Annotated in this window: 48 protein-coding genes (1 of these 48 running past the window's edge); 26 read left to right on the top strand and 22 right to left on the bottom strand. The window is 73.1% G+C overall.

Annotation, left to right across the window (positions count from 1 at the left end; translation table 11 throughout):
• Positions 1–2,529, bottom strand: partial view of a DUF3516 domain-containing protein gene (locus tag ACH9D3_RS16080; protein ID WP_396411691.1) — the 5' portion only. Its footprint begins 84 nt before the window's first position; 2,529 of the gene's 2,613 nt are visible here — the first part of the coding sequence; it begins with the start codon at positions 2,527–2,529; its stop codon lies off the left edge, out of view.
• 113 nt (positions 2,530–2,642) lie between these two features.
• Between ACH9D3_RS16080 and ACH9D3_RS16075 the strand changes: the two genes are divergently transcribed.
• On the top strand, positions 2,643–4,379 hold the full coding sequence (locus ACH9D3_RS16075) for a formate--tetrahydrofolate ligase (protein ID WP_396398310.1): 1,737 nt from the start codon (positions 2,643–2,645) through the stop codon (positions 4,377–4,379).
• On the opposite strand, the gene ACH9D3_RS16070 is transcribed toward ACH9D3_RS16075, so the two are convergent.
• The 3 genes from ACH9D3_RS16070 to ACH9D3_RS16060 are packed head-to-tail and all read right to left on the bottom strand — an operon-like array spanning position 4,363 to position 9,598.
• Positions 4,363–7,974, bottom strand: coding sequence for a DUF3376 domain-containing protein (locus ACH9D3_RS16070; RefSeq protein WP_396411690.1), 3,612 nt, complete (start codon positions 7,972–7,974; stop codon positions 4,363–4,365). The two genes, ACH9D3_RS16075 and ACH9D3_RS16070, sit on opposite strands and share 17 nt — an antisense overlap.
• Entirely contained in the window at positions 7,971–8,945 is a 975-nt protein-coding gene (locus tag ACH9D3_RS16065) for a bile acid:sodium symporter family protein (protein WP_396398308.1), read from the bottom strand. Before ACH9D3_RS16065 ends, ACH9D3_RS16070 begins: the two co-directional genes overlap by 4 nt.
• Positions 8,939–9,598, bottom strand: coding sequence for an MBL fold metallo-hydrolase (locus ACH9D3_RS16060; protein ID WP_396398307.1), 660 nt, complete (start codon positions 9,596–9,598; stop codon positions 8,939–8,941). The genes ACH9D3_RS16065 and ACH9D3_RS16060 overlap by 7 nt, the downstream gene beginning before the upstream one ends.
• A 318-nt stretch (positions 9,599–9,916) precedes the next feature.
• Here ACH9D3_RS16060 and ACH9D3_RS16055 point away from each other — a divergent pair, with 318 nt between their 5' ends.
• The 12 genes from ACH9D3_RS16055 to secG all read left to right on the top strand — a co-directional run bounded on the left by ACH9D3_RS16055 (position 9,917) and on the right by secG (position 25,015).
• Positions 9,917–10,486: a MarR family winged helix-turn-helix transcriptional regulator gene (locus ACH9D3_RS16055; protein WP_396398306.1), complete on the top strand. Its 570-nt coding sequence runs from the start codon at positions 9,917–9,919 to the stop codon at positions 10,484–10,486.
• The gene (locus ACH9D3_RS16050; RefSeq protein ID WP_396411689.1) at positions 10,483–12,222 is read left to right on the top strand and encodes an MFS transporter; all 1,740 of its coding nucleotides are present in this window, start codon (positions 10,483–10,485) and stop codon (positions 12,220–12,222) included. The genes ACH9D3_RS16055 and ACH9D3_RS16050 overlap by 4 nt, the downstream gene beginning before the upstream one ends.
• A gap of 44 nt (positions 12,223–12,266) precedes the next feature.
• Positions 12,267–15,272, top strand: a complete 3,006-nt coding sequence (uvrA, locus tag ACH9D3_RS16045; RefSeq protein WP_396398490.1) for an excinuclease ABC subunit UvrA — start codon at positions 12,267–12,269, stop codon at positions 15,270–15,272.
• The gene (locus ACH9D3_RS16040) at positions 15,269–15,967 is read left to right on the top strand and encodes an HAD hydrolase-like protein (RefSeq protein ID WP_396398304.1); all 699 of its coding nucleotides are present in this window, start codon (positions 15,269–15,271) and stop codon (positions 15,965–15,967) included. The genes uvrA and ACH9D3_RS16040 overlap by 4 nt, the downstream gene beginning before the upstream one ends.
• Before the next feature lie 14 nt (positions 15,968–15,981).
• Positions 15,982–18,030 carry an excinuclease ABC subunit UvrC gene (gene uvrC, locus ACH9D3_RS16035; protein WP_396411688.1) on the top strand — a complete coding sequence of 683 codons (2,049 nt, stop codon included), beginning with the start codon at positions 15,982–15,984 and terminating at the stop codon, positions 18,028–18,030.
• Between the two features lie 142 nt (positions 18,031–18,172).
• Positions 18,173–19,099, top strand: coding sequence for an RNase adapter RapZ (gene rapZ, locus ACH9D3_RS16030; RefSeq protein WP_396398302.1), 927 nt, complete (start codon positions 18,173–18,175; stop codon positions 19,097–19,099).
• Between the two features lie 31 nt (positions 19,100–19,130).
• Positions 19,131–20,216 (top strand): uridine diphosphate-N-acetylglucosamine-binding protein YvcK, encoded by a 1,086-nt coding sequence (locus ACH9D3_RS16025; protein WP_396411687.1) that lies wholly within the window; start codon positions 19,131–19,133, stop codon positions 20,214–20,216.
• A gap of 45 nt (positions 20,217–20,261) precedes the next feature.
• Positions 20,262–21,242, top strand: coding sequence for a DNA-binding protein WhiA (gene whiA, locus ACH9D3_RS16020; RefSeq protein WP_396398300.1), 981 nt, complete (start codon positions 20,262–20,264; stop codon positions 21,240–21,242).
• 231 nt (positions 21,243–21,473) lie between these two features.
• Positions 21,474–22,478 carry a type I glyceraldehyde-3-phosphate dehydrogenase gene (gene gap / locus ACH9D3_RS16015; RefSeq protein ID WP_396398299.1) on the top strand — a complete coding sequence of 335 codons (1,005 nt, stop codon included), beginning with the start codon at positions 21,474–21,476 and terminating at the stop codon, positions 22,476–22,478.
• Between the two features lie 39 nt (positions 22,479–22,517).
• A complete protein-coding gene (locus ACH9D3_RS16010; RefSeq protein ID WP_396411686.1) occupies positions 22,518–23,741 on the top strand; it encodes a phosphoglycerate kinase in 1,224 nt (407 codons plus the stop codon).
• 134 nt (positions 23,742–23,875) lie between these two features.
• Positions 23,876–24,691: a triose-phosphate isomerase gene (tpiA, locus tag ACH9D3_RS16005; RefSeq protein WP_396398297.1), complete on the top strand. Its 816-nt coding sequence runs from the start codon at positions 23,876–23,878 to the stop codon at positions 24,689–24,691.
• 69 nt (positions 24,692–24,760) lie between these two features.
• A complete protein-coding gene (gene secG / locus ACH9D3_RS16000; RefSeq protein ID WP_396398296.1) occupies positions 24,761–25,015 on the top strand; it encodes a preprotein translocase subunit SecG in 255 nt (84 codons plus the stop codon).
• Between the two features lie 78 nt (positions 25,016–25,093).
• On the opposite strand, the gene ACH9D3_RS15995 is transcribed toward secG, so the two are convergent.
• Positions 25,094–25,849: an AfsR/SARP family transcriptional regulator gene (locus tag ACH9D3_RS15995; protein WP_396411685.1), complete on the bottom strand. Its 756-nt coding sequence runs from the start codon at positions 25,847–25,849 to the stop codon at positions 25,094–25,096.
• Positions 25,850–26,048: 199 nt separating this feature from the next.
• On the opposite strand from ACH9D3_RS15995, the gene ACH9D3_RS15990 reads away from it, so the two are divergent.
• Entirely contained in the window at positions 26,049–26,963 is a 915-nt protein-coding gene (locus ACH9D3_RS15990) for a LysR family transcriptional regulator (protein ID WP_396411684.1), read from the top strand.
• Between the two features lie 2 nt (positions 26,964–26,965).
• Here the strand turns inward: ACH9D3_RS15990 and pgl are convergent, their stop codons facing one another.
• The 6 genes from pgl to tkt all read right to left on the bottom strand — a co-directional run bounded on the left by pgl (position 26,966) and on the right by tkt (position 35,540).
• Positions 26,966–27,730 (bottom strand): 6-phosphogluconolactonase, encoded by a 765-nt coding sequence (gene pgl / locus ACH9D3_RS15985; RefSeq protein ID WP_396411683.1) that lies wholly within the window; start codon positions 27,728–27,730, stop codon positions 26,966–26,968.
• Positions 27,727–28,854, bottom strand: coding sequence for a glucose-6-phosphate dehydrogenase assembly protein OpcA (locus ACH9D3_RS15980; protein WP_396411682.1), 1,128 nt, complete (start codon positions 28,852–28,854; stop codon positions 27,727–27,729). Before ACH9D3_RS15980 ends, pgl begins: the two co-directional genes overlap by 4 nt.
• Positions 28,851–30,362, bottom strand: coding sequence for a glucose-6-phosphate dehydrogenase (gene zwf / locus ACH9D3_RS15975; protein WP_396398489.1), 1,512 nt, complete (start codon positions 30,360–30,362; stop codon positions 28,851–28,853). Before zwf ends, ACH9D3_RS15980 begins: the two co-directional genes overlap by 4 nt.
• Positions 30,363–30,532: 170 nt before the next feature.
• Complete coding sequence (locus tag ACH9D3_RS15970; RefSeq protein WP_396411681.1) at positions 30,533–32,149, bottom strand: glucose-6-phosphate isomerase; 1,617 nt, start codon at positions 32,147–32,149, stop codon at positions 30,533–30,535.
• A gap of 61 nt (positions 32,150–32,210) precedes the next feature.
• Positions 32,211–33,317: a transaldolase gene (gene tal / locus ACH9D3_RS15965; RefSeq protein WP_396398289.1), complete on the bottom strand. Its 1,107-nt coding sequence runs from the start codon at positions 33,315–33,317 to the stop codon at positions 32,211–32,213.
• 108 nt (positions 33,318–33,425) lie between these two features.
• The gene (tkt, locus tag ACH9D3_RS15960) at positions 33,426–35,540 is read right to left on the bottom strand and encodes a transketolase (protein ID WP_396411700.1); all 2,115 of its coding nucleotides are present in this window, start codon (positions 35,538–35,540) and stop codon (positions 33,426–33,428) included.
• A 410-nt stretch (positions 35,541–35,950) separates the two neighbouring features.
• Here tkt and ACH9D3_RS15955 point away from each other — a divergent pair, with 410 nt between their 5' ends.
• Positions 35,951–36,871, top strand: coding sequence for a heme o synthase (locus tag ACH9D3_RS15955; protein WP_396411680.1), 921 nt, complete (start codon positions 35,951–35,953; stop codon positions 36,869–36,871).
• A gap of 62 nt (positions 36,872–36,933) precedes the next feature.
• Positions 36,934–37,851, top strand: coding sequence for a dihydrodipicolinate synthase family protein (locus ACH9D3_RS15950; RefSeq protein WP_396411679.1), 918 nt, complete (start codon positions 36,934–36,936; stop codon positions 37,849–37,851).
• A 5-nt stretch (positions 37,852–37,856) separates the two neighbouring features.
• Here the strand turns inward: ACH9D3_RS15950 and ACH9D3_RS15945 are convergent, their stop codons facing one another.
• From ACH9D3_RS15945 to ACH9D3_RS15935, 3 genes are all read right to left on the bottom strand, one after another.
• Positions 37,857–38,882 (bottom strand): COX15/CtaA family protein, encoded by a 1,026-nt coding sequence (locus ACH9D3_RS15945; protein WP_396398286.1) that lies wholly within the window; start codon positions 38,880–38,882, stop codon positions 37,857–37,859.
• A 125-nt stretch (positions 38,883–39,007) separates the two neighbouring features.
• Positions 39,008–39,796 (bottom strand): ABC transporter permease, encoded by a 789-nt coding sequence (locus tag ACH9D3_RS15940; protein WP_396411678.1) that lies wholly within the window; start codon positions 39,794–39,796, stop codon positions 39,008–39,010.
• Positions 39,793–40,800, bottom strand: a complete 1,008-nt coding sequence (locus ACH9D3_RS15935) for an ABC transporter ATP-binding protein (RefSeq protein WP_396398284.1) — start codon at positions 40,798–40,800, stop codon at positions 39,793–39,795. The genes ACH9D3_RS15940 and ACH9D3_RS15935 overlap by 4 nt, the downstream gene beginning before the upstream one ends.
• A 236-nt stretch (positions 40,801–41,036) precedes the next feature.
• Here ACH9D3_RS15935 and ACH9D3_RS15930 point away from each other — a divergent pair, with 236 nt between their 5' ends.
• The 7 genes from ACH9D3_RS15930 to ACH9D3_RS15900 all read left to right on the top strand — a co-directional run bounded on the left by ACH9D3_RS15930 (position 41,037) and on the right by ACH9D3_RS15900 (position 47,606).
• The gene (locus ACH9D3_RS15930) at positions 41,037–41,834 is read left to right on the top strand and encodes a helix-turn-helix transcriptional regulator (protein ID WP_396398283.1); all 798 of its coding nucleotides are present in this window, start codon (positions 41,037–41,039) and stop codon (positions 41,832–41,834) included.
• On the top strand, positions 41,827–43,281 hold the full coding sequence (sufB, locus tag ACH9D3_RS15925) for a Fe-S cluster assembly protein SufB (protein WP_396398282.1): 1,455 nt from the start codon (positions 41,827–41,829) through the stop codon (positions 43,279–43,281). The genes ACH9D3_RS15930 and sufB overlap by 8 nt, the downstream gene beginning before the upstream one ends.
• A gap of 166 nt (positions 43,282–43,447) precedes the next feature.
• Positions 43,448–44,647, top strand: a complete 1,200-nt coding sequence (gene sufD, locus ACH9D3_RS15920) for a Fe-S cluster assembly protein SufD (RefSeq protein ID WP_396411699.1) — start codon at positions 43,448–43,450, stop codon at positions 44,645–44,647.
• Between the two features lie 52 nt (positions 44,648–44,699).
• Positions 44,700–45,461, top strand: a complete 762-nt coding sequence (gene sufC, locus ACH9D3_RS15915) for a Fe-S cluster assembly ATPase SufC (protein WP_396398281.1) — start codon at positions 44,700–44,702, stop codon at positions 45,459–45,461.
• A 38-nt stretch (positions 45,462–45,499) separates the two neighbouring features.
• Positions 45,500–45,856 (top strand): metal-sulfur cluster assembly factor, encoded by a 357-nt coding sequence (locus tag ACH9D3_RS15910; RefSeq protein ID WP_396398280.1) that lies wholly within the window; start codon positions 45,500–45,502, stop codon positions 45,854–45,856.
• Positions 45,857–46,009: 153 nt separating this feature from the next.
• Positions 46,010–46,801: a ZIP family metal transporter gene (locus tag ACH9D3_RS15905; RefSeq protein ID WP_396411677.1), complete on the top strand. Its 792-nt coding sequence runs from the start codon at positions 46,010–46,012 to the stop codon at positions 46,799–46,801.
• An 82-nt stretch (positions 46,802–46,883) separates the two neighbouring features.
• Positions 46,884–47,606: an NYN domain-containing protein gene (locus ACH9D3_RS15900; RefSeq protein WP_396398278.1), complete on the top strand. Its 723-nt coding sequence runs from the start codon at positions 46,884–46,886 to the stop codon at positions 47,604–47,606.
• 229 nt (positions 47,607–47,835) lie between these two features.
• Here the strand turns inward: ACH9D3_RS15900 and ACH9D3_RS15895 are convergent, their stop codons facing one another.
• From ACH9D3_RS15895 to ACH9D3_RS15875, 5 genes are all read right to left on the bottom strand, one after another.
• The gene (locus tag ACH9D3_RS15895) at positions 47,836–48,447 is read right to left on the bottom strand and encodes a CbiQ family ECF transporter T component (RefSeq protein ID WP_396411676.1); all 612 of its coding nucleotides are present in this window, start codon (positions 48,445–48,447) and stop codon (positions 47,836–47,838) included.
• Positions 48,444–49,181, bottom strand: a complete 738-nt coding sequence (locus ACH9D3_RS15890; protein ID WP_396398276.1) for an energy-coupling factor ABC transporter ATP-binding protein — start codon at positions 49,179–49,181, stop codon at positions 48,444–48,446. Before ACH9D3_RS15890 ends, ACH9D3_RS15895 begins: the two co-directional genes overlap by 4 nt.
• A gap of 3 nt (positions 49,182–49,184) precedes the next feature.
• Positions 49,185–49,811, bottom strand: a complete 627-nt coding sequence (locus ACH9D3_RS15885) for a biotin transporter BioY (RefSeq protein ID WP_396411675.1) — start codon at positions 49,809–49,811, stop codon at positions 49,185–49,187.
• A 67-nt stretch (positions 49,812–49,878) separates the two neighbouring features.
• Entirely contained in the window at positions 49,879–50,163 is a 285-nt protein-coding gene (locus ACH9D3_RS15880; RefSeq protein ID WP_396411674.1) for a hypothetical protein, read from the bottom strand.
• A 79-nt stretch (positions 50,164–50,242) separates the two neighbouring features.
• Positions 50,243–51,634, bottom strand: a complete 1,392-nt coding sequence (locus ACH9D3_RS15875; RefSeq protein WP_396411673.1) for an AI-2E family transporter — start codon at positions 51,632–51,634, stop codon at positions 50,243–50,245.
• A gap of 407 nt (positions 51,635–52,041) precedes the next feature.
• Here ACH9D3_RS15875 and ACH9D3_RS15870 point away from each other — a divergent pair, with 407 nt between their 5' ends.
• Positions 52,042–53,640, top strand: a complete 1,599-nt coding sequence (locus ACH9D3_RS15870; protein WP_396411672.1) for an ATP-binding cassette domain-containing protein — start codon at positions 52,042–52,044, stop codon at positions 53,638–53,640.
• A 60-nt stretch (positions 53,641–53,700) separates the two neighbouring features.
• On the opposite strand, the gene ACH9D3_RS15865 is transcribed toward ACH9D3_RS15870, so the two are convergent.
• From ACH9D3_RS15865 to ACH9D3_RS15855, 3 genes are read right to left on the bottom strand one after another with little or no spacing between them, the layout of a single operon-like run.
• Positions 53,701–54,672, bottom strand: a complete 972-nt coding sequence (locus ACH9D3_RS15865; protein ID WP_396411671.1) for an SURF1 family cytochrome oxidase biogenesis protein — start codon at positions 54,670–54,672, stop codon at positions 53,701–53,703.
• Positions 54,669–54,947: a hypothetical protein gene (locus ACH9D3_RS15860; RefSeq protein ID WP_396411670.1), complete on the bottom strand. Its 279-nt coding sequence runs from the start codon at positions 54,945–54,947 to the stop codon at positions 54,669–54,671. Before ACH9D3_RS15860 ends, ACH9D3_RS15865 begins: the two co-directional genes overlap by 4 nt.
• Positions 54,948–55,003: 56 nt before the next feature.
• On the bottom strand, positions 55,004–55,498 hold the full coding sequence (locus ACH9D3_RS15855; RefSeq protein WP_396411669.1) for a DUF3099 domain-containing protein: 495 nt from the start codon (positions 55,496–55,498) through the stop codon (positions 55,004–55,006).
• 176 nt (positions 55,499–55,674) lie between these two features.
• On the opposite strand from ACH9D3_RS15855, the gene ACH9D3_RS15850 reads away from it, so the two are divergent.
• Positions 55,675–56,403, top strand: coding sequence for a beta-ketoacyl-ACP reductase (locus tag ACH9D3_RS15850; protein ID WP_396411668.1), 729 nt, complete (start codon positions 55,675–55,677; stop codon positions 56,401–56,403).
• 43 nt (positions 56,404–56,446) lie between these two features.
• Complete coding sequence (locus ACH9D3_RS15845) at positions 56,447–57,205, top strand: SDR family oxidoreductase (RefSeq protein WP_396411667.1); 759 nt, start codon at positions 56,447–56,449, stop codon at positions 57,203–57,205.
• Positions 57,206–57,251: the final 46 nt, after the last annotated feature.

Raw genomic sequence — 57,251 nt, 5'->3', positions numbered from 1 at the left:
GCGGGCGTTGATGCCCCAGTCGTGGTGGCCGTCCGGGTCGTCGAAGACCTGCAGCACGGTCCAGCAGCCGGGCAGGCCCTCGGGCTGCTCGTCGATCCGCACCAGCCCCGGCCCCCGGGACTGGGGGTCCGTGTAGATGTCCTCGTGCTCGGCGAAGTACGCGTCCATGGCGTCGGCCCACCGGTCCCGGTCCCAGCCGTGCTCGCCGTCGAGGGCGCCCAGGACCTTGTCCTTCTCGTCGGCGAACAGCTCGACGCGCTGGAACAGGGCGTTGCGGACCATGACCCGGAACGCGCGGGGATTGGAGGTGATCGCGGGGGGCTGCTCGTCGATGAGCTCCTCGAGCGAGTCGGCCGAGGTGCCCATGGGGGACTCCTCGCCGGCGGCGAGCTTCTCCCACTCGTCGAGCAGCGAGTTGTCGGTCTGCCGGATGAGCTCGCCCAGCCACTCGACGAGGTCCTCCAGGTCCTCCCGGAGCAGCTCGTGCGGCACCGTCTGGCGCAGCGCCTTGTAGGCGTCGGAGAGGTAGCGCAGCAGGATGCCCTCGGAGCGGGCCAGGCCGTAGAACTGCACGTAGTCGCCGAACGTCATGGCCCGCTCGTACATGTCCCGCACCACGGACTTCGGCGTCAGCTCGAACTGCGCCACCCACGGGGCGCCGGAGCGGTAGGTCTCGAAGGCCTGGGTCAGCAGCTCCTCGAGCGGCCTGGCGTAGCTGACGTCCTCGAGCTCCTTCATCCGCTCGTCGTAGTCGAGGCCCTCCGCCTTCATCGACGCCACGGCCTCCCCGCGGGCCTTCTTCTCCTGCATGTTGAGCACCTGGCGCGGCTTCTCGAGGGTCGCCTCGATGACGGAGACGACGTCCAGGGCGTAGCCGGGGTCCTCCCGGTCCAGCAGGGTCAGGGCCGCGAGGGCGAAGGGGGACAGCGGCTGGTTGAGCGCGAAGTTCTCCTGCAGCTCCACGGTCAGCCGCCAGGTGCGGCCCTCCTCGTCGGGGGTGTCCAGCTTCTCCACGACGCCGGCGGCGCGCAGCTCCTTGAGGATGCCGATGGCCTGCCGGAGCAGGGCGCGCTGGCGCTGGCGCGTCTCGTGGTTGTGGGTCAGCAGGTGCCACGCCGCCAGCACCGGGTCCCCGGGGCGCTGCAGGAGGTTCAGCAGCATCGAGTGGGTGACCGTGAAGGACGAGGTCAGCGGTTCCGGCTCGGCGGCGACCAGGGTCTCGAACGTCGGCTTCCCCCAGGACACGAAGCCCTGCGGCGGCTTCTTCCGCACCACCTGGCGCAGCTTCTTCTGGTCGTCGCCGAACTTGGCGTGGGCCTTCTTCATGGCCTTGTTGTTCTCGATCACGTGCTCGGGCGCCTGGACCACCACGGTGCCCGCGGTGTCGTAGCCGGCCCGCCCGGCGCGGCCGGCGATCTGGTGGAACTCGCGGGCGTTGAGCCGGCGGGTGCGCTCGCCGTCGTACTTGGACAGGGCGGTGATGACCACGGTGCGGATGGGCACGTTGATGCCCACGCCCAGGGTGTCGGTGCCGCAGATGACCTTCAGCAGCCCGGTCTGGGCGAGCTGCTCCACGAGCCGGCGGTACTTGGGCAGCATCCCGGCGTGGTGGACCCCGATGCCGTGGCGGACCAGGCGGTTGAGGGTCTTGCCGAAGCCGGCGGCGAAGCGGAACCCGGCGATCAGCTCGCCGATGCGCTCCTTCTCCTCCTTGGTGAGCACGTTGACGGACATCAGGTTCTGCGCCTGGTCCATGGCCTGCAGCTGGGAGAAGTGCACCACGTAGACCGGCGCCTGGTTGGTGCCGAGCAGCTCCTCGAGGGCCTCGTGGATGGGGTCCTCGGACCAGTAGTAGTGCAGCGGGATGGGCCGCTCCGCGGAGGAGACCGTGGTGGTCGGGCGTCCGGTGAGCTCCGTGATCCCCTCCTCGAAGCGGGAGACGTCCCCGAGCGTGGCGCTCATGAGCAGGAACTGCGCCTGGGGCAGCTGCAGCAGCGGCACCTGCCACGCCCAGCCGCGCTGGGGGTCGGAGTAGAAGTGGAACTCGTCCATCACCACGGGCCCCACGTCCGCGTCCCGGCCCTCCCGCAGGGCGACGTTGGCGAGGATCTCGGCGGTGCAGCAGACGATCGGGGCGTCGGCGTTGACCGCGGAGTCGCCGGTGACCATGCCGACGTTCTCCGCCCCGAAGATCTCCACGAGCGAGAAGAACTTCTCGGAGACCAGGGCCTTGATCGGGGCGGTGTAGTACGAGCGCTGCCCGGCGGCGAGGCCGGCGAAGTGCGCGGCGACGGCCACGGTGGACTTCCCGGAGCCGGTCGGGGTCGCGAGGATCACGTTGGACCCGCTCGCGAACTCGAGCACGGCCTCGTCCTGCGCCGGGTAGAGCTCCATGTCCCGGGAGGCGATCCAGCCGAGGAACCCCTCGTAGACCTCGTCGCCCGACAGCGCGTTGGTCGCGAAGTCGCCGCGGTAGTACGGGTGGCCCGGCGTGCCGAGCTCGGGGGAGAGGGCTTCGAGGAGTTTCATCGTCCTCCACTGTATCGGGAGCGCGTCGGAGCCGTCCCCGGGCGGGGCACCGGACCGGCGCCGCGGCGGCGGGGCGCTCGCCCGACCGCCCCCGGGTCCCGCAGACTGGGCCCATGACCCACGCCGCCGCCCCGCCGCCCTCGGACCTGGAGATCGCCCAGGCCGCCGTGCCCCGCCCCGTCCTCGAGATCGCGGCCGCCGCCGGGATCGCCGCCGACCGCCTGGAGCCCTACGGGCGGTTCGTCGCGAAGGTCGACCCCCGCCCGGACGAGGTGTCCACCCCGGAGGAGGCCGCCGGGCGCAAGCACGCCCGGGGCGTGCGCTACGTGGTGGTCACGGCGCTGACCCCCACGCCGCTCGGCGAGGGGAAGACGGCCACGGCGGTGGGCCTCGCCCAGGGGATGGCCGCCACCGGGCGCTCCGCGGTCCTGACCCTGCGCCAGCCGTCCATGGGCCCCACGTTCGGCATCAAGGGCGGTGCCGCGGGCGCGGGACGCGCGCAGCTGCTGCCGATGGACAAGCTGAACCTGCACCTGACCGGGGACTTCCACGCCGTGACGGCCGCCCACAACCTGCTGGCGGCGATGATCGACAACCACCTCCACCACGGCAACGCCCTGGGCCTGGACGTCCGCGCGATCACGTGGCGGCGGGTCCTCGACGTCAACGACCGGGCCCTGCGCAACGTGGTGGTGGGCCTCGGGGAGCACCAGGACGGCGTGCCGCGGCAGACGGGCTTCGACATCACGGCCGCCTCCGAGGTGATGGTGATCCTGTCCCTCGCCACCTCCTTCGCCGACCTGCGCCGCCGGCTGGGCCGGATCGTGGTGGGCTACACGCACGACGGCGGGCCCGTCTCCGCCGAGGACCTGCGGGCCGCCGGCTCCATGGCGGTGCTGCTGCAGGACGCCTTCCAGCCCAACCTGCTGCAGAGCCTCGAGGCGACCCCGGCACTGGTCCACGCCGGGCCCTTCGGCAACATCGCGACCGGCAACTCCTCCGTGATCGCCGACTACGTCGCCATGGCGCACGCCGACTACGTCATCACGGAGGCCGGGTTCGGCGCGGACATGGGCCTGGAGCGGCTGGTCAACGTCAAGGCCAGGGTCTCCGGCCTGGCCCCGGACGCGGCCGTGCTCGTGACCACGGTCCGGGCGCTGAAGGCCCACTCCGGGCGCTACACCGTGCGGCCGGGCAAGGCGCTGCCGGCGGAGATGCTCCAGGAGAACCCGGGCGACGTCGAGGCGGGGGCGGCCAACCTGCTCCACCACCTGGCGATCGCCCGGTCCTTCGGGGTCTCCCCGGTGGTGGCGATCAACGCGTTCCCCGGGGACCACCCCTCGGAGCACGAGGCGATCCGCCGGATCGCCCGGGCGGCGGGGGCGGAGGTGGCCGTGTGCACGGCGGTCGCCGACGGCGGCGCCGGGGCGGCCGAGCTCGCCGACGCCGTGGCCGCGGCCTGCGAGCACCCGGCCGGCCACACCCCGACCTACGGGCTCACCGAGTCCCTCGGGGACAAGCTCACCGCGGTCGCCACCCGGGTCTACGGTGCGGACGGCGTCGAGCTCGCCCCCGCCGCCGAGCGCCAGCTGGCCGCCTACGAGGAGCTCGGCTACGGGGGCCTGCCGGTCGTCGTCGCCAAGACCCACCTGTCCACCACCGCGGACCCGTCGCTCAGGGGCGCGCCCACCGGGTGGCGGCTGCCGGTCCGGGAGGTCCGGGCCGCCGTGGGCGCCGGGTACCTCTACGCGATCTGCGGGACGATGCGCACCATGCCGGGTCTCGGCACCTCGCCGGCCGCCGAGCGGATCGGGATCGACGACGACGGGCGCGTCACCGGTCTGTTCTGACCCACCGTCCCCGCGGGGCCCGCCCGCGGGGCAGCAGCTCGTCGCCGGCCCCGTAGTGCCGCAGCATCCGCTCGGCGGGGGCCCACCACAGCACGGCGGCCCACACGAAGCCGGCCCCGGCCACGGCCGCCAACCCGCCCCCGGGCGACCCGGGTCCCCCCGTCCAGGACCACGCGAGCCAGGCCGCGGTGCCCCCGAGGGCCGCCGCGGCCGGCACGACGACGAGGACCCGGACGGTCCGCACCCAGCCCGCCAGGAGCAGGACACCGGCCACGAGCAGCGCCAGCGCCAGCACGGCCGAGCGTGCTCCGTCGCCGTCCGGCACGCGGTCCGGGAGCCCGGCGAGGGCGGCGCCGGTCCCCACCGCCACCGCCGCCAGCACCACGAGGGCGGCTCGCCCCGCCTCGTCCACGCCGCCGGGCGCCGGCACCCGCACCGCCAGCACGGCGGCGAGGCGCTCCAGGCCCAGGGCGGCGAGCACCAGGAGCAGCGCCGCGGCGGCGCGCCCGGACGGCACGGCCGCCCAGACCGGGAGCAGCAGGGAGAGCGCCGCCGCTCCCGCCAGGGCGGCCCGCCGCAGGGCGCGGTCGCGGGCGGCGGCGACGTCACCCGCACGGACCGGCGCGGAGCCGTCCCCCGCGGGCGGGGATCCGGGGTGCACATCGTCCACGGCGGCGTCCTCCACGGTCGCCCAGCGCCGGAGCGCGCGCCGCCCCGTCCGGAGCAGCGACAGCACCAGGACCGCGGACCCCGCCGCGAGCAGCGCGGCACCGGGCCACGACCCGGACGGTTCCGCGACCGGGCCCGTGCCCAGCCACAGCCCGGCCGCCAGCACGACGGCGACCAGCGCGGCGCGCACCGGGGTCACGGCCGCGGGCAGCAGAACGAGCACGGGCTGGAGCACGAGCAGCACCACCTCCCAGACGGGACGGGGCAGGTCCGGGGCGCCGGCCAGGGCCCGGCCCAGCACCCGCACCCCGCGCGAGGCCAGCGACAGGCGGTGGCCCGGGGCCAGCCGGTCCAGCCCGTCCGCGCTCGCGCCCACCGCCGCCCTGCCCTGCTCGGCGGAGCCGTGGCCCAGGTCCCGCAGCAGGCTGTCCTGCAGCTCGAGCACGGCCGCGTCGGCCGGCGTCGTGCGCACCACGGGGGGATCGTCCGCCGCCCCGGGGAACGGCGCCGCCGGGGGGACCGGCAGCCCGCGCAGGAACCCGGCGACGCCGGCCGCCGCGTCGAGGCGCCCCCACCACCAGTCGTTGGCCCGCCAGTCCGCGGCCAGGAAGCCCCGGAAGTTCAGCAGGCCCGCACCGGCCAGCTTGGTCCCGGCCGGCACCCGCCCGGCGTCGCCCGCGAGCAGCCGCGCCACGTCCCCCGTCCCGGATCCCTGCGCGTCGAGGGCCCGCTGGAGACGGTCACGGGCGCGCGACTCCTGCAGGGCGGGGAACGCGTCCGGGGCCGCCGGCTCCTGGTCCCCGCGGATCTCGCCGTAGGCCACCTGGGACACCGCGGCGGGGATCCCGGCCGCGGCCAGCAGCGGTGGCAGGTCCGCCGCGCCCAGCGCCGTGTCCCCGGCCGGGATCCGCGACCAGGGCGACGCGTCCCAGGCCGCCGCCCGGTCGGCCGCGCCCGGCCCGTCGGGCTCCGGCTGCCGGTCCACCACCGCGGGCAGGTTCCGCAGCGCGTCCACGACCTCGTCGAGCTCGGCCCAGGAGCCGCCCGTCTCCCGGTGCTCCCCGCCGGCTGCGCCCAGCCAGGGGTCGACGACCCCCGCGAGCCCGGCCGCGGGGTCCGCTCCGGCGGCCAGCACGGCGTGGAACCGCCGGTCGCGCTCGTGGCGGGCGGCCGACAGCACCCGGTAGGCGCGTTCCCGGGCGCCGGCCACGTCGCAGCCGCCGGGAGGGCCCGGCTGCCCGGCGGGACCCCGCTCCTCCAGGGCGCGCACCCAGGACAGGATGCAGGACGCGGCGTCGTAGAGCGCCTGCGCCCCCCGCAGCACCGCCGCGGCGGAGGGGTCGTCGAGGGGACCCCGGGAGAGGACCTCGTAGCGCCGGAGCAGCTCCGTCCGCACGGGCTCGAGCGCACGGGGCGGCCGTGCCCTCAGGGCGTCGCGCCGGGCCAGCGTCGAGGTGAGCTGCCACTCCGCGGGCCGGGTCAGGAGGCGGGACAGCAGGGCGGCGTCGGCCCGGGCCCGGTAGCGGAGATAGGCCCGGCGGCGCTCCTCGAGCGAGGCCGGGTCCCAGGAGTCCACGAGGGCCCCGAGCGGGTGCAGGCGACCGTGGGCCACGAGCTGCGCGCCCAGGTAGTCGGACAGGGCCAGCACCTCGTCGTCGTCCGACTCCCGCCGGCGCAGCCGGGTGACCGTGGCGGCGAGCGTTCCCACCAGGCGGGGCAGGTTCTGCTCGAAGGGCGCGCCGTGCTCGCGGTGGGGCGGGTCCGGGTCGAGGTACAGCAGGCCGCGGTCGGCGTGCCGCAGCGACGTCCGGGTGCGCGCGGCGTCCAGGGCCCGGTCGATGGGGATGTTGTCGTACACCCCGCCGTCGACCACGCGGTACGGAAGCTCCGCGGGGCTGCGGTGCGCGCCGAACGCGTGGCTCAGGTCGGGGCGTCCGGCAGCCGGACCCGGTGCGCCCAGCGGGCCCGGGGTCGGGGCGGACCACACCGAGGCCGGCTCGAAGGCCCCGGGGAAGGAGGCGGTCGTCCGGGCGGCGTAGGCGAGCCGGGACAGCGCGGCCGCGGCCTCCGCCGGTGCGGTGTCCCGGGCCGGGATGCCGTTGTCCAGGGGCGGGGCGGGGGAGCCGGGCTCCGGGGACGAGAAGTGGAAGTCGCCCCGTCCCTCCGCCGTCGCGCTGAGGGGCGAGGGGTCGCTGTCCAGGACGGTGGCGGAGAGCTCGACGGTGACGTGCTCGGCCACCAGGGCGGGGTGGTGCTCCGCGCTGTCCCGGAGCGTGAGGAGCGCCTCCGTCAGCCGCGGCCACAGGTAGTCGTCGCCGCGCAGCAGGGAGTTCACGGGGCGCCGTCCGAGCGGGCGCAGCAGCCGGCCGAGGGAGCCGTGCTCCGCCCAGATGCGGCCGAGGGCGTCCAGGTCCGTGCCCGCGCGCTGGGCCACCGCGTGCACCACGGCGTTGAGGCCGCCGGCGCTGGCCCCGGCGAGGAGGTCGAGCTCCACGCGGTCGTAGCCGGCGTCCGCGAGCAGCCGGGCGTACACCGCCGCGCGCTCCTCGAGCAGGGGATCCGGGGCCGTGCCCGGGTGCAGGAGATGGGCGTGCAGCGCTCCGCGGTCGTCCCGGTGGATCCGGATCCGGCGCAGGACGTCGAGCTCGGCGACCGCCCCGCCGATCCACACGGCGAGGCTCACCCCGCCCCGCATGGCCAGTGCCAGCCGCAGCGTCCGGCCGAAGGCCGGCTCCCCGCCCGTGGCCGCGTCGGCGAGCGACTGCGAGGGCAGCACCACCGTGACGGGCAGGGGTGCGGAACCGGCCCTCTGCCCCGCATCCGCCGGCGGATCCTCCGGCGGGTCCTCCGGTGTGACGGTGGTGGCCGACGCGGCGCGGACGGTCGCCGGGGCGTTCTGCCGGCGGTCCGTCCGGTGGTCGCTCAAGCGCGGGCGCGGCGGGCGTCGGCGCGCCGGCAGAGCAGGGCGAACAGTGCCCCGGACAGGTTGTGCCAGACCGAGAAGACCGCCGCGGGCAGGGCCGCCAGCGGGTTCATGTACTGGGCGGCGAGCCCGGCGGCCAGACCGGAGTTCTGCATGCCCACCTCGACCGCCGTGGTGCGGCGCACGGCGAGGGGCTGCCGCGTCACGGCCCCCACGAGGTGGCCCAGGACCAGGCCGAGGACGTTGTGCAGGGCCACGGCCGCGAGCACGAGCAGGCCCGCCTCCACGATCCGGTCGGCGCTGCCCGAGACCACGATGGCCACGATCAGGGCGATGGCCGCGACCGAGACCCACGGCAGGACGGGCAGGGCGCGCTCGACCAGGCGGGGCACGAGCAGGCGCACGGCCAGGCCCGCGACGACGGGCAGCAGCACGATCTTGGTGATCGACCAGGCCATGGCGCCGCCGTCCACCGGCAGGTACTGCCCGGCCAGCCACAGGGTGAGCAGGGGAGTCAGCAGGGGCGCGAGCAGGGTCGAGATCGAGGTCATGGCCACCGACAGGGCCACGTCACCGCGGGCGAGGTAGGCGACCACGTTGGACGCCGTGCCGCCGGGTGCGCAGCCCACGAGGATCACGCCCGCGGCGAGCTCCGGGGGCAGCCGCAGCAGGAGCACCACGAGGAGCGCCACGAGGGGCATGAGCACGTACTGCGCCGCGACGCCCAGCAGCACCGGCAGCGGCCGCTTCGCCACGAGCGCGAAGTCGACGGGGCGCAGGGTCAGGCCCATGCCGAACATGACCACGCCGAGCAGGGGGTTGATCCACCCGGTCAGTCCGTTCACGGCCCCGGGGACGAGGAAGCCCACCATCCCGCCCGCGAGGACGAGCACGGGGAAGATCAGGACGGCCGCGTACGCGCCGCGGTCGGCCGCGGAGCTCTCCGGGGCGACGGCGGGTCCTGCGTTCACCATCCCCGGGCGCGCCACTCGTCGAGGTGCGGGCGCTCGGCGCCCAGCGTGGTCGGTTTCCCGTGCCCGGGATGGACCACGGTGTCGTCGTCGAAGCGCTCGAAGACGCGCTCGGTGACGTCGTCCATCAGCTGCCGGAAGTCCTCCGGGCTGTCGGTCCTGCCCACGCCGCCGGGGAAGAGGGAGTCGCCGGAGAAGATGTGCGCCGGACCCTGCGGGTCGCGGTAGACCAGGGCGATCGAGCCGGGGGTGTGCCCGCGCAGGCCGATGACCTCGAGGTCGAAGCCGTCGAACTCGGCCGTGTCGCCGTCCTCGAAGGTCAGGTCCATGGACACGGCGATGTCGGACTCGTCGTCGGCGCCGCAGGCCGTCATGGCCTCGGAGCGGGACTTGACCTCCTCGAGGGCGCGGACGTGGTCCCAGTGGGAGTGGGTGGTGATGATGAGCTGGAGGCTGCCGTAGGCCTTCGAGCAGTCCCCGTTGCCGGCGCCCACGAGGCCGGCGATGGCCCGGGCGTCGTCGGCCGCGTCGATGAGGACCTGCGTGCCCTCGTCCTTGGACGTGAGCAGATAGACGTTGTTGTCCATCTCGCTCACGGAGATCCGGCGAATCGTGACCTCGGCGAGGTCGGTGACCTCCGTCTTCGATGCGATCATGAGGACGAAGGTACTCCCGTGCCGGGTGGCTCGCCAATCGCACGCTCCGCGCGGCCCCTCCCCGGTGGACGGTCGGGGGGAGCGGGCGCCGTCCCCGCCCGAGCGGCCGCGGGCGCGCGTGTCCGGCAGCACCCCGCGCGCGGGTTGCGCGGACCGCGCCACGGGCATAAAGTTGCGTGCGGCAACAAATTATCAGGGCATCCGGTGGCACGCCCCCCGCGTCGTCGACGACGCGGGACCCCGCGAGGAACGGGGGAGTGCGGACCGGGTGCCCCTTCGTCGTCGTCCACCCGCAGGCCCGATCCCGAGGAGCCCCCCGTGCCCGTCTCCCACGACACCGCCGTGGAGCTGGTGCGCGACCTGCTGGAGCTGCAGCGGGTCATGAAGCGCGTGACCAAGACCGACGCCGGCCAGCGCCGGCTCAACCCCACGGCCATCGCCCTGCTCTACTACCTCGCCGGCAGCGGCGCCCGCCGGGCCACGGTCATGGCCTCGGAGACCGGGCTCGGCCCCTCGGGGCTCAGCCGCCAGCTCGCCGGGCTGGAGGAGGCGGGCCTCGTGGAGCGCTCGCCGGACCCCGAGGACGGGCGCGCCGCGCTCGTCGCCATCACGGAGCGGGGCCGGGAGCAGGCCCGGGCGGTGCTCGAGCAGGACGCCCAGCGTCTGGCCGTGCGGCTCGAGGACTGGGACGAGGACCGGGCCCGGGCCAGCCGCGGGGCCATCAACGAGATCACCTCCGTCTTCCTGAGCTCGCTCGGCGAGGAGCGCACCACCTCCTGCCCGGGCCACGGGGAGGACACCGCCCCGGAGCACCGGGACACCACCGACCGCGAGCACACCGACCACGAGCACACCGACCGCGAGCACGAGGAGGGAACCACCGGATGAGCGACCAGCAACCGACCGCCGCACCGGGCGGGGGGACCGGCGCCTCCCACCAGGACGTGCTGCGGGCGCTCACCGGCATCCTCGCGGTGTTCTTCATGGCGATGGTCACGCTCACGATCATCGGCACGGCCCTGCCGGTGATCATGGCCGACCTGGGCGGCGACCAGACCTCGCTGTCCTGGACGGTCACCGGCACCCTCCTGGCCAACGCCGCGACCACCCCCGTCTGGGGCAAGCTCGCCGACCTCTTCGACAAGAAGAAGCTGCTGCAGCTGTCCATCGTGATCTTCGTGCTCGGGTCCGCCATGGCGGGGCTGGCGCCGACCATCGAGTTCCTCATCCTGGCCCGCGTGGTCCAGGGCGTGGCCATGGGCGGGATCATGGCCCTGGCCATGACCATCATGGGCACGATCATCCCGCCCCGCGAGCGCGGCCGCTACGCCGGCTACATGGGCGCCACGATGGCCGTGGCCACCTCCGCGGGGCCGCTGCTCGGCGGGCTGATCGTGGACCTCTTCGGCTGGCGGTGGGTCTTCCTCATCCCCGCCCCGCTGGCGGTCCTCGCCGCCGTGCTCGTGCACCGCACCCTGCGGATCCCGCCGCAGGCGCCGCGGACGGTGCGCATCGACTGGCTCGGCATCGTGCTGCTGGTCGTCTCCGCCTCCGCGCTGCTGCTGTGGGTGTCCCTGGCTGGCCAGCCCGGGATGTTCGGCTGGGTCTCGCCCGTCTCCGCCGCGCTCGTGGCCACCGCCCTCGTCGGCACCGTGCTGTTCGTCCTCGTGGAGCGGCGCGCCGCCGAGCCGGTCCTGCCCATCCGGGTGGTCACCGAGCGCACCACCGCCCTGGCCATCCTCGCGGCCATCGCCACCGGCGGGGCGATGTTCGCCTCGACCACGTACCTGGGGCAGTACTTCCAGCTCGGCCAGGGCTTCAGCCCCACCGCGGCCGGGATGCTCATGCTCCCGCAGGTGTTCGGCTCCCTCGTGGGCGCCACGGTCGCGGGCCAGCTGATCACCCGCTACGGGCGGTGGAAGATCATCCTGGTGGTCGCCGCCGTGCTGATGTCCACGGGCCTGTTCCTCGCCGCGACCCTCACGCACGACACCGCCCTGTGGGCCGTGAGCGTCTTCATCTTCCTGGTGGGCCTCGGCATCGGGGCCCTGAACCAGAACCTGGTCCTGGCCGTGCAGAACACCGTGGGTCTGAAGGACATGGGCGCGGCGTCCTCGTCGGTCGCCTTCTTCCGCACCATGGGCGGCGCCGTGGCGGTGGCCGTCTTCGGCGCCCTCATGAGCTCCCACCTCGCCGGGCAGCTGGCCGCGAGCACGCGCGCCCGGGGCGGGGACCCGGCCGCCGTGGACAGCTCCACCATGGACCTGGAGTCGCTGCCGTCCTCCGTCGAGGGCGTCGTGCGCGAGGCCTACGGCACGGGCACCGGCCTGGTCTTCCTGGTCGCCGCCGTCGCGTCCCTGGTGACCCTGGGCGCGGTGCTCCTCATCAAGGAGGTCCCGCTGCGCCGGACCGTGGACATCGTCGAGGTCGACCCGGCCACGGGCCGGCTCACGGTCGTCACCCGCACCGTGGACGCCCGCGAGGTCCGGCGCCGGCAGCAGCAGGACGGGGCCGGCCGGGACCCGCAGCAGACCGGTCCGCTCCCGGACGACCCAGCCCCGCCCGCGGCCGCCCGGGAGCCGGTCCGCGAGGACACCCCGACCGGCCCCGTGGACCGGGTGTGAAGCGGCCCACGGCCCCGGCCACGATGTCCGGGCCCGGTACTAGAGTGGAGGGCGTGTCTGAGCCGATCCCCACGTCCACCCTGGTCATGAGTCCGTCGACCGAGCCCTCCGAACCCCTCGACGGTCCGGTGACCGCCACCGGCGCCCGGACCGCCCACAAGTCCGACCTCACCGAGATCGTCGTGCAGGGCGCGCGCGAGCACAACCTGGCCAACGTCTCGCTGACCGTGCCGCGGGACGCCATGGTCGTGTTCACGGGCCTGTCCGGCTCCGGGAAGTCGTCGCTGGCCTTCGACACGATCTTCGCCGAGGGCCAGCGCCGCTACGTCGAGTCGCTGTCCTCCTACGCCCGGATGTTCCTGGGCCGGGTGGACAAGCCGGACGTCGACTTCATCGAGGGCCTGTCCCCGGCGGTGTCCATCGACCAGAAGTCGACCTCCCGCAACCCGCGGTCCACGGTCGGGACGATCACCGAGATCTACGACTACATGCGCCTGCTGTGGGCGCGCGTCGGCCACCCGCACTGCCCCGAGTGCGGCGAGGCGATCGAGAAGCAGACCCCGCAGCAGATCGTGGACCAGCTCCTCGAGATGCCGGAGCGGACCCGCTTCCAGGTGCTCGCACCCGTGGTCCGGGAGCGCAAGGGCGAGTTCGCCGACCTCTTCCAGGAGCTGACCGCGAAGGGCTTCTCCCGCGCCACCGTGGACGGCGAGACGGTCCAGCTCTCGGACCCGCCCAAGCTCAAGAAGCAGTTCAAGCACACCATCGAGGTGGTCGTGGACCGGCTCGTGGTCAAGGAGGGCATCCGCCAGCGCCTGACCGACTCCGTCGAGACCGCGCTGGGCCTCGCCGAGGGCCGCGTCGTCGTCGAGCTCGTGCCCCGGACGGACGAGGAGATCGCCCACCCGCTGGAGCTGCGCCGCCCGTTCTCCGAGAACCTCGCGTGCCCCAACGAGCACCCGCTGCAGGCGGACGAGATCGAGCCCCGCTCGTTCTCCTTCAACGCGCCGTTCGGCGCGTGCCCGGAGTGCGACGGCATCGGCTCGCGGCTCGAGGTCGACGAGGAGCTCGTGGTCCCCAACCCCGACCTGTCCCTCGTGGAGGGCGCGATCGCCCCGTGGTCGCTGGGCAAGGCCACCAGCGAGTACTGGAACCGGCTGCTCGCCGGGCTGGGCCAGGAGCTCGGCTTCGACCTCGTCACCCCGTGGGGCAAGCTGCCCGCCAAGGCGCGCAAGGCGATCCTCGAGGGCAAGGACTACCAGGTCACCGTGGCCTACCGGAACCGGTTCGGGCGGGAGCGCCGCTACACCCAGGGCTTCGAGGGCGTGATCGGCTACATCAAGCGCAAGCACGCCGAGACGGAGTCGGACAACGCCAAGGACCGGTACGAGCAGTACATGCGCCAGGTCGCCTGCCCGGCCTGCGACGGCGCGCGCCTGAACCCCACCATGCTCGCCGTGACCGTGGGCGGGAGGAACATCGCCGAGACCACCCGCATGCCCATGCGCGAGGCCCACGCGTTCTTCCGCGACCTGCAGCTGAGCACCCGCGAGACGAAGATCGGCGACCAGGTGCTCAAGGAGATCCAGGCCCGCCTGACGTTCCTCGTGGACGTGGGCCTGGACTACCTCAACCTCGAGCGCGCCGCGGCGACCCTGTCCGGCGGCGAGGCCCAGCGCATCCGCCTGGCCACCCAGATCGGGGCCGGGCTCGTGGGCGTGCTCTACGTCCTGGACGAGCCGTCGATCGGGCTGCACCAGCGGGACAACCGCCGGCTCATCGAGACCCTCACGAAGCTGCGGGACATGGGCAACACCCTGATCGTGGTCGAGCACGACGAGGACACCATCCGCGAGGCCGACTGGATCGTGGACGTCGGCCCCGGTGCCGGCGAGCGCGGCGGGCGCGTGGTGCACTCGGGGACCTACGAGGAGCTGCTGGCCAACGAGGAGTCGATCACGGCGGACTACCTCTCCGGGCGCCGGGCCATCCGGGTGCCCGCCCAGCGGCGCGCGGTCGACCGCAAGCGGATGCTCAAGGTCGTGGGGGCGCGGGAGAACAACCTGCGCGGCATCGACGTCTCCTTCCCGCTGGGCGTGCTGACCGCCGTGACCGGGGTGTCCGGATCCGGGAAGTCCACCCTGGTCAACGACATCCTCTACACGTCGCTGGCCAACAAGCTCAACGGGGCCAAGCAGGTCCCGGGCCGGCACAAGCGGATCGACGGCGTGGACCAGCTCGACAAGGTCGTGCACGTGGACCAGAGCCCGATCGGCCGGACCCCGCGCTCCAACCCCGCCACGTACACGGGGGTCTTCGACCACATCCGCAAGCTCTTCGCCGAGACCCCCGAGGCCAAGGTGCGCGGCTACCAGGCCGGGCGGTTCTCCTTCAACGTCAAGGGCGGGCGCTGCGAGGCGTGCTCGGGCGACGGCACGATCAAGATCGAGATGAACTTCCTGCCGGACGTCTACGTCCCGTGCGAGGTCTGCAGGGGGGCCCGGTACAACCGGGAGACCCTCGAGGTGCACTACAAGGGCAAGACCATCGCCGAGGTGCTGGAGATGCCCATCGAGGAGGCCGCCGAGTTCTTCAAGGCCTTCGGCCCGATCGCCCGGCACCTGAACACCCTCGTGGACGTCGGTCTGGGCTACGTGCGGCTGGGCCAGCCCGCCACGACGCTCTCCGGCGGCGAGGCCCAGCGCGTGAAGCTGGGCTCGGAGCTGCAGAAGCGCTCCAACGGCCGCTCCATCTACGTCCTCGACGAGCCCACCACCGGTCTGCACTTCGAGGACATCCGCAAGCTGCTGCTCGTGCTGCAGGGGCTCGTGGACAAGGGCAACACCGTGATGACCATCGAGCACAACCTGGACGTCATCAAGTCCGCCGACTGGGTCGTGGACCTCGGCCCGGACGGCGGCTCCGGCGGCGGGCAGGTGGTGGCCGAGGGCACCCCGGAGCAGGTCGCCCGGAACACGGGCAGCCACACCGGCCGGTTCCTGGCCGAGGTCCTCGGCGGGCACCCCGTTCCCGCGGGGGCCGCCCGATGACGGCCCCGGTGGTGCTCTGGGACCTCGACGGCACGCTCCTCGACCCGGCCGGGGCCATCACGGGCGGCATCGCCCGGGCGCTGGCCGAGCACGGGCACGCGGTGCCCGAGGACCTGCGCCGCTTCGTGGGACCGCCCGTGGGCTTCTCGCTCCGAGCCTTCACCGACGTCCCGGAGGAGGAGGTCCCGCGCGTCGTCGCCTCCTACCGGGCCCGCTACCGGACCGAAGGGCTCGCGCAGACCCGCGTCTACCCCGGGGTCGAGGAGCTCCTCGAGGTCCTGCACGGGGCCGGGGTGCGGATGGCCGTGGCCACCCAGAAGCCCGAGCCCACGGCCGAGCTCGCCGTCGAGCGCTTCGGGCTGAGCCGGTGGTTCGAGACCGTCTCCGGCGCCTCGGACGACCTCGCGGTCGCGCCGGCGCACCCGGAGCTCGCCCACGACAAGCCCGCGATCATCGCCGAGGCCCTGCGCCGGCTCGGCGTGGACGCCCCGGACCCCGCGCGCACGGTGATGATCGGGGACCGCAGCTACGACGCCGAGGGCGCAGCCGCGCACGGCATCGACTGCCTCGGCGTGGCGTGGGGCTTCGCCGCCGAGGGCGAGCTGGGGACCGGGTTCGCGGCCGTGGCCCGGGACGCGGCCGAGCTCGGGGAGCTGCTGGCCCGGTACACCTCCCCGGCCCCGACCGGCCGCTGAGGGGGAACCGGACCGTGGCCGATCCGGAGAGCTACCGCCCCGCCCGCCAGGACATCCCGACCGCCCCGGGGGTCTACCGCTTCCGCGACGAGTACGGGCGCGTGGTCTACGTGGGCAAGGCCAAGAACCTGCGCAACCGGCTGAGCTCGTACTTCGCCCCCCTGCACGCCCTCAGCCCCAAGACCCGGGCGATGGTCACGACCGCGGCCGGCGTCGAGTGGACCGTGGTGGGCAGCGAGTTGGAGTCCCTGCAGCTCGAGTACACCTGGATCAAGGAGTTCCGGCCCCGGTTCAACATCGCCTACCGGGACGACAAGTCCTATCCGTACCTGGCGGTGACGATGTCCGAGTCCGTGCCCCGGGCCCAGGTGGTGCGGGGGGAGAAGAAGAAGGGCAACCGCTACTTCGGCCCCTACTCCCAGGCGTGGGCGATCCGCGAGACCCTCGACGCCCTGCTGCGCGTGTTCCCCGTCCGCACGTGCTCCAAGGGCGTCTACCGGCGCGCCGAGCAGTCCGGGCGCCCGTGCCTGCTCGGCTACATCGACAAGTGCTCCGCCCCGTGCGTGGGACGGATCTCGGCCGAGGACCACTACGCCCTCGCGGAGGACCTGTGCCGGTTCATGGCCGGGCATGCCACCCCGTTCATCAAGGAGCTGCAGCGGCAGATGCAGGACGCCGCCGCCGCCATGGACTTCGAGACCGCGGCCGCGCGCCGGGACGACATCGCCGCGCTGGAGAAGGCCTTCGAGCGCAACGCCGTGGTGCTCTCCGACAGCACCGACGCGGACTTCTTCGCCCTCGCGGAGGACGAGCTGGAGGCCGCCGTCCAGGTCTTCCACGTCCGGGGCGGACGGATCCGCGGCCAGCGCGGCTGGGTCACCGAGAAGGTCGAGGAGGCCGACGGCGGACGGCTGCTCGAGCAGCTGCTCGAGCAGGTCTACGGGGACACCGCCACGGACGCCGCCGAGAGCGCCGAGGCGGCCGCGCCCCCGTCCCCGGGCGGATCGAAGCACCGCCCCTCCGCGGAGGCCGCCTACCGCGAGGACGCGATCCCGCGCACCGTGCTCCTCTCCGAGCCGGCCGACAGCGCCGACCGGCTCGAGGAGTGGCTCTCCGGGCTGCGCGGGTCCCGGGTCTCGATCGCCGTCCCGCAGCGCGGGGAGAAGGCGCACCTCATGGAGACGGTCCAGGAGAACGCCCGGCAGGCCCTGAAGCTGCACAAGTCCCGGCGTGCCGGGGACATCACGACCCGCTCCGCGTCCCTGCAGGAGCTGCAGGAGGCCCTGGACATCCCCGTGCCGCTGATGCGCATCGAGTGCTACGACATCTCCCACGTGCAGGGCACCAACGTCGTCGCCTCCATGGTCGTCTTCGAGGACGGGCTGCCGCGGAAGGCGGAGTACCGGAAGTTCTCGGTCACGGGGGATGCCGCGCGCGACGACACGGCGTCGATGTACGACGTCATCTCCCGGCGCTTCCGCCGGCACCTCGAGGAGCAGGCCGAGCGGCAGGCCGCCGGACCGCGCACCGGGCAGGTGGACGCCCGGGCCGAGGTGCCCGAACGGGCCCGGTTCGCCTATCCGCCCAGCCTCGTGGTGGTCGACGGCGGGCCCCCGCAGGTCGCCGCGGCCGCCCGCGCCCTGGCCGACCTGGGCATCGAGGACGTCCACGTGGTCGGCCTGGCCAAGCGGCTCGAGGAGGTGTGGGTCCCGGACGACGAGTTCCCCGTGATCCTGCCGCGCGCGAGCCAGGGACTGTACCTGCTCCAGCGGATCCGCGACGAGGCCCACCGCTTCGCCATCACCTTCCACCGCAAGAAGCGCTCCTCCGCCATGACGGTCTCCGTGCTCGACGAGCTGCCCGGGGTCGGGCCCGCCAAGCAGAAGGCGCTGCTGAAGCACTTCGGCTCCGTCAAGAAGCTCCGGGCGGCCCGCGTGGAGGAGATCGAGCAGGTGCCCGGTTTCGGGCGGGCCCTGTCCGAGAAGGTGGCCGCGGCGCTGCAGGCCCGGGACGAGGACGCCGCTCCCGCGGTCAACATGACCACGGGAGAGGTGCTCACCTGATCCGGGGAGCCCGCGTGGCCGGACCGCGGTCCGCCCCGGACTTCGTTAGGCTGGGGCGGGACCGCCGCGCGGGCCCCGCGGCGGCGCGGCCGTGGCAGGTGCGCAGCTGGCACGGGGCAGGACGACGGGAGACGGAGCGGACATGAGCGAGCACACCGCCGGGGCGGACGTCGAGACGGCGGGCGCACCGGACCACGAGAAGCCGACCAGCTCGGAGCTGCTCGTCGTCACGGGCATGTCCGGGGCGGGGCGCAGCACCGCCGCGAACGCCCTCGAGGACCTCGGCTGGTACGTCGTCGACAACCTGCCCCCGCAGATGCTGCACACCCTCGCGGACCTCGTCTCGCGCACCCCGCAGGCGCTGCCCAAGCTCGCCGTGGTCATCGACGTGCGCGGCAAGGCCCTCTTCAGCGACATGAGGGAGACGCTGGCGGCCCTCGAGGCCTCGGACGTCGACTTCTCGGTGCTGTTCCTGGACGCCGCCGACGACGTGCTGGTCTCGCGCTACGAGCACCAGCGCCGCCCCCACCCGCTGCAGGCCGGCGGCCGGATCCTCGACGGCATCCGCGCCGAGCGGGCCCTGCTGACGGACCTGCGCGACTCCGCCGACGTGGTCCTGGACACCTCCGGCTTCAACGTGCACGCGCTGTCCCGGGCCGTGGCCGACCTGTTCTCCACCAACGGGCCCGTGGTCCTGCGCCTGACCGTGCTCAGCTTCGGCTTCAAGTACGGGGTGCCCGCGGACGCGAACTACGTGGCCGACGTCCGCTTCATCCCCAACCCGCACTGGGTCCCGTCGCTGCGCCCCCGCACGGGCAAGGACGACGAGGTGCGGGACTACGTCTTCCAGGACGACGGCCCGCGACAGTTCGTCGACCGGTTCGTCGCCATGCTGGAACCCGTCTTCGCGGGATACCGTACGGAGAACAAGCACTACGCCACCATCGCGATCGGCTGCACCGGCGGGAAGCACCGCTCCGTGGCCGTGAGCGAGGAGGTGGCCCGCAGGCTCGCCAAGCTGCCGCTCGTGACCGTCAACATCCAGCACCGGGACATGGGCCGGGAGTGACCGGCTCGCCCTCACCCGCATTGGACCCCCGATGACCCTCCCTCCCACCGGCGCCTTCCCCCGGCTGCCCCTCGGCAGCGGCGCCGACGCCGACCCCCACCACTCCCCGGACCCGTCCGCCCGGCGGCCCGGGGGCGGCAGCCCCTCCGTCGTCGCCCTCGGCGGCGGGCACGGGCTCGCCGCCAACCTCGCCGCCCTCCGCCGGATCACCCCCGTGCTCACGGCCGTCGTGACGGTGGCCGACGACGGCGGCTCCTCCGGCCGGCTGCGCGACGAGCTCGGCGTCCTGCCCCCGGGGGACCTGCGGATGGCGCTCGCCGCGCTGTGCGACGACTCCGAGTGGGGACGCACATGGCGCGACGTCATGCAGCACCGGTTCAGCTCCCTCGAGGGCCGCTCCACGACCCTGGACAACCACGCGCTGGGCAACCTGCTCATCGTCACCCTCTGGGAGCTCCTGGGGGACCCCGTGGCGGGCCTCGAGTGGGCGGGCGCCCTGCTCGGCGCCCGCGGCCGGGTGCTGCCGATGTCCACGGAGCCGCTGGTCATCGCCGGCGACGTCCCCGACGTCCCCGACGTCACGGACCGCGCCGGCCGCTGCTCCCCGGGTGCCGCCGGCACGGTGCGGACGATCACCGGGCAGGCGCTGCTGGCCAAGCAGGCCGACGTGTGCAACGTCCGCCTGGTGCCCCCGGACGCCCCGGCGTGCCCGCAGGCCGTCGAAGCGGTCGGAACCGCGGACTGGGTGGTCATGGGGCCGGGATCGTGGCACACCTCGGTGCTCCCGCACCTGCTGCTGCCCGAGCTGCGCGAGGCGATCTGCGGGTCGCGGGCACGCCGCTGCGTGACCCTCAACCTCTCGCCGGACACCGAGACCCGCGGCAAGACGGCCGCCGACCACCTGCGGGTCCTGCAGGCGTACTGCCCCGACCTCACCCTGGACGTCGTCCTGGCCGACCCCACGGCCACCGAGGACGGCGCCGACCTCGAGCAGGTCGCCCGCGGCCTGGGCGCCGAGGTCTTCTACGCCGGGGTCCGGGCCCACCCGGGGACCGCCGTGCACAACACGCTCCGGCTCGCGGCCGCCTACCAGGAGATCTTCGAGCGCCACCGCTGAGCGGCGCCGACCCCACACCCCCGTCATCCCCAGGAAAGGAACCGCGTGGCCCTGACGTCATCGGTCAAGGAAGAACTGTCCCGCCTCGAGATCAAGAGGTCCTCGGAGCGGCGGGCCGAGCTGTCCGCCCTGCTGCGCTTCGCGGGCGGACTGCACATCGTCTCGGGACGCATCGTCGTCGAGGCGGAGGTGGACTCCGGCGCCACGGCGCGCCGGGTGCGCCGCGCCGTGCACGAGGTCTTCGGGCACGAGAGCGAGGTCGTGGTCGTCTCCGGAGGAGGACTGCGGCGCGGCAGCTCCTACGTGGTGCGGGTCGTCGAGGACGGTGAGGCCCTCGCCCGGCAGACGGGCCTGCTCGACTCGCGCGGACGTCCCGTGCGGGGGCTCCCGCCCGCCGTGGTCAACGGGGCCGTGGCCGACGCCGAGGCCGTGCTGCGCGGGGCCTTCCTCGCCCACGGCTCTCTCACGGAGCCCGGCCGCTCCGCCGCGATGGAGTTCACCTGTCCCGGCCCCGAGGCCGCCCTCGCGCTCGTGGGCGCCGCCCGCCGGTTAGGCGTGCTCGCGAAGGCCCGCGAGGTGCGCGGGGTGGACCGGGTGGTCGTGCGGGACGGGGACGCGATCGCCGCGCTGCTCACCCGGATGGGGGCGCACCAGACGCTCCTGCAGTGGGAGGACCGGCGGATGCGCAAGGAGGTGCGCGCCACGGCGAACCGGCTCGCGAACTTCGACGACGCCAACCTGCGCCGCTCCGCCCAGGCCGCGGTGGCCGCCGGGGCGCGGGTCGAGCGGGCCTTGGAGATCCTCGGGGACGAGGTGCCCGAGCACCTGCGCCAGGCGGGGGAGCTGCGGCTGTCCAACAAGCAGGCCAGCCTCGACGAGCTGGGCCGGCTCGCGGACCCGCCGCTGACCAAGGACGCCGTGGCGGGCCGGATCCGCCGCCTGCTGGCCATGGCCGACCGCCGGGCGGAGGAGCTGCACCTGCCCGGCACGGACACCGGCGCGGACGGCGACGCCCTGCCCTCCTGACCTCCCGGCCGGCCGGGGCGACCGCCCGGAGGCTCCCGTCCGCGGCGGCACCGGAGAGCCCACATCCCCGGCCGTGGCTTTTCGACGGTCTGCGCGGTCAAATGTGGTTTTATGTGGTTTTACAGATCAATAGCGGATGAATCTTTCACGACCCCAAGACATCCCATGGATAACCACGTAGAATGAGGACCGGTTCATCGATCCAGATCCCGACCAACACAGGAGAACCCAGTGACCATTCGAGTGGGCATCAACGGCTTCGGACGCATCGGACGCAACTTCCTCCGCGCGGCGCGCGAGCAGGGCGAGAACATCGAGGTCGTGGCCGTCAACGACCTCACGGACCCGGAGGCCCTGGTCCACCTCTTCAAGTACGACTCCATCATGGGCCGGTTCCCCGGCGAGGTCACCCTCGACGGCGACACCATGACCGTCGACGGCCACGAGGTGAAGTTCCTGGCCGAGCCCGATCCGTCCAAGCTGCCCTGGGGCGAGCTCGGCGTCGACGTCGTCGTCGAGTCGACCGGCCGGTTCACCAACGGCTCGAAGGCCAAGGCCCACCTCGACGGCGGCGCCAAGAAGGTCGTGCTGTCCGCCCCCGGCAAGGAGATCGACGGCACGTTCGTGCCGGGCGTCAACCTCGACGACTACGACTCCGCGTCGATGAACATCGTCTCCGCGGCCTCGTGCACCACGAACTGCCTCGCCCCCATGGCCAAGGTCCTCAACGACGCGTTCGGCATCGAGCAGGGCCTGATGACCACCATCCACGCCTACACCGCGGACCAGAACCTGCAGGACGGCCCGCACAGCGACCTGCGCCGTGCCCGTGCCGCCGCCCTGAACATGGTGCCGACCACCACCGGCGCCGCCGCCGCCGTGGGCCTGGTCCTGCCCGAGCTCAAGGGCAAGCTGGACGGCTTCGCCGTGCGCGTGCCCGTGCCCACCGGCTCCGTCGTGGACCTCACCTTCGACGCCCAGAAGGAGGTCACCGTCGAGTCGGTCAACGCCGCCATGAAGGAGGCCGCCGAGGGCCCCATGCAGGGCATCGTCAAGTACACCGAGGACCCCATCGTGTCCTCGGACATCCAGGGCGACAGCATCTCCACGATCTTCGACGCGCCGCTGACCAAGGTCATCGGCAAGCAGGTCAAGGTCATCGCCTGGTACGACAACGAGTGGGGCTACACCTCCCGTCTGGTCAACGTCGTCTCCCACGTCGGCGGGCAGCTCTGAGCCTCGGCGCGGCACCGGTGCCGGGGTAGGGTGAGCGACATGGCTCATGCACTTGACGAACTGATCGCCGACGGCGTCGCCGGACGCCGCGTCCTGGTCCGCTCCGACCTCAACGTCCCGCTGGACGGCTTCGCGGTCACCGACGACGGGCGCGTCCGCGCGTCCCTGCCCGTCATCCAAAAGCTCGCCCACGCCGGGGCCCGCGTCATCGTGATGGCGCACCTCGGCCGGCCCAAGGGCGAGGTCGACCCGAAGTACTCGATCGCCCCCGCCGGGCAGCGCCTGGCCGAGCTGGCCGAGGTGCCGGTGCGGATCGCCACCGACGTCGTCGGGCAGGACGCCCGGGACAAGGCCGCCGCGCTGGCCGACGGGGAGGTGCTCGTGCTCGAGAACGTGCGCTTCGACCCCCGCGAGACCTCGAAGGACGACGCCGAGCGCGGCGCCCTCGCGGACGAGCTGGTGGCCCTGACGGGCGAGGACGGAGCGTACGTGGACGACGCCTTCGGCGCGGTGCACCGCAAGCACGCGTCCGTCTACGACGTCGCCCTCCGGCTCCCGGCCTACCAGGGCGACCTGGTGAAGCGGGAGCTGGACGTCCTCACCAAGGTCGTCCAGGACCCCGAGCGGCCGTTCGTGGTCGTGATGGGCGGGTCCAAGGTCTCCGACAAGCTCGCGGTGATCGCCAACCTCATCGGCAGGGCCGACTCCCTGCTGATCGGCGGCGGCATGGTCTTCACGTTCCTGGCGGCGCAGGGCCACCGCGTGGGCGGGTCGCTGCTCGAGGAGGACCAGATCGAGACCGTCAAGGGATACCTCGAGCGGGCCGCCGAGGCGGGCACGGAGATCGTGCTGCCCGTCGACGTCGTCTACGCGGAGACGTTCGCCGCGGACGCCCCGCACGAGACCCGCCCGGTGGAGGACATCGTGGGCGGCGAGATCGGCGCCTCCGGCCTCGGGCTCGACATCGGCCCGGCCTCGGCGGCGCTGTTCGCCGACCGCATCCGGGCCGCGCGGACCGTGTTCTGGAACGGGCCCATGGGCGTGTTCGAGATGGACGCGTTCGCCGCGGGCACCCAGGCGGTGGCCGAGGCCGTCGTCGCCTCGGACGCGATGAGCGTGATCGGCGGCGGCGACTCCGCCTCGGCCGTGCGCAACCTGGGCTTCCGGGACGAGCAGTTCGGGCACATCTCCACCGGCGGCGGCGCGTCGCTGGAGTTCATCGAGGGCAAGGAGCTGCCCGGGGTCGTCGCCCTGGGCGCCTGACCCGCACGCGCCGACCCGCACCACCACCGCGGAAGGGCGCCCCGGAGCCGCACGCCCGGGGCGCCCTCCCCGCCCGGTGCACCACTGCCGACACGCACGACGAGCGGCGCCCCGCCGCGGAGAAGGAGTCCCCGATGACCTCCCAGACCAACGGACAGTTCGACCGCACGCCGCTGATCGCCGGCAACTGGAAGATGAACATGGACCACGCCCAGGCGATCACCCTGCTGCAGAAGCTCGCGTGGACCCTGGACGACGCCAAGCACGACTACTCCCGCGCCGAGGTGGCCGTCTTCCCGCCGTTCACCGACCTCCGCTCGGTCCAGAGCCTCGTGGACGGAGACGAGCTGCGCGTCGTCTACGGCGCCCAGGACCTCTCCGACCAGGACTCCGGCGCCTACACCGGCGACGTCTCGGGCCAGTTCCTGGCCAAGCTCGGCTGCACCTACGTGCTCGTGGGCCACTCCGAGCGGCGCACGATCCACGGCGAGTCCGACGAGCTGTGCAACGCCAAGATCGCCGCGGCGCACCGCCACGGCCTGGTCCCGGTGCTGTGCGTGGGTGAGGGGCTGGAGGTCCGGCAGGCCGGCGAGCACGTCGCCCACACCCTCGAGCAGCTGCGGGGCTCCATCACCGGCCTGGAGGCGGACCGGGTGGCCGAGCTCGTCGTGGCCTACGAGCCCGTCTGGGCGATCGGCACGGGCGAGGTCGCCGGCCCCGACGACGCCCAGGAGATGGCGGCCGCAATCCGCGCGGAACTCGCCGGCCTCTACGACGCCGACACGGCGGCGAGGACGCGCATCCTCTACGGCGGCTCCGCCAAGGCCGCCAACGCCGGGTCGATCCTCCGGGGCAAGGACGTGGACGGCGTCCTGGTCGGCGGCGCCAGCCTCGACGCCGAGGAGTTTGCTAGCATTGCCAGGTTCGAGCAGCACCTCGTGACCGACTGATCACGACCCCCTGACCGTCCGCGCCGTCCGGGCGCGGCTGCTCGACGGACACCTAAAGGTAAGGCCCCAGTGGATATTCTGCAGAACGTGCTCCTGGCAATCATCGTGCTCACGAGCCTCCTGTCCGTCCTGCTCGTGCTCCTCAACAAGGGCAAGGGCGGGGGCCTCTCCGACATGTTCGGCGGCGGCATGACCCAGTCCCTCAACACCTCCGGGGTCGCGCAGAAGAACCTGATCCGGCTCACCACCGCCACGGCCGTGGTGTGGGTCCTGTCCATCGCCGGCTACGCGCTGACCATGCGCTTCAGCGAGGTCGCGGTCTGACCCGCGGACCGACCCACCGACGCCGGGACCCCCGGGCGAGCACGGACCTCCGTGACCGCCCGGGGGTCCCGGCGTCGGTCAGCGCGGCGGACGGGCGCCGACCCGGGCGGGGAGCGGCCGTTCCGGCCCCCGCGACTCCTGGAGCGGCGCGAGGAGCTCGACCATCCGGGGCGCGGGACGAGCCCCGAGCTCGTCCGCCAGGGTGGCGCAGTACACGCGGAAGATGCCCAGCGCGGTGGCCTCGTTGCCCATCGCCAGGTGCGCCTGGAGGAGGATCCTGGTGGCGCCCTCGCTCAGGGGGTCGATGCTCCGTGCCGTCTCGGCGAGATGCCGGGCACGGAAGTGGTCCTGCCGCCCCAGGGCGGACTCGGCGAGGCACTCCGCGGCGGTGAGACAGAGGTCGCGGAGGCGCCGCTGCTCCGTCACCACCCAGTCGTCGTACCACCCCGGCAGCAGCTCCGCGCCCGCGGCGCCGGCGGACCACCACGGGTCGGTCACCGGGTCACCGGCGGTCGCACCGACCAGCGCGCGTCGCAGGCGGTGCAGATCCACCTCCACCGTCCCCGCCAGGCACAGCTCGCGGCCGCTGCTCGCGAGGAGGCCGGGCAGCCGGCGCGAGACGGTGAAGACGGCCGCGCGCAGGCTGCCCATGGCGTGCGCCTCGGTGCACTCCGGCCACAGCAGTCCCGCGAGGCTGCCGCGCGAGCGGCGGCCGAGGACGGCCAGGGCGGCGATCAGCCGCTGCTGCCGGAGCCCCATCGGGCAGGACGTGCCGTCCACCCGGAGGTCCCAGCCCCCGAGAAGCGTCAGTTCGACCCGCTGCTGGTCGTCCATCACCGCATCCTCCGTCCTGCCCGGGCGAGCCGCGAACGGACGCCGGTGTCCGTTCCCGCTCAGGGTAGGTCCGGCGGACCGGCGCCCCGCTCGCCGTTTCCGATCCGGACATGCCCCTTGACGTCGGGAAACGTCATGAATTGTCCCGGACGGCCGCCGGGTGTGTCATGTAAGTGCATACGGTGGGGAGGGACGCGGCATGGACGTGAACCTGGGGCACCTGGAGGACTTCCGGGTCCTCGCGGCGGAGCGGCACTTCGGCCGGGCGGCCGCCCGGCGGAACCTCAGCGCGTCGGCCCTGTCCAAGCGGGTGCACCGGCTCGAGCGCGAGGTGGGTGCCCGGCTCGTCGAGCGCGACGGGGGCGGGTTCATCGACCTGACGCCCGCGGGGCGGTGCTTCCTGCCCCGGGCCGAGGCCCTGCTGCGCAACGCCGACCGGGCACGCCGCGAGGCGCGCGGGGCATCCGGCACGCCGGTGGTCCGGCTCGGCATCCCGGGAGCACCCACGGACCACCTGTCACCCGCCGCGTGGCAGGCCCTGGTCGCGAGCGTGACCAGGACGTTCCCCGGCTGCCGGGTCCGGGCCGTCGGGGTCCCCTACGGCCGGCTGACGCAGAGCGTGCTGTCCGGGCACGTGGACGTGCTGCTGACCACCGGCGACCCGGACCGCCCGGGCGTCGACACGGTGCCGCTGACGGCCGTGGACCGGGTCTGCCTGCTGCCGGCGGACCACCCGCTGGCCGGGGCGGACACCGTGACCGCGGCGGACGTCGTCGATCTGCCGATGATCGTGGAGCCCACCGCCGCACCGCAGTGGATGGCGCCGTGGGTGCTGGGCGACGTGCGGAGCCGGCGGGACATGCGGCTGACGGAGGTGCGGGCCCGCACGCTGGCCGACGTGGTGGCCACCGTCCGCTCCGGCGCCGCCGTCACGCTGGCCACGAGCACCCTCGTCCCGCTGCTCCCCCCGGCGCTGGGCGCGCCCCTCGTCACCGACGTCCCCCGGGTCGAGATCGCCGCGATGCACCGCACGGGGGACGACCGGGACGAGGTGCTGGCCCTGCTCGACGTGCTGCGGATCCTCTCGTCCGTGATCGGCTGCGGCCGCCGCTGAGCTCAGCCGCGCCGCGGCCCTCCGCCGAGCGCGTCCTCGGTGACCAGCAGCAGCGTCTCCTCGGTCCCGCGCACCCCGGCGCCGGGCGTGCGCTCGAGCGGGGCGCCGCCGCGGACGGCCGCGACCGCCTCGGCCTTGTCCGCCCCGGCCACGAGGAACCAGACGCGCTCCGCGCTGTTGATCATCGGCAGCGTCATGGTCACCCGCTCCGGCGGGGGCTTGGGGGAGTCGTGCACCCCCAGCACGGTGGCGTCCTGCTCGTGCACGTGCGGCCGTCCGGGGAACAGGGAGGCCACGTGGCCGTCGGGGCCCAGGCCCAGCAGCGACAGGTCGAAGCGGGGGAAGGCCTCCGTCCGGTGCTCCGCGTCGGCGGCCGCCGCGAGCTCGCGGCGGTAGTCGAAGGCCGCGTCCTCGGCGGTGTCGAACTCGTCGGCGCTGCCCACGTAGTGCACCCGGTCCGGGTTCAGGGCCAGGGCCCCGCCGACGGCCTCGGCGGCCTGCACGCAGTTGCGCTCGGGGCTGTCCTCGGCCACGAAGCGCTCGTCCGACCACCACACGTCGACCCGCGACCAGTCGGCCTCGCCCCGCCGGTCGGAGGCGGCGAGCGCGGCGAGCACCGCCGTGCCCATGCTCCCGCCGGTCAGCACGAGGCTCGCGGCCCCGCGCTCCTCCTGCGCGGCCACCACGACATCGAGGACCCGCCCGGCGGTGGCCGCGGCGAGCGACTCCTTGTCCGGGTGCGCCACGGTCTCCAGCTCGGCGCTCATGCGGGCTCCTCCCCGGGCGCGGGAACGGACGGCGCGGCCGCCGGTTCCCGGCCGGTCTCCGGCACCGGCAGGGCCACGACCACCTCGGCGTCGTCGCCGGACGCCGCGGGCGCCGGCTCCTCCTGCTCGGGGCGGCCCCCGCCGTGCTCGGCCAGGAACCGCGCGGCGCCCGGGGTGAGCTCCCCGGACGTGTCGACGATCCGGGCGACCCGGACGTCCCGCAGCCCGGCGGTGAGCACCTCCCCGTAGACCTCGTCCGGGTCGAGCCGCCGCAGCTCCTCGGCGATGCAGGTGTTGAGGTCCCGCACCGGCATGGCGATCTGCTGGTCGGGCTGGCCCGGCTGCCGCAGCATGGCCACGGTCCGGCCCGGGCGCTCGAGCACGATCTCGCCGTCGTCCCGGACGAGGGTCACCCGGTCCAGGCGGCGGGCCCCCGGGTTGTTGACGAACGACACCTCGGCGTCGAGCCGGGTGCCCAGCCACGTGCCGAGGAGCACCACGCTGGGGGAGCGGCCGGAGCCCTCGACGACGACCTCGCGCACGGGGGCGGGCTCCGCCTGGTCCAGGACCGCCGCCAGCTGGATGCGCCAGTTGGTCACGCGCGTCCAGGCGAGGTCCGTGTCGCCGGGGACGTACCGGCGCCGCAGCTCCGCGAGGGTCTCGTAGGAGTCGTCGCTGCGCGCGGAGTCCGTGATCCGCCGGTGGGCGATCCCGGCGATCGAGGAGGTGTGCGGCGAGGGCGGCGGCACCTCGTGCGGCCACCAGGCCACGATCGGCGCGTCCGGCAGCAGCAGCGCGGAGAACAGCGTCTCCGTGGGCTCGGCGAGGTCCCCGAAGCCGTGCAGCACGATGACCTCCGACGCCCCGGCGTCCCCGCCCATCCGCAGCTGCGCGTCGAGCCGGGTCTCCTCGGACGAGGAGTGCGCCACGTGCACGAGGATCCGGCACGGGTGCTCGTGGCTCGCGAAGTTCGCGGCCTCCAGCGCGGCCTCCGAGTGCCCGGCCTGGGCCAGGATCACCAGGGTGAGGACCCGGCCGAGCGTCACGACGCCGTGCTGGTCCCGGAGCTGGTTCAGCTTCTTGTCGATGGCCGAGGTGGTGGTGTTCTCCATCGAAACGATCACGGTCGTCTCCAGACGCGTCCGTCGCGGGCCAGCAGCTCGTCGGCGCCGGCGGGTCCCCAGGACCCCGGCGCGTACGGCTCCGGCATGATCTGCTGCTGCTCCCAGCACTCCTCGAAGGGGTCGAGGATCCGCCAGGACAGCTCGACCTCCTCGTGGTTCGGGAACAGCGGTGGTTCCCCGAGCAGCACGTCGAGGATGAGCCGCTCGTAGGCCTCGGGGCTGGACTCGGTGAACGAGTGGCCGTAGCCGAAGTCCATGGTCACGTCACGGATCTCCGACTGGGTCCCCGGCACCTTCGAGCCCAGCCGGATGGTCACGCCCTCGTCGGGCTGGATCCGGATCACGATCACGTTCTGCCCGAGGTCCTCGTGGCCGTTGTCCCCGAAGAGCAGGTTGGGGGAGTTCTTGAACTGCACGGCGATCTCGGTGACGCGCCGGCCCAGCCGCTTGCCCGCCCGCAGGTAGAACGGCACGCCCGCCCACCGGCGGTTGTTGATGTCCAGGCGCAGGGCCGCGTACGTCTCGGTGCGCGAGTCGTCCGGGATGTCCTGCTCCTCGGAGAAGGCCCGCACGCGCTCCCCGCCCTGCAGCCCGGCCTCGTACTGGCCGAGCGCCGAGCGCGCCGCCAGGTCCTCGGGGACGACGACGGAGGCCAGCACCTTGGCCTTCTCCGCGCGCATGTGGTGGGCCTGGAACGACAGCGGCTCCTCCATGGCGGTGAGGGCCAGCAGCTGCAGCAGGTGGTTCTGGATGACGTCGCGGGCCGCGCCCACGCCGTCGTAGTAGCCGGCGCGGGAGCCGATGCCGATGTCCTCGGCCATGGTGATCTGCACGTGGTCCACGAACTGCGCGTTCCACAGCGGCTCGAACATCTGGTTGGCGAAGCGCAGCGCCAGGATGTTCTGCACCGTCTCCTTGCCCAGGTAGTGGTCGATGCGGAACACGGAGTCCGAGGGGAACACCCGCTCGACGACGGCGTTGAGCTCGGCCGCGGACTCGAGGTCGTGGCCGAACGGCTTCTCGATGACCACCCGGCGCCACCCGGAGGCGTTCTCGTGCTGGGCCAGGCCGTGGTCGGCGAGCTGCTGGCAGACCGTCTCGAACGCCTTGGGCGGGATCGAGAGGTAGAACGCGTGGTTGCCGCGCGTGCCGGAGTGGACGTCGAGCTCCTTGAGGGTCGACTTGAGCGCCTCGTAGGCCTGGTCCTCGTCGAACTCCCCGCGCACGAAGCGGACGCCGGAGGCGAACTGGCGCCAGACGTCCTCCTGGAAGGGCGTGCGGGCGTGGGCCTCGACGGACTCGCGCACCACCTCCCGGAACTGCTCGTGCGACCAGTCGCGGCGGCCGAACCCGACCAGCGCGAAGGACGGCGGCAGCAGGCCCCGGTTGACGAGGTCGTACATCGCGGGCAGGAGCTTCTTCTTGGCGAGGTCTCCCGTCACGCCGAAGAGCACGAGCGCCGACGGGGCGGCGACCCGGACGAGCCGCCGGTCCCTCGGGTCCCGCAGGGGATTGCGGGCGTTGTTGTCTGGCAACAGAACTCCTTCACGTGTCTGCGGGGCCGCGCGGGCGCGGGCGCCCACGGGGTCCGTCACGCGCGACGGTCGGCGCGGGGGGTCCCGCGCCGACCGTGGCGTGCGTCCATTCTAGGACAGTGCTCCGGTCCCTCCCGACCGGGTCAGCGGTCGAGGGCGTCGACGGCCTGCCGGAGCCGGGCCACGCCCGCGGCGCGGTCCGTGAGCCGCAGCCGCAGCACGGGCCGCCCGTGGTCGGCCAGGACCTGGGCGTCCCCGTCGGCCTGCGCGGAGATGAGCTCGCCGAAGCTGAACGGGCTGTCCGGGATGTCGAGGTCGGTCCCCGGGGCGGCGGTGATCTGCAGGTAGACGCCCTCCGCCGGGCCGCCCTTGTGGTACTGGCCGGTGGAGTGCAGGAACCGGGGCCCCCAGCCGAACGTCACGGGCCGTCCCGTGGCCCGGGCCAGCAGGGGGCGGATGTCCTCCAGGTCCGCCCACGCGAGCCGGTCGAAGTACGCCTGGACGGACAGGTAGCCGGTGTCCGGCAGCTGCGCGAGCAGCGTGGCCAGCGCGTCCTCGACGGTCCGCGTCGCCCCGAGCAGCTCCTGCGCGCCGCGGATCTCCACGGGCCCGTCCACGACGTCCGCGGAGGTGGGCTCCGGCTTGTCCTCGAGCAGGGCACGGGTGGCGTTCTTCGCGGACTCGACGTCGGGCTGGTCGTACGGGTTGATGCCGAGCAGCCGCCCGGCCGCCACGGTGGCGACCTCCCACAGCATCAGCTGGGCGCCCAGGGAGCCGGACACCCGCACGACGTCGCCCTCGGGCGCCGCCTCGTCGTCCACGCCCACGAGCTCCACGACCAGGACGTCCTCCGCGCCCGAGGAGGCCTCCGGCACGTCCCCGGCCCCGGCGACGACGGGCAGCACGCCCTTGCCGTCCTTGCCGGTGGACTCCGCGATCAGCTGCTCCGCCCAGTCGGCGAACCCCGGGATCCCCGAGCCCAGGTCGCGGAACACGAGCTTGTTCCTCAGCGGCTGCGTCCCGCCGAGCGCCGCGCCCAGGTGCAGCCCGGGATTGTCCTCGGTGTCCTCGCGCAGCACCTCGCCGGCCTCGTCGGCGTCGTCCAGGAGCGCCTCGACGTCCACCCCGGCCAGGCCGGAGGGCACGAGGCCGAACGCGGTCAGCGCGGAGAAGCGCCCGCCCACGGTCGGATCGGCGGTGAACACGCGGCGGTAGCCCGCCTCCCGTGCCGACGCCTCCATGGGGGAGCCGGGATCGGTCACGACCACGATGCGCGAGGCCGCGTCGATGCCCGCGTCCTCGAACGCCCTGGCGAAGACCCGCCGGGCGGAGTCGGTCTCCACGGTGGACCCGGACTTCGAGGAGACCACGATCGCGGTCCGCTCGAGCCGGTCGGCGAGGGCCGCGCCGACCATCTCCGGGTCCGTGGAGTCGAGCACGAACAGCTCGACCCCCGCGGTCCGGGTGATCACCTCGGGAGCCAGCGAGGACCCGCCCATGCCCGCGAGCACGAACCGGTCCACGCCCTCGGCCGCGAACTCCTCCCGCAGCGCGGTGATCTCGGCGACGAGCGGGCGGGAGACCTCGGCGGCCTCCACCCAGCCCAGCCGCTTGGCGGACTCGTCCTCCGCCGCGGTGCCCCACAGCGTGGGGTCCTGGGCGAAGAGCTGCGAGGCGAACCTGTCGCCCACCAGCGCGGGGACGTGCCGGTCGACGGCCTCACGGGCCGCGTCGGCGGTCTGGACGGACAGGGAGCTCATGGGTTCTCCTTCAGGTCGGGCAGGACGGACGGAACGGGTGCCGGGGTGCGGGCGGCCCGGCTCAGCGGGCGTTGTCGAGGGCGGCGCGCACCGTGTCGAGCAGCTCCGTCCAGGAGTCCTCGAACTTGGTCAGGCCCTCGGCCTCGAGCTGCTCCACGACGTCGTCGTAGGAGATCCCGACGCCGGCGATCCGGTTCAGGAGCTCGTTGGACTCCTCGTAGGTCCCGGTGACCGTGTCCCCGGTGACCTCGGCGTGGTCGTAGGTCGCCTCGAGGGTCTTCTCCGGCATGGTGTTGACGGTGTTCGGGGCCACCAGCCCGGTCACGTACAGGGTGTCCGGCAGGGACGGGTCCTTCACACCCGTGGAGGCCCACAGCGGGCGCTGCGGCTTCGCGCCGGCCGCCTCGAGGTGCTTCCAGCGCTCGGTGGTGAGGGAGTCCTCGTAGATCTGGTAGGCGAGGCGGGCGTTGGCCAGTCCGGCCCGGCTCTTGAGCGCCGCCGCCTCGTCGGTGCCGACCGCGTCCAGGCGCTTGTCGACCTCGGAGTCCACCCGGGAGACGAAGAAGGAGGCCACCGAGTGGATCCCGGCCAGCTCCTTGCCGTTCTCGAGCGCCTGCTCCAGGCCCAGCAGGTAGGCGTTGATGACGGCGCGGTAGCGCTCGAGGGAGAAGATCAGCGTCACGTTGACGGAGATGCCCTCGGCGATGGTCGCGGTGATCGAGGGCAGGCCCGCCTCGGTGGCCGGGATCTTGATCAGCGCGTTGTCCCGTCCGATGGTGTGGGAGAGCCGCTGGGCCATGGCCGCGGTCGCGTCGGCATCCTGGGCCAGGCGGGGGTCCACCTCGATGGACACCCGCCCGTCCACGCCCTGGGTGGCCTCGGCGATCGGGGCGAAGAGGTCGCAGGCGTCGCGCACGTCGTCGGTGGTGATGGCCAGCACGGCCTCGTCCACGTCCGTGCCGGCCGCGGCGAGCTCCTCGACCTGCTTCTCGTAGGCGTCGTGGGCGGCCAGCGCGGCGGCGAAGATCGTCGGGTTCGTGGTCACGCCGACGACGTTCTTCTCGTCGATCAGCTGCTGCAGGTTGCCGCTGGTGAGGCGGGCGCGGGAGAGGTCGTCGAGCCAGATGGAGACGCCGGCCTCGGAGAGCTTCTTGGTGGGGGTGGTCATGTGTCAGTCAGTCCTCGTGCTCGGGGAGCGGATGGTGCTCGGGGAACGGATGGTGGAGGTGCGGAGGGCGTCCGGGGGAGGGTCTCCGGCGGACGGCGCAGCCGCCGCTCAGCGGTTCGCGGTCACGGCGTCGCGGGCGGCGGTGCGGGACTCCTGGGCGGCGGTGGCCACGGCCTCGGCGGTGATGCCGAACTCGCGGTACAGGGTCTCGTAGTCGGCGGACTCCCCGAAGTGCTCCAGGGACACGGCCCGGCCGTGCTCGCCGAGGAGGTCGTGCCAGGACATGGCGATGCCGGCCTCCACGGTGACCCGGGCCCGCACGGCGGCCGGGAGCACGGACTCGCGGTAGTCGGCGTCCTGGGCGTCGAACCACTCCCGGCAGGGCATGGACACCACCCGGGCGGCCACGCCCTGCTCCTTGAGAAGCTCCCGGGCCTCGACGGCCAGGGACACCTCGGAGCCGGTGCCGATCAGCAGCACCTCGGGGTCCTTGCCCTCGGGGGCCTCCGCCAGCACGTAGCCGCCGCGGGCGACGCCCTCGGCGGAGGCGAACTTCTCCCCCTCGGCGTGCGGGTGGATGTCCGCCCGGGCGAAGGTCGGCACGTTCTGGCGGGTCAGGGCGATCCCGGCCGGGCGCTCGTGGCCCTCCAGGATCGTGCGCCAGGCGATCGCCGTCTCGTTGGCGTCGGCCGGGCGCACGACGTCCAGGCCGGGGATCGCGCGCAGGGCCGAGAGCTGCTCCACGGGCTGGTGGGTGGGCCCGTCCTCGCCCAGGCCGATCGAGTCGTGGGTCCACACGTAGATCGAGGGGACCTTCATCAGCGCGCCCAGGCGCACGGCCGGGCGCTGGTAGTCGGAGAAGATCAGGAACGTCCCGGAGAACGCCCGCGTCTGGGAGGACATGGTGATGCCGTTGACGATCGCGGCGGCGGCGTGCTCGCGGATCCCGAAGTGCAGCACCCGTCCGTAGGGGTTGCCGGTCCACTTGTCCGTGGAGCGGGCCGCGGGGATGAAGGAGGCGGCGGAGTCGATCGTGGTGTTGTTGGACCCGGCCAGGTCGGCCGAGCCGCCCCACAGCTCCGGGAAGGTGTCGGCGATCGCGTTGATCACCTTCCCCGAGGCCGACCGCGTCGCCACGTCCTTGCCCGCCTCGAACACCGGGAAGGCCTCGGCGTAGTCCTCGGGGAGCTCCTCGGCCCGGATCCGGTCGTAGAGTGCCGCCCGCTCGGGGTTGGCGGCCCGCCAGTCGTCGAACGTCTGCTCCCACTCCTGGCGGTAGGCCCCCATCCGGTCCTGGATGCCGCGGGTGTGGGCGAGGACCTCGTCCTCCACCGCGAAGGAGGCCTCCGGGTCGAAGCCGAGGATCCGCTTGGTCTCGGCGACCTCCTCGGCCCCGAGCTTGGAGCCGTGGATCCCGCCGGTGTTCTGCTTGGTGGGGGCCGGGTACCCGATGATCGTGCGCAGGGCGATCATCGAGGGCTTCGACGTCTCCGCCTTCGCCGCGCGGATCGCCGCGTAGAGCTCCTCGACGTCCTCGACGTAGTCCCCGGACTTCGTCCAGTCCACCCGGGCCACGTCCCAGCCGTAGGCCTCGTAGCGCTTGAGGACGTCCTCGGTGAAGGCCACGTCCGTGTCGTCCTCGATCGAGATGTGGTTCTGGTCGTAGATCACCACCAGGTTCCCCAGCTCCTGGACACCGGCCAGCGAGGACGCCTCGGAGGTGATCCCCTCCTGCAGGTCCCCGTCGGAGGCGATCACGTACACCATGTGGTCGAAGGGCGACTCCCCGGCCGGGGCCTCGGGGTCGAACAGGCCGCGGGTGTAGCGCTGGGCGTAGGCGAAGCCGACCGCCGAGGCCAGGCCCTGGCCCAGCGGCCCCGTGGTGATCTCCACCCCGGTGGTGTGCCGGTACTCGGGGTGGCCCGGGGTCTTGGCGCCCCAGGTCCGCAGGGACTCGATGTCCTCGAGCTCCATCCCGTAGCCGGAGAGGAACAGCTGCAGGTACAGCGTCAAGGAGGTGTGCCCGGGGGAGAGGATGAACCGGTCCCGGCCCGTCCACCGGTCGTCCGTGGGGTCGTGGCGCATCACCTTCTGGAACAGCAGGTACGCCGCGGGCGCCAGGGACATCGCCGTGCCCGGGTGGCCGTTGCCCACCTTCTCCACCGCGTCCGCGGCCAGCACCCGCACCGTGTCCACGGCACGCCGGTCCACATCGGTCCACATCAGCTTCTGATCGAGTTCGGTCACGAGAATCGAGGCCCTTTCTGCTGGGATCCGCTGCCGTGCGCAGCGGAAGCCGGTCGCCGACCGGCGGTCTGGGTCCAGCTTAGGTCACGCGCATTTCTGCCGTGTGACCGACAGCACCGGCCCCCGCCCCTGCCGGGGCCTGTCCCGTCATGTCCGGAGCGGGGCCGGGCGCCACCACGCGCTATGCTGTATAGGACCTTCTTCCGCGCCCGCGAGCTGCTGCGCCGTCCGCATCCCGTGTCGACGACGCGCCGTTCCCGGGCCGTCCTCGCGCACGGAGCCGGGGGAACACCACCGCAACCGGGAGCAATGATTCTGTGAACTCACTCGAGACGTCGGGACCCGCAGGACGATCCGTCCTCGGCACCGGGCACACGGGTGTTGCGGTGGCCTCCCGCCACGAGGGGCGGATGACGGCCGCGCGGAAGCTGAAGGCCTACGTGGCCCTGATGAAGCCGCGCATCATCGAGCTGCTGCTGGTGGCGACCGTGCCCACCATGATCTTCGCCCAGCAGGGCATGCCCGACCTGTGGCTGATCCTCAACACCCTCGTGGGCGGCACGCTCGCGGCCGGTGCCGCCGGGGCGTTCAACTGCTACATCGACCGGGACGAGGACCGGGTGATGAAGCGCACGGCCAAGCGCCCGCTCGTCACCGGGGAGGTCTCCGACCGCGAGGCGCTCGTCTTCGCCTGGCTGCTCACGGCGGTCTCGGTCGCCTGGCTCACGGTGGGGGTCAACGTGCTCGCCGGCGCCCTCGGCGCGGGCGCCATCTTCCTCTACGCCGTCTTCTACTCGATCGTCCTCAAGCGCCGCACCGCCCAGAACATCGTCTGGGGCGGGGTCGCGGGCTGCATGCCGGTCCTGATCGGCTGGGCGGCCGTGACGGGGGGCCTCGACTGGCCCGCCCTCGTGCTGTTCCTCTTCATCTTCCTCTGGACGCCGCCGCACTACTGGCCGCTGTCCATGAAGTACGCCGACGACTACTCGCGCGCCGGGGTCCCCATGCTGGGCGCCGTGGCCGGGGCCCGCACCGTCGGCAGCCAGGTGGTCCTCTACGCGTGGGCCACGGTGATGTGCTCGCTGCTGCTCGTGCCCGTCGGCGGTGCCGGCTGGGTCTACACGGTGACCGCGGTGGCCTCGGGCGCCTGGTTCGTGGGGCACAGCCACCGGCTGCACGCCCTCGCGGTGGCCGGACGGCCCACGGACAAGCAGGCGATGCACGTCTTCCACGGCTCGATCGCCTACATCACCTTCGTGTTCCTCGCCCTGGCCGTGGACCCGTTCGTGGGCGGCCCCGTCCTCTGAGGACCGGGGCGCCGGGGCCGGCCCGGTCGGGCCGGCGGAGCGGCCGGTCCTAGGATGGTCGCATGCTCAGCATGACCTTCACCGGGCTCGTCGCCTACCCGATCACGCCGTTCCAGCAGGGCGGCCGGCTCGACCTGGCCTCCTTCGAGCGCTACGTCGGCCGGCTGGTGCGCTCCGGGGTGGACGCGGTGGTGGTCCTGGGCAGCTCGGGCAGCTTCGCGTACCTCTCCGGGGAGGAGCGGGCCGAGCTCGTGGGGGTCGCCGTGGAGGCCGCGCGTGGCTCCGGGGTCCCGGTGGGGGCGGGCATCTCGGCGATGACCACCCGCGAGGTCCTGGAGAGCGCCTACGCCGCGGAGAACGGCGGCGCGGACGGCCTCGTGCTGAACCCCCTGTCCTACATCCCCCTGGTCTCCCAGGAGATCGCGGACCAGGTGGAGACGGTCTCCGCCGCCGTGGCGCTGCCGCTGTGCGTCTACAACAACCCGACGACGACGGGCTTCACCTACCCCGTGGAGCTCGCCGCGGAGCTGTCCTGGCTGGAGAACGTCAACGCGTTCAAGGACACCGCGACCTCGCTCCAGGACCTCGCCGCCCGCCGGTCCCGCTTCGCGGAGCTGGCCGAGCCCGGCACCGCCCACGGGGTCAGCGGCGAGCGGCTCATCCACGAGGCGGCGCCGGACGCCGCCGCGTGGCACTCCGGGATCGCCGCGGTCCTCCCGCGCCAGTACGCCGCGTTCCGGGCCGCGGTCGTCGAGGGCGACGAGCGCGCCGTCCGCACGTGGCAGGCGGCCCTGACCCCGCTCATGGAGATCCTGCGCCAGGAGCGGCCCCTGAGCTCCCTCTACGCGCTCGCGGAGGTCTGCGGGGTCAGCACGGCCCCGCCGCGGCGGCCGCTGCTGCCGATCCCCTCGGCCAGCCGGCAGCGCCTGGCCCTGGCCGTCGAGGAGCTGCTCGACGAGGCGCCCGACGAGCGGGTCTGAGCCGCTCAGCGGCGGGCCGCGGCCTCGGCGGCGTCGGGGGCGTCGGCGGTGCGCAGCACGGGGTCCGGGGTGCGGGTGACCGCGAACCCCTTCTCCACGGTGCGGGCCGTGGCCCAGATCAGCACGGCGGAGCCCACCAGGTGCAGCGCCACGGCCACGAGCGGCACGCCGTTGAAGTACTGGTAGTAGCCGATGAGCGCCTGCAGGACGAGCACGGCCAGCATCAGGTTGAGGCTCGAGGCCAGCGCCACGGGCCACCGGTGCCGGCGGGCGAGGACCATGCCGAGGACCACGGCCACGACGATCAGGTACACCGGGACGGCGTGCGCGCGCGTGATGAGGTAGGCGTCGAAGGCGTGCCGGGCGGTCGAGTCGTCCCCGGCGTGCGGGCCCGTGCCCGTGACCAGGGTGCCGAGGTAGAGGATCAGGGCGCACAGCACCGCCAGCGCCACCATGAGGCCCCGGACGGTGCGGCGCTGCCCGGGGGCCTGGCCCGGCCGCTCCGCCTCGCCCACGGCCGGCAGGGAGCGCCGCCGGGTGCGGTCGACCAGCACGGTGGCCAGGGCGATCATCACGCCGGAGATGATGTAGTGGATCCCCACGACCCAGGGGTTCAGCCCGGTGAGCACCGTGATCCCGCCGACCACGGCCTGCACGGGGATGCCGAGGCCCAGGAGCAGGGCGATCCGGAAGAGGTCCCGGTGCTCGTGGCGCAGCCGGAGCACGGCGAGGAACGTCAGCACCGCCACGGCGGCCAGCACGAACGTCAGCAGCCGGTTGCCGAACTCGATCAGTCCGTGCATGCCCATCTCGGGAGTGTTCGTCCAGGACGCGTCGGTGCACCGCGGCCAGGTGGGGCAGCCCAGGCCCGATCCCGTCAGGCGGACGAGCCCGCCGGTGAGGATGAGCAGGGAGTTCGCCAGCAGGGACGCGACCGCGAGCCACCGCACCCACGGGGTGATCCGTGTCGGCAGCAGGACGCTGCCGCGGTCACGGACGTGGACGTCGCTGGGGTCGCTGGCGCGGTTCATGAACTCACTTCCGGACGGGGTCGGTGCGGCGGGGTGCCCGGGACCAGTTTATCCGGGTTCGCGGTGTCCCGGAGCCGCCGATGGTGCGGGATCGCGGGGCCCGAAGTGCGGCTCGGGCCGGCGGCTCAGCTCCAGCGGAACCAGCGGACCGCCCCGGCCCAGGCCGCGGCGGTCCAGGCGAGCAGCACGAGCACCGGCAGCAGCGCGGGGGTCCCGGTGAGGAAGGTCTCGCGCAGCGCGGTGCCCAGCGCCCCGGAGGGCAGCAGGTCCACCAGCCGGGAGAGGCCTCCCGGCAGTGTGGTGGAGGGGAACAGGGTGCCGCCGACCGCGGCCAGCAGCACCCACACCAGGTTGGTCACCGCGAGGGTCGCCTCGGCGCGCACCGTCCCGGCGAGCAGCAGCCCCAGCCCCGTGAAGGCGGCGGCCCCGAGCAGCAGCACGGGGACGGAGACGAGCACGGCGGCCGCGTCCGGGCGCCAGCCGAGGGCGGCGCCGAGCCCGGCCACCAGCACGTACTGCACCACGAGCACCGCGACGATCGCCAGCAGCTTGCCGGCGATCAGCCCGCTGCGGCCCAGGGGGGTGGTGGAGAGGAAGCGCAGCACCCCGTAGCGGCGGTCGAAGCCGGTCTGGATGCCCTGTCCCGAGAACGCGTTGGAGAGCACGCACAGCGCCAGCACGCCCGGCACGGCGACGTCCACGCGGGAGGCGCCCTCCGGGACGTGGTCGTCGAGCAGGTCGGTGAGCGTCAGGGCCACGAGGGCCATCAGCGGCAGGATCAGGAGCAGCAGCAGCTGCTCCCCGTTGCGCAGCACCGCCCGCGTCTCGTGGCGGGCCTGCGCGGCGACCCGCCGCGCGAGGGGTGCGGGCGCCGGCCGGGGGTGCACGGCCGTCGGCTGGGCGGGGGCGGTCATCGGATCTCCCGTCCGGAGATGTCGAGGAAGACGTCCTCGAGGGAGCGCGGCTGGAGGGACAGGGACACGGGCAGGGCGCCGGTCGCGGTGAACCACCGGGCCACCGCCTCGAGCATCGGGGGGGCGATCGCCCCGGTGAGGGTCACGGTGCGGTCGCTGCGGTTCGCGCGGACGTTCTCGAACCCGGGGCCGTCCCAGGGGAACGGCGCCGCGTGCAGCTGCTCGGGCGCCAGGGTCAGCACGAGCACGGCGGGCGCGTCCGCGCCGGGGGCCACCAGCTCCGCCACGGACCCCTGGGCCATGACCCGGCCGTGGTCCACGATGTAGACCTGGTCGGCGAGGCGCTGGGCGTCGTCGAGGAGGTGCGTCGTGAGGATGATGCACACGCCCTCGCGGCGCAGCTGCTGGACGAGGTCGAAGACGATGTTGCGGGACTGCGGGTCCATCCCGGCGGAGGGCTCGTCGAGGAACAGCACCTCGGGATCGCCCGCGAGGGCCGCCGCCAGGGCCACGCGCTGGCGCTGGCCGCCGGAGAGCCGGCGGACCACGGTGCGGTCGAAGCTGCTGATGCCGAGCCGCTCCACGAGCTCGTCCATGTCCCGGGGGCTGCGGTAGAGGGACGCCACGTGCCGCAGCAGCTCCAGCGGGCGCACGGCCTGGGGGAGCCCGCCGTCCTGGAGCATCACGCCGACCCGGGCGCGCAGCGCCGGGCGGGCCCGCCACGGGTCCTGCCCCAGCAGCCGCACCGTGCCGGCCGAAGGGCGCTGCAGCCCCTGGGCGCACTCCAGGGTGGTCGTCTTGCCGGCGCCGTTGGGCCCGAGCAGGGCCGTGATCTCGCCGTGGCGGGCGGTGAGGGACAGGCCGTCGACGGCGTGCACCGCGCCGGCGCTCGCACCGCCCGGTCCGGCCCCTCGCCGGGTGCGGCGCCGGCGGACGGGGAAATCCTTCACGAGGCGCTCGATCGAGAGTGCGGGCGAGGACTCGGGGAGACTCTGGGCGGGCACCGGACCAGTGTAGTGCCGCGCGCCCGCGGTCCGGTGCCCCTTGGCTGAGCCCCTTCCCGGGGTTATTATGAGTAGGTCGTGATTTGCGGCGGCGGTGGCGGTAAGGCACCACTTACTGGTCGCACCGGAATGTATTACGACATACTCCGGTTGTGTATTGAGAGCGGCCCGATCGGGGCGCACGCCCCGGCACGAGGACCTCCACGACGACCGACCAGGAAGCGCAGGGTTCACCCATGACTCAGACCACGGACGCCAGGAGCGGGTCCCGCTCCGGCCCGCGGGCGGAGCAGGAGGAGAACACCCGCTCGCGCGTGCTCGGGGCCGTCCTCGAGCACGGACCGGTCTCGGCCGCCGACCTCGGCGAGATGCTCGAGCTCACCCCCGCCGCCGTGCGCCGGCACCTGGACGCGCTCGAGCAGCAGCACTTCATCGAGGTCACCATGGTCCGCCGCCGCAGCGGGGGCGCCGGACGTCCGGCGCGCCGCTACGTCGTCGCCCCCGAGGGCCACGCCAAGCTCGGCGACGACTACCTCGAGATCGCCACCGACGCGCTCGAGACCATCCGGCGCATCGCCGGGCCCGAGGCCCTGCACGGCTTCGTCCAGGACCGCGTGGAGCGCCTGGAGGCCTCCTACCGTCCCGAGGTCGAGGCCGCGGGGGAGGACGTCGCCGACCGCCTGCCCGTGCTGGTCCGGCTGCTCAGCCGCGACGGGTTCGCCGCCTCCACCAACGAGGTGGCCGTCGGCCGCGGGGACCGCCGCACCATCGTCTCGGCCCAGCTGTGCCAGGGCCACTGCCCCGTGCGCGAGCTGGCCGCCCGCTACCCCCAGTTCTGCGAGCTGGAGACCGAGCTCATCGCCCGGCTGCTCGGCACCGACGTCCGCCGGCTCTCCACCCAGGCCGCCGGCGCGCACGTGTGCACCACGCACGTGCCCCTCGCCCGGCCGGGACCCGCCGCGGCACCGACTTCCGCGGGACCCACCGCGGACCCGATCACAGACCAGACAACAGAGGAAGGCCGTCATGACTGAACAGATCGCCAGCGGCAACGACACTGTCATCAGCGACATCCTGGAGAAGAACCCCGAGCTCGAGGGGATCGGCACCTACGAGTACGGCTGGGCCGACTCCGACGTCGCCGGCGCCTCCGCGCGGCGCGGTGTCGACGAGGACGTCGTCCGGGACATCTCCGGGAAGAAGAGCGAGCCGCAGTGGATGACCGACCTGCGCCTGAAGGGCCTGAAGTTCTTCGACCGCAAGCCCATGCCCACGTGGGGCGCGGACCTGTCCGGCATCGACTTCGACAACATCAAGTACTTCGTGCGCTCCACGGAGAAGCAGGCCGCCACCTGGGAGGACCTGCCCGAGGACATCCGCAACACCTACGAGAAGCTGGGCATCCCCGAGGCCGAGCGCGGCCGGCTCGTCTCCGGCGTCGCCGCCCAGTACGAGTCCGAGGTCGTCTACCACCAGATCCGCGAGGACCTGGAGGAGCAGGGCGTCATCTTCCTGGACACCGACACCGCGCTCAAGGAGCACCCCGAGATCTTCGCGGAGTACTTCGGCACCGTCATCCCCGTGGGCGACAACAAGTTCGCGTCCCTGAACACGGCCGTGTGGTCCGGCGGCTCGTTCGTCTACGTCCCCAAGGGCGTGCACGTCGAGATCCCGCTGCAGGCCTACTTCCGCATCAACACCGAGAACATGGGCCAGTTCGAGCGGACGCTGATCATCGCGGACGAGGACTCCTACGTCCACTACATCGAGGGCTGCACCGCGCCGATCTACAAGACCGACTCGCTGCACTCCGCGGTCGTGGAGATCATCGTCAAGAAGAACGCCCGGGTGCGCTACACGACCATCCAGAACTGGTCGAACAACGTGTACAACCTCGTGACCAAGCGCGCGATCGCGCACGAGGGCGCCACCATGGAGTGGATCGACGGCAACATCGGCTCGAAGGTCACCCAGAAGTACCCGGCGGTCTACCTGACCGGTGAGCACGCGCGCGGCGAGACCCTCTCGATCGCGTTCGCCGGCGAGGGGCAGCACCAGGACACGGGGTCCAAGATGGTGCACATCGCCCCCAACACGTCGTCGTCGATCGTCTCGAAGTCCGTGGCCCGCAACGGCGGCCGCGCCGCCTACCGCGGACTCGTGCAGGTCCGCGAGGGCGCCAAGGGCGCGAAGTCCAACGTGGTCTGCGACGCCCTGCTGGTGGACACGATCTCCCGCTCCGACACGTACCCGTACGTCGACATCCGCGAGGACGACGTCTCCATGGGCCACGAGGCGACCGTCTCGCGCGTCTCCGAGGAGCAGCTGTTCTACCTCATGCAGCGCGGCATGGCCGAGGACGAGGCCATGGCGATGATCGTGCGCGGGTTCGTGGAGCCGATCGCCCGCGAACTGCCCATGGAGTACGCGCTCGAACTCAACCGCCTCATCGAACTGCAGATGGAAGGATCCGTTGGCTGACATGTCCAAGCTGAACGAAACGATTCGCAACGCCACGGGGGCCGCCGCCTCGGCGGCCACCGCGGTGGCCGAGAAGGCCGCCGGCGCGGCCAAGGACGCCTACGACAACCTGGGCGAGAAGGTCGACGGGGTCCCCACCGGGGACGCGCGCATCGCCATCCCCGGCATGGACCAGGAGGGCGAGCGGCTGGCCCGCGACAAGGTCGAGAACGACACCCTGGTGCGGCACACCTCCCACGGCGACATCTCCGGCGTGCCCGACTCCTCCCGCGCCGGGCGCCACACGTCCTACGACGTCGCCGACTTCCCGAAGCTCACGGGCCGGGAGGAGGACTTCCGGTTCACCCCCCTGAAGCGCCTCAAGGGTCTGCACGCCGACGCCCTCACCGGCCCGGCGCCCGCGGTGACCGTGGACTCCGACGCCGTGCGCGTCGAGACCGTGGGCCGGGACGACGCCCGCATCGGCTGCGCCGGCGTCCCCGAGGACCGGGTCGCCGCCAACGCGTGGAGCAGCGCCACCGGGGCCACCGTCATCACCGTGCCGCAGGAGACCTCGGTGGCCGAGCCGGTCGTCGTGGACATCCACGGCACGGACACCACCCCGGCCGCCCAGCACCTCGTGATCGACGCCCAGCCCTTCTCCCGGGCGCTCGTGGTCCTGCGCCACCACGGCACCGCCGTGCTCTCGCAGAACGTCGAGTTCCGGGTCGCCGACTCCGCCAACCTGGCCGTGGTGACCCTGCAGGAGTGGGACGACGACGCCGTGCACGCCTCCTCCCAGCAGGCGCGCCTCGGCAGGGCGGCCACCTTCAAGCACGTGCTGGTCTCCCTGGGCGGCGACCTCGTGCGCGTCACCCCGTCCACCCGGTTCGACGCCCCCGGCGGGTCCGTGGAGATGTACGGGCTGACCTTCGTGGACGGCGGGCAGCACCTGGAGTCCCGGCTGTTCGTGGACCACTCGCAGCCGAACTGCACCTCGCGGGTGACCTACAAGTCCGCGCTGCAGGGCGAGAACGCGCACGGCGTGTGGGTCGGCGACGTCCTCATCCGCGCCACGGCGGAGGGCACCGACACCTACGAGCTCAACCGGAACCTGATCCTCAACGACGGCCCCCGGATGGACTCCGTGCCGAACCTGGAGATCGAGACCGGCCTCATCACCGGTGCCGGCCACGCCTCCACCACGGGGCAGCTGGACGACGAGCACCTGTACTACCTCATGTCCCGGGGCATCCCCGAGGACGAGGCGCGACGGCTGGTGGTCCGCGGGTTCCTCTTCGAGATCATCCAGCAGATCGGTGTCCCGGACATCGAGGAGCGCCTGCGCGGCGCCGTCCAGGACGAGCTCGCCTCCGCGAACTACTGATCCGCCCCGCACCATCCGCACCCAGACTTTTTCGACCACAGGAGAACCATCCATGGCAACTCTCGAGATCAAGGACCTGCACGCGTCCGTCGTGCTCGACGACGAGACCACCAAGCCGATCCTCAAGGGCGTGGACCTGACCATCCGCTCCGGCGAGGTCCACGCCATCATGGGGCCCAACGGCTCCGGCAAGTCCACGCTGGCCTCCACCATCGCCGGCCACCCCAAGTTCGTCGTCGACTCCGGCGAGGTCCTCCTGGACGGCGAGAACGTCCTGGAGATGTCCGTGGACGAGCGGGCCCGCGCCGGGCTCTTCCTGGCGATGCAGTACCCGGTGGAGATCCCCGGTGTGACGACGTCCAACTTCCTGCGCACCGCCAAGACCGCGATCGACGGCGAGGCCCCGTCCCTGCGCACCTGGACCAAGGACGTCAAGGCCGCCATGGCGCAGCTGAAGATCAGCCCCGACATGATCCAGCGCAACGTCAACGAGGGCTTCTCCGGCGGCGAGAAGAAGCGCCACGAGATCCTCCAGCTCGAGCTGCTCAAGCCGAAGATCGCGCTCCTGGACGAGACCGACTCCGGCCTCGACGTGGACGCGCTCAAGGTGGTCTCCGAGGGCGTCAACCGGGCCCTCGAGGACAACGACCTGGGCGTCATGCTGATCACCCACTACACCCGCATCCTGCGCTACATCAAGCCGCAGTTCGTGCACGTGTTCCACGACGGCCGCGTGGTCGACGAGGGCGGGCCCGAGCTCGCCGACCGGCTCGAGGACGAGGGCTACGACCGCTACCTGGCCCCGGTCAAGTAGCGGCTCCGACCCCACCAGCTTTCGAAAGGAGGCCAGCGATGGCCGACACCAACGCTGAGACCACGGACCGGCCCGAGACCTCGGGACGGCCCTCCGCCGAGGAGGTCGAGGAGGCGCTCATGAACGTCATCGACCCCGAGCTCGGCGTCAACATCGTGGACCTGGGGCTGCTCTACGGCTCCCACTGGGCCGACGACGGCGCCCTGATCCTCGACATGACCCTGACCACGGCCGCGTGCCCGCTGCAGGACGTCATCGAGGAGCAGTGCGCGCAGAACCTCGACACCATGGTGGACGAGTGGCGCGTGAACTGGGTCTGGATGCCGCCGTGGGGTCCCGACCGGATCACCGAGGACGGCCGCGACCAGATGCGGGCCCTGGGCTTCAACATCTGATCCGCTCCTCCGCACGACGACGGCGGTCCGTCCACCTCCCGGGGTGGGCGGACCGCCGTCGTCGTGCTCCGCCCGCCCCGGAGCCGCCGTCCCGCGGTAAGTAACCTTCCGATTGGACGGTGCGGGGCGGCGTCCCGCTCCTACACTGCCCACATGGGCCAGACCTTGCTGTTCGGGATCGTCGCCTCGAGCGCGCTCGTCGTCGGCGCCCTCGTCGGCGTGCGCTTCGAGCTCCCGAAGCGCCTGCTGGCCATCCTGCTGTCCTTCGCCGCCGGCGCGCTCATCACGGCGCTGGCCTTCGAGCTGTTCGAGTCCGCCTACGAGCGCGGGGGCCTCTGGGTGGCCGTGGGCGGGCTGGCCGCCGGCGCCGTCGTCTTCACGGTCCTCAGCGCCCTGCTCGACCGCTGGGCCCAGCCCGGACCGGCCTCGGACGGCGCGGAGAAGGAGCAGGGCAGCGCGAAGCTGGACCCGGACGCCGCCGCGGACGAGACGGCGCCCACGGCGGCCTCCGCCGGCGGCGCCGCCGGCCTGGCCCTGCTGGCCGCGGTCACGCTGGACGGCGTCCCGGAGAACGTGGCCCTGGGCGTCTCGCTCGCCGAGGGCACCGGTGGCCTCGCCCTGCTCGCGGCGATCTTCGTGTCCAACCTCCCGGAGTCCCTGGTCGGGGCGGCCTCGATGCGCGAGCAGGGGATGTCGAGGGTCAAGGCCGTCCTGCTCTGGACGGTGTGCGGGGTGCTGCTGGTCCTGGCCGTCGTGGTCGGCGCCGGCCCGCTGGCCGGCAGCGACCCCGAGATGATCTCCCTGCCGCTGGCCTTCGCCGCCGGTGCGGTCATCGCCTCCCTGGCGGACACCCTGATGCCGGAGGCCTACGAGCACGGCGGCCCGGCCGTGGCGCTGAGCACGGCGGCGGGCTTCGCGCTCTCCTTCGCCCTGTCGCTGGCGTGAGCGGCGGACGACGGCGCCCGGCCGGACGTCGCGCAGCGTGTCCGGCTGTCCGTCCGTGGACCGTCCGTGACAGAGTCGTCCCGTGACTACCGAGGAGAAGCGCATCGCGCTGCTGATCGACGCCGACAACGCACCGGCGTCGAAGATCGACGTGATCCTGGCCGAGGTGGCCCGCCACGGCACCGCGAACGTCCGCCGCGCCTACGGCGACTGGAAGAGCCCGCGCCTGCAGCAGTGGGAGGCCGTGCTCCACGCCTACGCGATCCGGCCGATCCAGCAGTTCGCCTACAGCACGGGCAAGAACGCCTCGGACATGGCCATGGTGATCGACGCCATGGACCTGCTCTACGCCGGTTCGGTCGACGGGTTCGCGATCGCCTCCAGCGACGCGGACTTCACGCCGCTGGTGATGCGGATCCTCACCGACGGCCACAAGGTCTACGGCTTCGGCCAGCGGCAGACCCCGGAGCCGTTCATCAATGCCTGCTCCCAGTTCACCTACGTGGAGAGCCTGGGCGTGCCCGCCGAGGAGGCGCCCGGGGAGGCGCCCTCGCCGACGCCCCAGCAGGCGCTGCGGGGGGACGCCCGGCTGGTCCGGATGCTGCGGAGCGCGGTGGACGCCGCGAGCGGCGACGACGGCTGGGCGCACCTCGGCGCCGTCGGCCAGCAGATCGGCAACCAGGCGTCCTTCGACTCCCGCAACCACGGCTACCGCAAGCTCAGCGACCTGATCGAGGCCACGGGCCTGTTCGACGTCCGCCGGCAGAACCAGGCCGTGCAGGTGCGGGACAACCGCCGGCGCTGACCCTGGGCGGGCGTGCCCGGATGTCGGCCACCCGAGGTGCGCACACTCCCACCGCCCGCTCACCGCCCGCTGACCCCCGCCCACCGTCGAGTCCCCACCGTCGAGCCCCACCAAAGGCGCAAATCCCCATGACGTCTCCTGGGGACTCGAGTACTTGTTGGGGACTCGGCGGCAAGCCGGGCGCGGGACTCGGCGGCGCGGGGTCGCGGGCCGCACGCGGGGTGCGTGCTCAGTCGAAGCCGCGTGCGGCCAGGGCCTGACCGGTCCGCTGCGCGTAGGCGACCGTCGAGATGACGGCGGGGGTCACCAGCCGCACGGGGTTGGGCCGCAGGCCGCGGGCCCGCACGGCGTCCCGGAGGTCGCCCACGGCGCCCACGATGAAGGGGATGGAGCGCAGCATCAGGGAGATCGCCAAGCCGATGCGCTCCGGGTCCGCCCCGACCAGGCGCACCGGCGAGCACAGCCACACCACGCCGTCGAGCAGCTCGGGCAGGGGCGTGGTGTGCATCAGGACGCGGGTGACGACGAGGAACACGACGATCGTCAGCACCACGTCCGCGGCCTGCGCCGGTCCGGTGGTCAGCACGTGGTAGACGGCGAGCAGCACCAGCACGGGCAGGGCCGGCGCCAGTCCCCGCCACCACTCCCGGGCGCCGACGCCCGCCGCGGAGCCCGCGACCAGCAGGACGAGGGTCAGGGCGGTGGGCACCGGCCACGAGGGGGCCAGCACCACGGCCACGGTCACGACCAGGATGCCGATCCCCTTGGCCCGGAGCGGGGCGCGGTGCAGCAGGCCGGTGCCGGGGGAGTAGCTGCCGAAGAGGTCCGGTCCCCGGTTCACGGGCGTGCCTCCTGGGGGAAGCCGCGCGCGCACCACTGCTCGTAGGCGGGGACGACCTCCTCGGGAGGGCCGTCCGCGACGAGCACCCCCTCGTGCAGGACCAGGACGCGCGGTGCGGTCGCGGCGAGGCCGAGGTCGTGCGTGGAGATCAGCAGCTGGTGCGGGAGCCCGTCGAGCAGCCCGAGGAGCCGCCCCCGGTTGCGCAGGTCCAGCAGCGTCGTGGGCTCGTCGAGGACGAGGACCTCGGGCTCCACGGCCAGCACCGCCGCGAAGGCCGCCAGCTGCCGCTCACCGCCCGAGAGGTCGTAGATGCTGTGCTCGGCCCGGTGGCCGATCCCCACCCGGTCGAGCAGCCCGAGCGCGGCGCTGCGGCGTCGGGCGCGGGGCACCCCGGCCCCGCGCAGGGACAGCTCGACGTCCTCGACGGGGGTCGGCATCACCAGCTGGGAGAGCGGGTCGGTGAACACGAAGCCCACCCGGCGCCGAGCGGCCCGCACGTCCCGGGACACGTCCGTGCCGTGCACGGTCACGGCGCCCGACGACGGACGGACGAGCCCGTTGAACAGACGCAGCAGCGTGGACTTGCCGGAACCGTTGAGCCCGACCACGGCCACCCGCCGCTCGTCCAGGGACACGTCGAGGTCCCGGAGCAGGGTCAGCTCACCCGTTGCGGTGGGCGCCGTGACGGTGACGCGGGAGCACACGAGGGCCGAGGCCCCGGGGGTCTCGGGCACGGATCAGCGCGTGCCCGCGATCCGGGGGAACGCCTTGTGCACGCCCACGGCGATGACCGCGGCGAGCACGACCTTGACCAGGTCGCCGGGCCAGAAGACGAGGTCGGTCAGGAACGCGTCCTGGAGGGCCAGCTCGGCGTTGACCACCAGACCGGCGATGCCTCCGATCCGGATCACCACGAACCCGGCCAGGGCCGCGGCCACCAGCCGCAGGGTGTAGGTGCCGGTGCGCTCGTAGCGGGCGTTGGTGGCCCCGCCGTCGTTGGCGCGGCGGGCCGGGATCAGCCACTGCGCCACGTAGCCGGCGGCGGCGGCGGCGAACGGGAAGGCCAGGATGTAGCCCGCCGAGGGTCCGGCGAGTACGCCGAGCCCGCCGCGGAAGCCGGCGAAGACGGGGACGCCGATCAGCCCGACCAAGACGTAGAGGGCCACCGCGAGGAGCCCGCGGGTGCCGCCCAGGACCAGGCCGGTCAGGAACACGGCGAGGGTCTGCAGGGTCAGCGGCACTCCCGCCGCGCCCAGCGGGATCCCGGGCAGCACGGAGAGGGCGGCGGTGAGGGCCGCGAAGACGGCGATGTTCGCGAGGTCCTCGGCGGTGACGGCGCGGCGGCGTTCGACGTTGTTGCTCATGGGTGCCAGCCTAGGGCCTCTGCGCGGCATCGCCGGCACGCGGATGCGTCCCGGCTCCGCCGCGGGCTCACGGGCGGCCCTCCCCGGGGAGCACGCCGCCGTCCCCGGCGCTGTCGGGTCCGACGACCGGCAGGCTGCCGTCGGCCTCCAGCAGCGGGATGCTGCGCGCGGTGAGGACGCGGCCGAAGATCGCTCCGATCGCCACGGTGACGACGAAGTCGAAGCTGTTCCTCCGGGCCGGGGTGCGCTGGCCGGAGATCCGCAGCAGCAGGACCAGCGTCGTGTCGGCGAGGGTGCCGACCAGCACGATCCGGGCGACCGGCTCCCAGCCGTCGAAGAAGAAGTTGACCACGGGTCCACGTCCTTCCGCCGGGGTGCGGCCCGGCCCGTGCGGCCGGCGTGCTCCGCCCCGGCCGGGCGGAGCACGCCGGTCAGGCCTTCTCGGACTCCTCCGCGGGTTCCGCGGCGTCCCGCTTGGCGGCGCCCAGCTTGCCGCCCCCCAGGTTCTGCATGCGCATCCGCTGGTACTTCCAGCGCTCGGCCATGGTCGCCTTCGCGGCGACCCGGTCCCGGGGGTCGAGCGGGTCCTCGCCCAGCACGGGGTCGTCGCCGGTCTGGTAGCGGTCCGTCCACACCTGGATCACGGCCCAGGCGACCGCGGTGTAGGGCACCGCGAGAATGGCTCCGAAGATGCCGCCCACGAGCGTGCCGACGGTCAGGGCCAGGAGCACGACGAGCGCGTGCAGGCTCAGGGTCTTGCCCATGATGATCGGCTGGAGGATGTTGCCCTCGATCTGGTTCACCGCCACCACGATGGCCACCACGATCAGCGCGGCCACGACGCCGTTCGTGAAGAGGGCGACCAGGGCGGCCAGGATGCCTGCGATGGTGGCCCCGATGACGGGGATGAAGGCGGTGACGAACACCACCACGGCCAGCGGGAGGGCCAGTGGCACCCCGACGATGGCGAGGCCGATGCCGATGAGCACGGCGTCGATCAGGGCGACGAAGGCCGTGCCGCGGACGTAGCCGCCGAGCACCTGGCTGGAGCGGTCGGCCGCCTCGGCGAGCTTGGCCCGGCGCGCGCCGTGGAACCACCGCAGGAAGAAGTTCCACATCTTCGTCCCGTCCTTCAGGAAGAAGAAGAGGACCACGATCATCAGCACCAGGCCGGTGAGGAAGGTGGCGGCCGCGGACAGGCCGGTCAGTGCGCTGTTGGCGGCGTTGCCGGCGAAGCTGCCGCTCGCGACCACGTCGCTGACCCGCTGGACGGCGGAGTCGAGGGTGGCGGTGTCCACGGGCAGGGGGCTCTGCTCCAGCAACCGCTGCAGCTCGTTCCAGCCGCTGGCCGCCTGGGAGGTCAGCGTCTCCCACTGGTTGCGGATCGTGAACACGATGCCCGTGATGACGCCGCCGATGAGCAGCAGGATGCCGATGAACGCGGCCAGCGTGGCCATGAGGTTGGACCACCCCTTGCGCTCGAGCCAGTGGACCAGCGGTCCCACGGCGGAGGCGAGGATGAGCGCCACCAGCACGGCGATCACGACGAGCGTCACCCGCAGCAGCACCCACAGGACGCCGGCGACCACCGCGGCGACCAGCAGCGTCTGCGCCGCCCGGGACCCGGCGCGCCCGAGGCCGTCCGACCAGGGGCCGACGGCGGGGGCGATGGACCGTGCGGCGTCGTCCAGGCCGGTGCCGGCGGAGTCCGCGCCGTCGTTCGCCTCGGCGTCGGAGTAGTGCCGGGCGAGGGCGTCGGGAGCTGAGCTCGAACCGCCCGTCGCGGGCGTCGAGGACTGATCCGGAGGGGGTGGGGTTGCCATGCAGGTTCTCCTGGCCGGGGTGGAGGGAAGAAGCGCCGAGCGGGCCGCCGGGGGCGGCGTCGACAGTGCTCCAAACTCTAAGGGGGCTGTCGACCACTGTCCAACGATGCCGCGGTCCTCCGGCGCCGCACCGGCCCTGACCGGGACCGGTCACGACGACGGCGGTGGGCGGGGACCGGCGCCCGTCGCCGGGATGCCGCCCCGCGCACGTGTCCCATGCCGGAGCCCCGTACGTGAGCCCCGTGCACGAGGCCGTCCGTGAGCCCGTAGGTGAGCCCGTACGTGAGCAAGGACGCGTCGCACCGGGCCCGGAGGGGGTGCCGCCCTGCGAGAGGGACCGGTAGAATGGGTAGGTTGCCCGGAACGGGCGCCCACTCCTCCCCGCACTCCCTCGAAAGGTCTCCTCCGTGATCACTGTCCAGAACCTCGAACTGCGTGCCGGTGCCCGGCTGCTCATGGACGAGGTCAACTTCCGTGTGGACAAGGGGGACAAGATCGGCCTGGTCGGGCGCAACGGCGCCGGCAAGACGACGATGACCAAGGTCCTCGCGGGGGAGACCCTGCCCGCGGGCGGGACGGTCACGCGCACCGGGGCCATCGGCTACCTCCCGCAGGACCCGAAGGTCGAGGACATGGAGCAGCTCGCCCGCGACCGCATCCTCTCCGCCCGCAACCTCGCGGGCGTCGTCGCGCGCCTGCGCGCGGCCGAGCAGGACATGGCCTCCGAGGACGACGCCGTGCGCAACAAGGCCATGCGCGGCTACGACCGGCTCGAGTCGGAGTTCCTCGCCGGCGGCGGCTACGCCGCGGAGTCCGAGGCCGCGACGATCACCTCCAACCTGGACCTGCCCGAGCGCATCCTCGACCAGCCGCTGCGCACCCTCTCCGGCGGTCAGCGCCGCCGCGTGGAGCTGGCCCGGATCCTGTTCTCCGACGCCGACATCATGCTCCTCGACGAGCCCACCAACCACCTGGACGCCGACTCCGTCGTGTGGCTGCGGGAGTTCCTGAAGAACTTCCAGGGCGGCCTGCTCGTGATCTCCCACGACGTGGAGCTCATGGAGATGGTGGTCAACAGGGTCCTGTACCTCGACGCCAACCGCTGCGTCATCGACCTGTACAACATGGGCTGGCGGAACTACCTGCTCCAGCGCGAGCAGGACGCCCACCGCCGCAAGCGCGAGTACGCGAACGCGGAGAAGAAGGCCACGGCCCTCATGGACCAGGCCAACAAGATGCGCGCCAAGGCCAGCAAGGCCGTGGCCGCCCAGCAGATGATCAAGCGCGCCGAACGGCTCATGCAGGGCCTCGAGGGGGAGCGGCAGGCGGACAAGGTCGCGAACATCCGGTTCCCCAAGCCCGCCGACTGCGGCAAGACGCCCCTCACCGCCCGTGACCTGTCCAAGTCCTACGGCTCGCTCGAGATCTTCAACGACGTGGACCTCGCCATCGACAAGGGCTCCCGGGTGGTCATCCTCGGGTTCAACGGCGCCGGCAAGACCACGCTGCTGCGGATGCTGGCGGGCGAGGCCCAGCCCGACACCGGTGAGGTGCTCCCCGGCCACGGCCTCAAGCTCGGCTACTTCGCCCAGGAGCACGACACCCTGGACCCGGAGCGCACGGTGCTCGAGAACATGCGGACCGCCGCCCCGGACCTCGCCGACACCGAGGTCCGCAACGTCCTGGGCTCGTTCCTCTTCCAGGGCGACGACGTCTCCAAGCCCGCCGGGGTGCTCTCCGGCGGCGAGAAGACCCGCCTCGCGCTCGCGACGCTCGTGGCCTCCTCGGCCAACGTGCTGCTGCTCGACGAGCCCACCAACAACCTGGACCCGGCCTCCCGGCGGGAGATCCTCAACGCCCTGCGCACCTACGAGGGAGCGGTCGTGCTCGTCTCGCACGACGAGGGCGCGGTCGAGGCCCTCGACCCCGAGCGCGTGGTCATCCTGCCCGACGGCACCGAGGACCTGTGGAGCCAGGAGTACCAGGACCTCATCTCCCTGGCCTGAGCCCGGACACCGCGCCGGTCCCGTCCACCGCGGGCCCGGCCCGTGCTCCGGGTGTGCGCGCTACCGGCCCTGGTGCTCGAGGGCGTCCAGCATGGCGTCCTCCTCGTCCTCCCAGGTGGGACGGCTGCGCCGGCGCCGGGGCTGGGGGCGCATGAGGGACTTGAGGTGGGCCGGCATGTCGTCGGCCATCTCCATCTGCCGCACGACGAGCTCCTCGTCGCCCTCGCCGATGTAGTTGCCGTCCTCGTCGTAGAACCGGGAGAGCCGCCGCTCCATCTCCGCGGCGTACTGGCGGTCCCAGGCGTCGTTGCGGGCCTGCTGCCGGGCGGCGTAGCCGTAGGCCACGAAGAACAGGGCCGCGAACGCGTACCACTGCAGCGAGTAGGACAGGTGCGGCCCGGAGTCGATCTCGGGCTCGGGGGCCGGCGCGGGGACCACGGCGGGTGCCGGGTCCTCCGCGAAGACCTCGCCGTAGGCGGCCGTGCCGATCGGCCGGTCCCAGCGGTCCCGCAGCTCCTCGAGCTGGACGGAGGCGATCTGTCCCTCCGGGGCCCCGCGGCTGACGGCCGGCTCTCCGGGCTGGAGCCGGGCCGTGACCGTCACCTGACCGCCGGGCGGGGCCGGCACCTCGTCCGGCATCCCGTTGGCCGCCTCGCCGGTGGGGATCCAGCCGCGGTCCAGGACCAGCACGTCACCGTCCTGCGTGCGGAACGGGACCAGGACCTCGTAGCCGACGCGGCCGTCCTGGGGCCGGTTGCGGACCAGGACCTGGTCCTCGGGCAGGTAGCGGCCGGTGAGCCGCACGGGGTGCCAGGTGAGGCGCTCGTCGTGGGCGGTGAACTGCTCGGCGGCCCCCGCGCCCGTCAGGGGCTCGGCGCGGTAGTTCTGGGTGATCTTGGTGTTCTCGCCGATGAGGTGGTCGTTGCGGTCCATCTGCCAGCCGCCCAGGTACACGGAGACCACCGCCGCGGCGCACGCGAGGAGGAAGAAGCCGAGCCACTTGCCGCTGAGGAGGAAACGGTAGTCGTTCACTCCTGCTGCTCCCCGGCGGGGTCCGCGGCGGCGAGCGGGACGGTGTCCTTCCAGAAGCCGCGCGCGCCGAGGAACTGCTCGAGGTCCTCGCGGTGGTCCGCGCATGCGAGCCAGGTCTTGCGCCGCTCGGGGGTGTGGATCCGCGGGTTGTTCCAGCGGATCCGCCAGGCGGCGTCCGCGCGGCAGCCCTTGCGGGAGCACTGCAGGGTGTCGGGCCCGGCCGGGGGAGCCTCTGACCCTCGCGGGGACAGCGATCCGAGCAGGTCGAACTCCACGGCGGTCGTGCTCCTCAGGGTCTGCGGTGGTGCTCCCGGGTCTGTCCGACGTGGGCTCAGGCCGCGCCGCGGTGCCGGGAGGTGTCGTCCTCGACAGTAGCGGAGGAAGCCGGGTCCTCGCTGGGAACGGCCGTGCTCCCGGAGCCCGGCCGGGCGGTGTCGTCCTCGCGGTGCCCGGCGACGAACTCGCCCTCCAGCACGAAGTCGATGGCCAGGGGCTCCGCCGGCGGAGCCGGTTCGGGTGCGGACGCCAGCGCCGGTGCGGCCGGGGGCTCGTAGTAGTTGCTGGTCCGCGTGGAGCGGTCGTTGCTGTTGGCGAGCAGCACGGCCATCCAGGGCAGCACGGCGACGCCCAGGATCGCGATACCGCGGACCCAGAGGTTGTCGACGGCCACGAACACGATGAGGCACACGATGCGCAGGGCCATCTGGATGCTGTAGACCCGCATCCGGTGGCCCATGTCCTGGGTGTGCGGCTCGGCCGTGGTGGTGATGGAGTGGACGTCGTCCTGGCCGGTGGTCTCGGCCGTGGTGAGATAGCGGTTGCTCATGGTCCTCCCAACAGACGTTCCATTCTCTCACCGGGGTCCGACATCCAGAAGGCGGCCTCCGGGTGCTACCGGACGGTCGCACGGGCCGACCGGTAGCATTGGGGGGAATTTGCCTCCGGGCCCGCGTCCTGCCCGGACGGCGGCACCCGCGTCCCACGACCGAAAGGCCCCTTCCCATGGCAGACGAGCAGCGCAGCCCGGCCCCCCGCACCGTCCTCGTGACCGGCGGCAACCGCGGGATCGGCCGGGCCATCGCGCAGGCCTTCCAGGACCACGGCGACAACGTGGCGGTGACCTACCGCTCCGGCGAGGCGCCCGAGGGCTTCTTCGCGGTGCGGGCCGACGTCACCGACTCCGCCTCGATCGACGCCGCCTACAAGGCGGTGGAGGCCGAGTACGGCCCGGTCGAGGTGGTCGTGGCCAACGCCGGGATCACCCGGGACACCCTGCTGCTGCGGATGAAGGAGCAGGACTTCCAGGACGTGGTGGACACCAACCTCACCGGTGCCTTCCGCGTGGTGCAGCGCGCCGCCAAGGGGTTCATGCGGCTCAAGCGGGGGCGCGTGGTGCTCATCTCCTCCGTGGTCGGGCTCTACGGCTCGCCCGGGCAGGTCAACTACGCCGCGTCCAAGGCCGGCCTGGTCGGCATCGCCCGGTCGATCACCCGGGAGCTGGGCGGGCGCAACGTGACCGCCAACGTGGTGGCCCCGGGGTTCATCAACACCGAGATGACCGCGGCGCTGCCCGAGGACACCCAGCAGGGCTACCTCTCGGCCATCCCCGCGGGCCGGTTCGCCGAGCCCGAGGAGGTCGCCGCCGTGGTCCGCTGGATCGCCTCCGACGAGGCCAAGTACATCTCCGGCGCCGTCATCCCCGTGGACGGCGGCCTCGGCATGGGCCACTGAGCCCGGCCACACCTCTCCCCGCCCGTCCCACCGAAGGAGCACCATGAGTTCACTTGCAGGCAAGACCGCGGTCGTCACCGGGTCCTCGCGCGGCGTCGGCGCCGACACCGCCAAGCTGCTGGCCGCCGAGGGCGCCAACGTCGTCGTCAACTACCGGCAGAAGGCGCCGCGCGCCAACAAGGTCGTCAAGGAGATCGAGGCCGCCGGTGGGCGGGCCGTCGCCGTTCAGGCCGACATGACCCGCCCCGAGGACGTCCGCAACCTCTTCGCCCGGGCCGCGGAGGCCTTCGGCGGGGTCGACGTGCTCGTGCTCAACGCCTCCGGCGGCATGGAGACGGACCTCGGCGAGGACTACGCCCTCAAGCTCAACCGGGACGCCCAGGACGACGCTCTCACCGCTGCGCTCGAGCACCTGCCGGAGGGCGGGCGCGTGGTGTTCGTGACCAGCCACCAGGCGCACTTCATCAACGACGTCGAGACCATGCCCGAGTACGAGGCGGTCGCGCGGTCCAAGCGCGCGGGCGAGGACACCCTCACCGCCCGCGTCCCGGAGCTGTCGGAGCGAGGCATCACCTTCGTGGTGGTCTCCGCCGACATGATCGAGGGCACCGTCACCGCGACCCTGCTCAACCGGGCCCGCCCGGGCGCGCTCGAGCAGCGCCGCGAGGCCGCGGGCAAGCTCTACTCCGTGCACGAGTTCGCCCAGGAGATCGCGAGGATGGTCAGCGCGGACGTCCCCACCGGGCACGTCGAGCTGGTGGGCGGCGCGGACGACTTCCTGGCCCAGGCCGGACGCGAGTAGCGCTGCCGGGAGCGGTCCCGGCGCACGACGAGGTCACGGCGGGGCG

The sequence above is a fragment of the Kocuria kalidii genome, from assembly GCF_044462225.1.
In the GTDB taxonomy this organism is placed as follows: Bacteria; Actinomycetota; Actinomycetes; order Actinomycetales; family Micrococcaceae; genus Kocuria; species Kocuria kalidii.
This window is presented reverse-complemented; position numbering and strand designations above follow the sequence as displayed.

Excerpts from the sequence above, each read along its gene's own strand:
- ACH9D3_RS16075 (WP_396398310.1), top strand. The coding sequence starts at position 2,643 with ATGACCCACGCCGCCGCCCCGCCGCCCTCGGACCTGGAGATCGCCCAG.
- ACH9D3_RS16065 (WP_396398308.1), bottom strand. The coding sequence starts at position 8,945 with ATGGTGAACGCAGGACCCGCCGTCGCCCCGGAGAGCTCCGCGGCCGAC.
- ACH9D3_RS16060 (WP_396398307.1), bottom strand. The coding sequence starts at position 9,598 with ATGATCGCATCGAAGACGGAGGTCACCGACCTCGCCGAGGTCACGATT.
- ACH9D3_RS16050 (WP_396411689.1), top strand. The coding sequence starts at position 10,483 with ATGAGCGACCAGCAACCGACCGCCGCACCGGGCGGGGGGACCGGCGCC.
- ACH9D3_RS16040 (WP_396398304.1), top strand. The coding sequence starts at position 15,269 with ATGACGGCCCCGGTGGTGCTCTGGGACCTCGACGGCACGCTCCTCGAC.
- rapZ (WP_396398302.1), top strand. The coding sequence starts at position 18,173 with ATGAGCGAGCACACCGCCGGGGCGGACGTCGAGACGGCGGGCGCACCG.
- ACH9D3_RS16025 (WP_396411687.1), top strand. The coding sequence starts at position 19,131 with ATGACCCTCCCTCCCACCGGCGCCTTCCCCCGGCTGCCCCTCGGCAGC.
- ACH9D3_RS16010 (WP_396411686.1), top strand. The coding sequence starts at position 22,518 with ATGGCTCATGCACTTGACGAACTGATCGCCGACGGCGTCGCCGGACGC.
- tpiA (WP_396398297.1), top strand. The coding sequence starts at position 23,876 with ATGACCTCCCAGACCAACGGACAGTTCGACCGCACGCCGCTGATCGCC.
- ACH9D3_RS15995 (WP_396411685.1), bottom strand. The coding sequence starts at position 25,849 with ATGGACGACCAGCAGCGGGTCGAACTGACGCTTCTCGGGGGCTGGGAC.
- ACH9D3_RS15990 (WP_396411684.1), top strand. The coding sequence starts at position 26,049 with ATGGACGTGAACCTGGGGCACCTGGAGGACTTCCGGGTCCTCGCGGCG.
- pgl (WP_396411683.1), bottom strand. The coding sequence starts at position 27,730 with ATGAGCGCCGAGCTGGAGACCGTGGCGCACCCGGACAAGGAGTCGCTC.
- ACH9D3_RS15970 (WP_396411681.1), bottom strand. The coding sequence starts at position 32,149 with ATGAGCTCCCTGTCCGTCCAGACCGCCGACGCGGCCCGTGAGGCCGTC.
- tal (WP_396398289.1), bottom strand. The coding sequence starts at position 33,317 with ATGACCACCCCCACCAAGAAGCTCTCCGAGGCCGGCGTCTCCATCTGG.
- tkt (WP_396411700.1), bottom strand. The coding sequence starts at position 35,540 with ATGTGGACCGATGTGGACCGGCGTGCCGTGGACACGGTGCGGGTGCTG.
- ACH9D3_RS15950 (WP_396411679.1), top strand. The coding sequence starts at position 36,934 with ATGCTCAGCATGACCTTCACCGGGCTCGTCGCCTACCCGATCACGCCG.
- ACH9D3_RS15945 (WP_396398286.1), bottom strand. The coding sequence starts at position 38,882 with ATGAACCGCGCCAGCGACCCCAGCGACGTCCACGTCCGTGACCGCGGC.
- ACH9D3_RS15940 (WP_396411678.1), bottom strand. The coding sequence starts at position 39,796 with ATGACCGCCCCCGCCCAGCCGACGGCCGTGCACCCCCGGCCGGCGCCC.
- ACH9D3_RS15930 (WP_396398283.1), top strand. The coding sequence starts at position 41,037 with ATGACTCAGACCACGGACGCCAGGAGCGGGTCCCGCTCCGGCCCGCGG.
- sufB (WP_396398282.1), top strand. The coding sequence starts at position 41,827 with ATGACTGAACAGATCGCCAGCGGCAACGACACTGTCATCAGCGACATC.
- sufD (WP_396411699.1), top strand. The coding sequence starts at position 43,448 with ATGGACCAGGAGGGCGAGCGGCTGGCCCGCGACAAGGTCGAGAACGAC.
- sufC (WP_396398281.1), top strand. The coding sequence starts at position 44,700 with ATGGCAACTCTCGAGATCAAGGACCTGCACGCGTCCGTCGTGCTCGAC.
- ACH9D3_RS15910 (WP_396398280.1), top strand. The coding sequence starts at position 45,500 with ATGGCCGACACCAACGCTGAGACCACGGACCGGCCCGAGACCTCGGGA.
- ACH9D3_RS15905 (WP_396411677.1), top strand. The coding sequence starts at position 46,010 with ATGGGCCAGACCTTGCTGTTCGGGATCGTCGCCTCGAGCGCGCTCGTC.
- ACH9D3_RS15885 (WP_396411675.1), bottom strand. The coding sequence starts at position 49,811 with ATGAGCAACAACGTCGAACGCCGCCGCGCCGTCACCGCCGAGGACCTC.
- ACH9D3_RS15875 (WP_396411673.1), bottom strand. The coding sequence starts at position 51,634 with ATGGCAACCCCACCCCCTCCGGATCAGTCCTCGACGCCCGCGACGGGC.
- ACH9D3_RS15855 (WP_396411669.1), bottom strand. The coding sequence starts at position 55,498 with ATGAGCAACCGCTATCTCACCACGGCCGAGACCACCGGCCAGGACGAC.
- ACH9D3_RS15850 (WP_396411668.1), top strand. The coding sequence starts at position 55,675 with ATGGCAGACGAGCAGCGCAGCCCGGCCCCCCGCACCGTCCTCGTGACC.
- ACH9D3_RS15845 (WP_396411667.1), top strand. The coding sequence starts at position 56,447 with ATGAGTTCACTTGCAGGCAAGACCGCGGTCGTCACCGGGTCCTCGCGC.